This is a genomic window from Streptomyces sp. NPDC043427 (assembly GCF_056436655.1).
In genome coordinates, this window is sequence record NZ_JBWKCC010000035.1 from 57,672 (window position 1) to 115,342 (window position 57,671).

Annotated in this window: 50 protein-coding genes, 1 pseudogene and 1 riboswitch (1 of these 52 only partly in view); of the genes and pseudogenes, 13 read left to right on the forward strand and 38 right to left on the reverse strand. The window is 71.4% G+C overall.

Annotated features, from left to right (window positions below):
* Nucleotides 1-29 precede the first annotated feature (29 nt).
* Entirely contained in the window at nt 30-1,265 is a 1,236-nt protein-coding gene (locus AC067M_RS38465) for a glycoside hydrolase family 18 protein (RefSeq protein WP_478701648.1), read from the forward strand.
* A 52-nt stretch (nt 1,266-1,317) separates the two neighbouring features.
* On the opposite strand, the gene AC067M_RS38470 is transcribed toward AC067M_RS38465, so the two are convergent.
* The 3 genes from AC067M_RS38470 to AC067M_RS38480 form a co-directional block, all read right to left on the reverse strand.
* On the reverse strand, nt 1,318-1,977 hold the full coding sequence (locus AC067M_RS38470; protein ID WP_478701649.1) for a TetR/AcrR family transcriptional regulator: 660 nt from the start codon (nt 1,975-1,977) through the stop codon (nt 1,318-1,320).
* 67 nt (nt 1,978-2,044) lie between these two features.
* Complete coding sequence (locus tag AC067M_RS38475; protein WP_478701650.1) at nt 2,045-2,185, reverse strand: SCO1431 family membrane protein; 141 nt, start codon at nt 2,183-2,185, stop codon at nt 2,045-2,047.
* Nucleotides 2,186-2,265: 80 nt separating this feature from the next.
* Nucleotides 2,266-3,690: a peptidase C39 family protein gene (locus AC067M_RS38480; RefSeq protein WP_478701651.1), complete on the reverse strand. Its 1,425-nt coding sequence runs from the start codon at nt 3,688-3,690 to the stop codon at nt 2,266-2,268.
* Nucleotides 3,691-4,091: 401 nt separating this feature from the next.
* On the opposite strand from AC067M_RS38480, the gene AC067M_RS38485 reads away from it, so the two are divergent.
* Together AC067M_RS38485 and AC067M_RS38490 are read left to right on the forward strand one after the other, a co-directional pair.
* The gene (locus AC067M_RS38485) at nt 4,092-4,712 is read left to right on the forward strand and encodes a uridine kinase family protein (RefSeq protein WP_478701693.1); all 621 of its coding nucleotides are present in this window, start codon (nt 4,092-4,094) and stop codon (nt 4,710-4,712) included.
* A 430-nt stretch (nt 4,713-5,142) separates the two neighbouring features.
* A complete protein-coding gene (locus AC067M_RS38490; protein ID WP_478701652.1) occupies nt 5,143-7,005 on the forward strand; it encodes an AAA family ATPase in 1,863 nt (620 codons plus the stop codon).
* A gap of 161 nt (nt 7,006-7,166) precedes the next feature.
* On the opposite strand, the gene AC067M_RS38495 is transcribed toward AC067M_RS38490, so the two are convergent.
* The 9 genes from AC067M_RS38495 to AC067M_RS38535 all read right to left on the reverse strand — a co-directional run bounded on the left by AC067M_RS38495 (nt 7,167) and on the right by AC067M_RS38535 (nt 14,535).
* On the reverse strand, nt 7,167-8,246 hold the full coding sequence (locus AC067M_RS38495; RefSeq protein ID WP_478701653.1) for a hemolysin family protein: 1,080 nt from the start codon (nt 8,244-8,246) through the stop codon (nt 7,167-7,169).
* Nucleotides 8,243-9,571, reverse strand: a complete 1,329-nt coding sequence (locus tag AC067M_RS38500) for a hemolysin family protein (protein ID WP_478701654.1) — start codon at nt 9,569-9,571, stop codon at nt 8,243-8,245. The genes AC067M_RS38495 and AC067M_RS38500 overlap by 4 nt, the downstream gene beginning before the upstream one ends.
* Before the next feature lie 231 nt (nt 9,572-9,802).
* Nucleotides 9,803-10,258 (reverse strand): PH domain-containing protein, encoded by a 456-nt coding sequence (locus tag AC067M_RS38505; protein ID WP_478701655.1) that lies wholly within the window; start codon nt 10,256-10,258, stop codon nt 9,803-9,805.
* Between the two features lie 17 nt (nt 10,259-10,275).
* On the reverse strand, nt 10,276-11,133 hold the full coding sequence (gene hisG, locus AC067M_RS38510; protein ID WP_478701656.1) for an ATP phosphoribosyltransferase: 858 nt from the start codon (nt 11,131-11,133) through the stop codon (nt 10,276-10,278).
* 54 nt (nt 11,134-11,187) lie between these two features.
* Nucleotides 11,188-11,460 (reverse strand): phosphoribosyl-ATP diphosphatase, encoded by a 273-nt coding sequence (locus AC067M_RS38515; RefSeq protein ID WP_007491392.1) that lies wholly within the window; start codon nt 11,458-11,460, stop codon nt 11,188-11,190.
* A 33-nt stretch (nt 11,461-11,493) separates the two neighbouring features.
* A complete protein-coding gene (gene ribH, locus AC067M_RS38520; protein ID WP_133929551.1) occupies nt 11,494-11,979 on the reverse strand; it encodes a 6,7-dimethyl-8-ribityllumazine synthase in 486 nt (161 codons plus the stop codon).
* A 20-nt stretch (nt 11,980-11,999) separates the two neighbouring features.
* Entirely contained in the window at nt 12,000-13,289 is a 1,290-nt protein-coding gene (locus AC067M_RS38525) for a bifunctional 3,4-dihydroxy-2-butanone-4-phosphate synthase/GTP cyclohydrolase II (RefSeq protein WP_478701657.1), read from the reverse strand.
* Nucleotides 13,286-13,927 (reverse strand): nicotinamide riboside transporter PnuC, encoded by a 642-nt coding sequence (gene pnuC, locus AC067M_RS38530; RefSeq protein WP_478701658.1) that lies wholly within the window; start codon nt 13,925-13,927, stop codon nt 13,286-13,288. Before pnuC ends, AC067M_RS38525 begins: the two co-directional genes overlap by 4 nt.
* Before the next feature lie 11 nt (nt 13,928-13,938).
* The gene (locus AC067M_RS38535; protein ID WP_478701659.1) at nt 13,939-14,535 is read right to left on the reverse strand and encodes a riboflavin synthase; all 597 of its coding nucleotides are present in this window, start codon (nt 14,533-14,535) and stop codon (nt 13,939-13,941) included.
* 141 nt (nt 14,536-14,676) lie between these two features.
* Nucleotides 14,677-14,807, reverse strand: a riboswitch (FMN riboswitch).
* Between the two features lie 237 nt (nt 14,808-15,044).
* Between AC067M_RS38535 and AC067M_RS38540 the strand changes: the two are divergent.
* The 3 genes and pseudogenes from AC067M_RS38540 to AC067M_RS38550 form a co-directional block, all read left to right on the forward strand.
* Nucleotides 15,045-15,398: pseudogene (locus tag AC067M_RS38540) on the forward strand (sigma factor); the annotation flags it as partial.
* A 112-nt stretch (nt 15,399-15,510) separates the two neighbouring features.
* A complete protein-coding gene (locus AC067M_RS38545; RefSeq protein ID WP_478701696.1) occupies nt 15,511-15,867 on the forward strand; it encodes a sigma-70 family RNA polymerase sigma factor family protein in 357 nt (118 codons plus the stop codon).
* Nucleotides 15,868-15,954: 87 nt separating this feature from the next.
* The gene (locus AC067M_RS38550; RefSeq protein WP_478701660.1) at nt 15,955-16,701 is read left to right on the forward strand and encodes an SDR family oxidoreductase; all 747 of its coding nucleotides are present in this window, start codon (nt 15,955-15,957) and stop codon (nt 16,699-16,701) included.
* A 123-nt stretch (nt 16,702-16,824) separates the two neighbouring features.
* On the opposite strand, the gene AC067M_RS38555 is transcribed toward AC067M_RS38550, so the two are convergent.
* On the reverse strand, nt 16,825-18,198 hold the full coding sequence (locus AC067M_RS38555; protein WP_478701661.1) for an ROK family transcriptional regulator: 1,374 nt from the start codon (nt 18,196-18,198) through the stop codon (nt 16,825-16,827).
* Nucleotides 18,199-18,344: 146 nt separating this feature from the next.
* Between AC067M_RS38555 and AC067M_RS38560 the strand changes: the two genes are divergently transcribed.
* Both AC067M_RS38560 and AC067M_RS38565 read left to right on the forward strand, forming a co-directional pair.
* Nucleotides 18,345-19,556, forward strand: coding sequence for an MFS transporter (locus tag AC067M_RS38560; RefSeq protein WP_478701662.1), 1,212 nt, complete (start codon nt 18,345-18,347; stop codon nt 19,554-19,556).
* Between the two features lie 121 nt (nt 19,557-19,677).
* Entirely contained in the window at nt 19,678-21,069 is a 1,392-nt protein-coding gene (locus tag AC067M_RS38565) for a uracil-xanthine permease family protein (RefSeq protein ID WP_478701663.1), read from the forward strand.
* On the opposite strand, the gene AC067M_RS38570 is transcribed toward AC067M_RS38565, so the two are convergent.
* Nucleotides 21,036-22,190 (reverse strand): glycoside hydrolase family 6 protein, encoded by a 1,155-nt coding sequence (locus AC067M_RS38570; RefSeq protein WP_478701694.1) that lies wholly within the window; start codon nt 22,188-22,190, stop codon nt 21,036-21,038. The genes AC067M_RS38565 and AC067M_RS38570 overlap by 34 nt on opposite strands.
* Before the next feature lie 172 nt (nt 22,191-22,362).
* Between AC067M_RS38570 and AC067M_RS38575 the strand changes: the two genes are divergently transcribed.
* Together AC067M_RS38575 and AC067M_RS38580 are read left to right on the forward strand one after the other, a co-directional pair.
* Nucleotides 22,363-23,058, forward strand: coding sequence for a DUF5995 family protein (locus AC067M_RS38575; RefSeq protein ID WP_478701664.1), 696 nt, complete (start codon nt 22,363-22,365; stop codon nt 23,056-23,058).
* A gap of 102 nt (nt 23,059-23,160) precedes the next feature.
* The gene (locus AC067M_RS38580; protein ID WP_478701665.1) at nt 23,161-24,090 is read left to right on the forward strand and encodes an LLM class F420-dependent oxidoreductase; all 930 of its coding nucleotides are present in this window, start codon (nt 23,161-23,163) and stop codon (nt 24,088-24,090) included.
* Nucleotides 24,091-24,221: 131 nt separating this feature from the next.
* On the opposite strand, the gene AC067M_RS38585 is transcribed toward AC067M_RS38580, so the two are convergent.
* Both AC067M_RS38585 and AC067M_RS38590 read right to left on the reverse strand, forming a co-directional pair.
* Entirely contained in the window at nt 24,222-25,934 is a 1,713-nt protein-coding gene (locus tag AC067M_RS38585) for a flavin monoamine oxidase family protein (RefSeq protein WP_478701666.1), read from the reverse strand.
* A 61-nt stretch (nt 25,935-25,995) separates the two neighbouring features.
* Nucleotides 25,996-26,784, reverse strand: a complete 789-nt coding sequence (locus AC067M_RS38590; RefSeq protein ID WP_478701667.1) for a carbon-nitrogen hydrolase family protein — start codon at nt 26,782-26,784, stop codon at nt 25,996-25,998.
* A gap of 228 nt (nt 26,785-27,012) precedes the next feature.
* Between AC067M_RS38590 and AC067M_RS38595 the strand changes: the two genes are divergently transcribed.
* A complete protein-coding gene (locus AC067M_RS38595) occupies nt 27,013-28,185 on the forward strand; it encodes a GDSL-type esterase/lipase family protein (RefSeq protein ID WP_478701668.1) in 1,173 nt (390 codons plus the stop codon).
* On the opposite strand, the gene AC067M_RS38600 is transcribed toward AC067M_RS38595, so the two are convergent.
* From AC067M_RS38600 to rpe, 7 genes are all read right to left on the reverse strand, one after another.
* Nucleotides 28,175-29,362: an MFS transporter gene (locus AC067M_RS38600; RefSeq protein WP_478701695.1), complete on the reverse strand. Its 1,188-nt coding sequence runs from the start codon at nt 29,360-29,362 to the stop codon at nt 28,175-28,177. The genes AC067M_RS38595 and AC067M_RS38600 overlap by 11 nt on opposite strands.
* 90 nt (nt 29,363-29,452) lie before the next feature.
* Nucleotides 29,453-29,905 (reverse strand): Lrp/AsnC family transcriptional regulator, encoded by a 453-nt coding sequence (locus AC067M_RS38605; RefSeq protein WP_133929537.1) that lies wholly within the window; start codon nt 29,903-29,905, stop codon nt 29,453-29,455.
* 10 nt (nt 29,906-29,915) lie between these two features.
* On the reverse strand, nt 29,916-31,385 hold the full coding sequence (locus AC067M_RS38610; protein WP_478701669.1) for an amino acid permease: 1,470 nt from the start codon (nt 31,383-31,385) through the stop codon (nt 29,916-29,918).
* A 234-nt stretch (nt 31,386-31,619) separates the two neighbouring features.
* On the reverse strand, nt 31,620-32,117 hold the full coding sequence (locus tag AC067M_RS38615; RefSeq protein WP_478701670.1) for a GNAT family N-acetyltransferase: 498 nt from the start codon (nt 32,115-32,117) through the stop codon (nt 31,620-31,622).
* Nucleotides 32,118-32,191: 74 nt separating this feature from the next.
* A complete protein-coding gene (locus AC067M_RS38620; RefSeq protein ID WP_478701671.1) occupies nt 32,192-33,634 on the reverse strand; it encodes a GuaB1 family IMP dehydrogenase-related protein in 1,443 nt (480 codons plus the stop codon).
* A gap of 236 nt (nt 33,635-33,870) precedes the next feature.
* Nucleotides 33,871-34,917: a sugar-binding transcriptional regulator gene (locus AC067M_RS38625; RefSeq protein WP_478701672.1), complete on the reverse strand. Its 1,047-nt coding sequence runs from the start codon at nt 34,915-34,917 to the stop codon at nt 33,871-33,873.
* 134 nt (nt 34,918-35,051) lie between these two features.
* A complete protein-coding gene (gene rpe / locus AC067M_RS38630; protein WP_478701673.1) occupies nt 35,052-35,738 on the reverse strand; it encodes a ribulose-phosphate 3-epimerase in 687 nt (228 codons plus the stop codon).
* A 158-nt stretch (nt 35,739-35,896) separates the two neighbouring features.
* Between rpe and AC067M_RS38635 the strand changes: the two genes are divergently transcribed.
* Nucleotides 35,897-38,041, forward strand: a complete 2,145-nt coding sequence (locus tag AC067M_RS38635) for an MMPL family transporter (protein WP_478701674.1) — start codon at nt 35,897-35,899, stop codon at nt 38,039-38,041.
* Between the two features lie 12 nt (nt 38,042-38,053).
* Here AC067M_RS38635 and AC067M_RS38640 read toward each other — a convergent pair whose 3' ends face one another.
* The 3 genes from AC067M_RS38640 to fmt form a co-directional block, all read right to left on the reverse strand.
* On the reverse strand, nt 38,054-39,043 hold the full coding sequence (locus tag AC067M_RS38640) for a patatin-like phospholipase family protein (RefSeq protein ID WP_478701675.1): 990 nt from the start codon (nt 39,041-39,043) through the stop codon (nt 38,054-38,056).
* Between the two features lie 124 nt (nt 39,044-39,167).
* On the reverse strand, nt 39,168-40,586 hold the full coding sequence (locus AC067M_RS38645; protein WP_478701676.1) for an RsmB/NOP family class I SAM-dependent RNA methyltransferase: 1,419 nt from the start codon (nt 40,584-40,586) through the stop codon (nt 39,168-39,170).
* 93 nt (nt 40,587-40,679) lie between these two features.
* Nucleotides 40,680-41,612, reverse strand: coding sequence for a methionyl-tRNA formyltransferase (gene fmt / locus AC067M_RS38650; RefSeq protein WP_478701677.1), 933 nt, complete (start codon nt 41,610-41,612; stop codon nt 40,680-40,682).
* A gap of 308 nt (nt 41,613-41,920) precedes the next feature.
* Between fmt and AC067M_RS38655 the strand changes: the two genes are divergently transcribed.
* Nucleotides 41,921-42,460, forward strand: coding sequence for a hypothetical protein (locus AC067M_RS38655; protein WP_133929524.1), 540 nt, complete (start codon nt 41,921-41,923; stop codon nt 42,458-42,460).
* A 290-nt stretch (nt 42,461-42,750) separates the two neighbouring features.
* Here AC067M_RS38655 and AC067M_RS38660 read toward each other — a convergent pair whose 3' ends face one another.
* The 12 genes from AC067M_RS38660 to AC067M_RS38715 form a co-directional block, all read right to left on the reverse strand.
* Nucleotides 42,751-44,955, reverse strand: coding sequence for a primosomal protein N' (locus AC067M_RS38660; RefSeq protein WP_478701678.1), 2,205 nt, complete (start codon nt 44,953-44,955; stop codon nt 42,751-42,753).
* A 169-nt stretch (nt 44,956-45,124) separates the two neighbouring features.
* Nucleotides 45,125-46,333 carry a methionine adenosyltransferase gene (metK, locus tag AC067M_RS38665; RefSeq protein WP_478701679.1) on the reverse strand — a complete coding sequence of 403 codons (1,209 nt, stop codon included), beginning with the start codon at nt 46,331-46,333 and terminating at the stop codon, nt 45,125-45,127.
* Between the two features lie 237 nt (nt 46,334-46,570).
* Nucleotides 46,571-47,773, reverse strand: coding sequence for a bifunctional phosphopantothenoylcysteine decarboxylase/phosphopantothenate--cysteine ligase CoaBC (gene coaBC / locus AC067M_RS38670; RefSeq protein ID WP_478701680.1), 1,203 nt, complete (start codon nt 47,771-47,773; stop codon nt 46,571-46,573).
* Between the two features lie 101 nt (nt 47,774-47,874).
* The gene (gene rpoZ / locus AC067M_RS38675; RefSeq protein WP_003988945.1) at nt 47,875-48,147 is read right to left on the reverse strand and encodes a DNA-directed RNA polymerase subunit omega; all 273 of its coding nucleotides are present in this window, start codon (nt 48,145-48,147) and stop codon (nt 47,875-47,877) included.
* A gap of 50 nt (nt 48,148-48,197) precedes the next feature.
* On the reverse strand, nt 48,198-48,791 hold the full coding sequence (gene gmk / locus AC067M_RS38680; RefSeq protein ID WP_478701681.1) for a guanylate kinase: 594 nt from the start codon (nt 48,789-48,791) through the stop codon (nt 48,198-48,200).
* Nucleotides 48,792-48,850: 59 nt separating this feature from the next.
* Complete coding sequence (locus tag AC067M_RS38685; RefSeq protein ID WP_003977346.1) at nt 48,851-49,174, reverse strand: integration host factor; 324 nt, start codon at nt 49,172-49,174, stop codon at nt 48,851-48,853.
* A gap of 290 nt (nt 49,175-49,464) precedes the next feature.
* On the reverse strand, nt 49,465-50,310 hold the full coding sequence (gene pyrF, locus AC067M_RS38690) for an orotidine-5'-phosphate decarboxylase (RefSeq protein WP_478701682.1): 846 nt from the start codon (nt 50,308-50,310) through the stop codon (nt 49,465-49,467).
* A complete protein-coding gene (locus AC067M_RS38695; RefSeq protein WP_478701683.1) occupies nt 50,307-51,422 on the reverse strand; it encodes a quinone-dependent dihydroorotate dehydrogenase in 1,116 nt (371 codons plus the stop codon). The genes pyrF and AC067M_RS38695 overlap by 4 nt, the downstream gene beginning before the upstream one ends.
* Before the next feature lie 52 nt (nt 51,423-51,474).
* Entirely contained in the window at nt 51,475-54,783 is a 3,309-nt protein-coding gene (gene carB, locus AC067M_RS38700) for a carbamoyl-phosphate synthase large subunit (RefSeq protein ID WP_478701684.1), read from the reverse strand.
* Entirely contained in the window at nt 54,776-55,933 is a 1,158-nt protein-coding gene (gene carA, locus AC067M_RS38705) for a glutamine-hydrolyzing carbamoyl-phosphate synthase small subunit (protein ID WP_478701685.1), read from the reverse strand. Before carA ends, carB begins: the two co-directional genes overlap by 8 nt.
* Nucleotides 55,930-56,523, reverse strand: coding sequence for a PH-like domain-containing protein (locus AC067M_RS38710; protein ID WP_478701686.1), 594 nt, complete (start codon nt 56,521-56,523; stop codon nt 55,930-55,932). Before AC067M_RS38710 ends, carA begins: the two co-directional genes overlap by 4 nt.
* A protein-coding gene (locus AC067M_RS38715; RefSeq protein ID WP_478701687.1) for a dihydroorotase crosses the window boundary here: on the reverse strand, nt 56,520-57,671 show its 3' portion. It continues 135 nt past the right edge of the window; 1,152 of the gene's 1,287 nt are visible here — the last part of the coding sequence; the start codon falls outside the window, past its right edge; it ends in the stop codon at nt 56,520-56,522. The genes AC067M_RS38710 and AC067M_RS38715 overlap by 4 nt, the downstream gene beginning before the upstream one ends.

Consider the following 57,671-nt stretch of genomic DNA (forward strand, 5'->3'; position numbering starts at 1 on the left):
GTCCCCTCTCCCCCACGAGGAGACACCCGATGCAGACTCGCCCCCGCCCCCGCGCCCTGTTCCGGGCGCTCGTCTCCGCAGCGTGTTGCGCCGCCCTCGGCGCCGGGCTGCTGGCCGGCGCGGGCAGCGCCACGGCCGAGCCGACACAGCAGAGGGCCGCCGCCGGCTCCAAGGTGGTCGGCTACTTCACGGAATGGGGCACCTACGACCGCAAGTACTACGTCAAGAACGTCGAGACGTCCGGCTCGGCGGCCCGGCTCACCCACATCAACTACGCCTTCGGCAACGTCACCGGCGGCAAGTGCGCCATGGGCGACTCCTACGCGGCGACCGAGCGCACCTACACGGCGGCCGAGTCCGTGGACGGCGTCGCCGACACCTGGGACCAGCCGCTGCGCGGCAATTTCAACCAGCTGCGCGAGCTGAAGAAGAAGCACCCCGGCCTGAAGGTCCTGTGGTCCTTCGGCGGCTGGACCTGGTCCAGCAGCTTCGGCGAGGCCGCGAGGAACCCGGCCGCCTTCGCCCAGTCCTGCTACGACCTGGTCGAGAACTCGAAGTGGGCCGACGTCTTCGACGGCATCGACATCGACTGGGAGTACCCGAACGCCTGCGGCAACACCTGCGACACCAGCGGCAAGGCGGCCTTCAGGAACCTCATGGCGGCGGTGCGCGCCAAGTTCGGTTCCGGCAACCTGGTCACCGCGGCCATCACCGCGGACGCCACACCCGGCGGCAAGATCGACGCGGCGGACTACGCGGGCGCGGCGCAGTACGTGAACTGGTACAACCCGATGACGTACGACTTCTTCGGCGCCTGGGACGCGACCGGCCCGACCGCCCCGCACTCGCCGCTGAACTCCTACTCCGGCATCCCGAGGGCGGGCTACCACACCTCGGCGACCATCGCCAAGCTCAAGGGCCTCGGCATCCCGGCCTCCAAGCTACTGCTCGGCATCGGCTTCTACGGCCGCGGCTGGACCGGCGTCACCCGGTCGGCGCCCGGCGGCACCGCGACCGGCCCGGCGGCGGGGACGTACGAGCAGGGCATCGAGGACTACAAGGTGCTGAAGTCCACGTGCCCGGCGACGGGAACGGTGGCCGGCACGGCGTACGCCAAGTGCGGCTCCAACTGGTGGAGTTACGACACCCCGGCGACCATCGGAACCAAGATGACGTACAAGAACCAGCAGGGCCTGGGCGGGACGTTCTTCTGGGAACTGAGCGGCGACACGGCGGGCGGTGAGCTGATCAGGGCGATCAACTAGCAAAGCCGACGGGGGACTTGGGGCGGAGGACCACGAGCCTCCGCCCCTTGCGTCAGCCGTCCCGGCGGGCGGACTCGGGGATCGGGTAGGCGGGGTCGAGCTCCTGGATGGCGCGCATGGTGCCGCCCAGGGTCCTCACCAGGAGTTCGCGCATGGTGTCCCGGGACAGTTCCGGGCGGTCGATCCAGTCGAGGGTCGCGCCCTCGACGCTGCACACCCAGCCCAGCAGGCCCATCCGGGCCAGCGGCGCGATGTCGCTGCGGCCGTACGCGCCCTCGGCTATGGTCGCGACGATCGCCTCGCGCACCCCGTCCCGGATCGCGTGCACCTCGGTGTCGAAGCCGACGCCCCCGCTGACGATCGTGCGGTACGCGGCCTGGTTGTGCTCGGCGTAGCGCAGATAGCTGTCGATCGTGCGGTGGACGCGGTCCACGGCGGCCAGCTGGTGGCCGCTCGCCGCGAAGGTGACCAGATCGGCGACGGAGTCCTGGATGATCGCCAGGTAGTAGCCGCGCTTGGACTGGAAGTAGTAGTAGATCAGTCCCTTGGCGACATGCGCCTGCCGGGCGATGTCATCCATGGAGAGCGCGTCGTACGACGTGTCGGCAAACAACTTCCGCCCGATGGTGATGAGTTCGGTACGGCGCGCCAGCGAGCGCTCGGTGCCGCGCGGCCGGGGGCGGGCAGCGTCACGCTGTTGACTGATATTCAATTTCGACCCTGGTCTTCCAACGGGCTGCGGGACATCCGCAGTATGGCAGGTCGGGTCGACCCTCAGATCACAGCAGTCCCAGTTGCACCACGAGCATCGCGACGACCACGACGAGGGTCCAGCCCATGACGTGCTCGAGGATCTGCGGGCCGTCTTCCCGGGGGCCGCCGGTGCGAGTGCGCGGGGCTGCGGATGCGGGTGCGCTCATTCGTCCACCTTGCCACCGTCAGCGGCTTTTGCGGCAGAGACGTTGGTCACAGGGCCCCGGGAGGCCGGGGCCCTGTGGGTTCAGCGGACGCCCACCGCCGCGAGGGCGCTGCGCTGGCGCGCGGTCGGGTGGGCCGGGAAGTAGAGGTAGCAGACGCCTCCGCTGCCGGAGACGACCTTGCCACTGGCGTTGTACCGCTTGGTCCTGAGCCAGATGTTCTCCCACTCCCGCCGCCGGTAGACCCGCCGCACCGCCTCGTCGTTCGGCGAGGCCGGGTCGTTGGCGATCACGTCGCCGTCGACGGTGAAGCCGATCACGGTCATCAGGTGCCCGGAGGTGCCGTACCCGGCTCCCGTGAGCTCCTCCTTGAGGAAGGACTGGGACGTTATGGCCGGGATGCCGGCCGCGATCAGCGTCTCCAGGTCGGCGAGGGAGCCGAGCCGGGTGACCACGCCCTGCAGCCCCTTGAACGTGGCCGCGTAGGCGGCGTTGAACGGCCAGTTCCCGCAGCCCGCGTACTGGTAGTCGTAGGTGTAGCGGGCCGCGTGGCACACCTGCGGGTCGGCGTACGCGGGGTCGACCCAGGCCAGTTGCCGGGAGGTGAGCCGGCCGCCCCAGTACTCGACGATCATCTGCGAGGAGGTGGGGCTGCACCAGGCCTCGCCACCGTTGTCGTACTCCGGGTACTGGCCGGCGTGGATCTCCTGCGAGTAGCGCGGGACGGTCAGCTCCCGTGCGAGGCCGGGCACGGAGGCCGGGACGGTGAAGCGGTCGGGCACGTCGGAGCCCATCGCACCGAGCCGCCAGACGGTGGGGGTCAGCTCGGTGCCGGGCTTGCGGTAGAGGGTGAGCCGCAGTCGGTACGAGGCGAGGCGCAGCCCGGTCGACGGGTCGTCGACCGCGAAGGTGTCCGTCCAGACGGTGCTCTTGCCGTCGGTCTGGTCGTCGACGGAGGTCCGCCTGATGTCCTGGTCGCCGGCCGCCCAGCGGCCCATCACGTACCAGGGGGTCTTCGTGCCGTCGGAGTACGTCCCCGTGAGCTCGACCTGGATCCAGGTGCCGGCCGGGGTACGCGCGTTCCAGGAGGCGATCGCCTCGGTGGCGGGGACGGTGAGCCGGTGCACGGCGGACGTCCAGGTCGCGTACTCCCAGGTGGCGGTCCTGCCGGTGTGCGGGTCGGTGTACTCGGTGGTGCCGGCGGGGGCGCCGATCTCCAGGCCGGGACGGGTACCGGCGACGGCACGGGTGCCCTTGGCGGTGCCGCCGCACCAGTCGGTGTACGTGGTCCAGGCGCGGTTGTCGACCGGGCGGGCCGGTGTGTGGGCGGAAGGGGCGGCGGGATCGGTCACGGCGTCGGGTGGGGTGCCGGGTGCGGGGTCGGGCGCGGGGCCCGTGGCGGGGTCGGGCGGGGTGGCGGCCACCGCCGGGCCGGCGGCGCCGGTCATCGCGGCGGCGACCGCGGCGGCCAGGACGGTTCTGCGGGACGGCTGATCGGCTCTGCTCATGGGTGGAAGACCCCCAGGTGTCCGAGTCGGGGCAGGTCCTTTGCACGGCTGTGCGCCAACTATGGACGCAGCGACCTGCTCCTGCCAGCACTTCGCCGCACGGCGCGGCGAGCAACATTGGTCTCGGCCGCTGGCGGGAGCCGCCGCCCGCAGTGGCACGTCCGGAGCCGGGCCCCGGGCCCTAGGGCGTGTGGCGAAAGTCCCGCCTGCCCTGCGACGCCCGGCACGCGCGCTCGCCGCGTTGTCGGGATCGCCCACGTACGCCCAGTACGCGGGCGACCCTCCGCCTTGCGATCGCACGTGCCGGACGCCGCAGGGCCCGCCCTTCGGGCGGACGACGGGACGTCCGCCACACGCCCTAGAATCCACCCGCCCGCCCCGCCGCACCCCAGGGAACCACCATCGACACCCTCGTCTCCCGGCTCCGCCGGCTCCCCCCGTCCTGTGGACCGGTCCGCCTGATCGGCGTCGACGGGCACGCCGGATCCGGAAAGAGCACGTTCGCCGGAGAGTTGGCGCGGGAGCTGGACGACGCCCCGGTGCTGCACCTCGACGACATCGCGACCCACGACGAACTGTTCGCGTGGGACGCGCGCCTGCTGAGCCAGGTGATCGAGCCGCTCGGCCGCGGCGAGACGGCGCGCTACTCCCCCTACGACTGGCGCGCCCGGCGCTTCGGCGCCGAGCGGGCGCTCCCGCCGGCCCCCTTCGTGGTCATCGAGGGGGTCGGAGCCGGACGGCGCAGCCTGCGTCCGCATCTCGCGCAGCTGTTGTGGATGGAACTGCCATCGGAGGAGTCCTGGGAACGGGGGCGCTCACGGGACGGGGAGGAGCAGCGCGAGTTCTGGGCGGGGTGGGTCCGCGCGGAGCGGCGGCACTTCGCCGAAGACCCCTCCCGCCCCCATGCCGATCTTCTGGTACGGCAGTTGAGCGAGGGGTACGAGGTACTTGCAGGGCCTGCTGGGACCGTTGGACCGGACCAGGAAATCACTCACCGTGACGACCCGCCCGCAATGTGGTGAACCTGTGAAGGCACTTGCCCGCCAACTTGCCGGAGTGCTTCAACTCGGCTTGACCGGGGGCCCGTACAGGTCTTACGTTCTCAATGTGCGGCAATCGAAGCCGCCCCAAGACGCGAAGCCCCCGGTTGTTCCCCCGTGATCGGGGGCTTCGTTCTGTCCTCTTCCGCTCTTCCCGGCGCCGGACGGCGCGATTCGCTCACCCTCGGTCACCACGCCGCAGGCGCCCCGTCCGCTCCCACCTCGCCAAACGACCTGCACGCCACCCTTCGGCGGGCGACGCCCCCACGGGTACGATGCCCTCGGTGCGACCTACGGACGGCTGCTTCGCGCACTGTTGCAACTCCGGTCCGCGGTACGGCGGTTCGATCAAGGCGGCCGACGGGTGACGGCTCGGCGGTCAACCGACGGGGCACGGTTTGTGGGGGACGTGATGGACTTCGGCACGCAAGGCCCCGAGGCCCCGGCCGACCTCGCCTGGGTGCGAGGTGTGGACGCCTACACGATGGGCGCCTATCCCCAGGCGGAAGAGGAGTTCCGCACCGCGGTGCGGATCGATCCCGGGATGGCCGACGGCTGGCTCGGCCTGCACGCGCTGCGCGTCGACACGACGACCGCGCTGCTGCGGATGTTCCGCCACCGGGACCGTTTCGGCGAACAGCGCACCCGGCACCGCCGCACGCTCAACTCCTGGTACTGGCTGGGCTGGTGGGTGCAGCCCGTCCTGGAGAGCCCGCGTGACCTGCTGCTCGCGCACGCCTCGCACTGGCTGGACGGCCGCCACGTCCCCGAGCTGGACCGCGCGCTGGCCGGTCTGCCGCCGGTGGACGCCGACCACCATGTCCGCTTCCTGCACGCGTGCCGCGCCTACCTGGTCAAGGACTGGGAGCAGCTCGTCCGGCACACCGACCCGCTGCTCGACGACCCGCTGCTCGGCATCGAGGCCGGCCTGTTCGGCGGCATGGCCCGGGTCCGGCTGGAGATGTACCGGCAGGCCGAACCCCTCCTGTCGGCGGCCCTGATGCGGTGCCGCAGCGAGCAGCCGCAGCGCAAGGAGCTGCGCTACTGGCTGGCCCGGGCGCACGAGGGCACGGGCCGCAGCGCGGCCGCGCTGCCGCTCTACCGTGCGGTGCACCGGGTCGACCCCGCCTTCATGGACACCTCGGCCCGGCTCGCGGCGATCGCCGAGGGCGACGGCTACGACGACACCGCCGGCCTCGCCGCGATCACGCTCACCGGAATGGGGCAGGAGAGCGCGGACGGGCCGGACACCCTCGACCCGCTCTTCGGCAGCGAGGGACGCGACCTGCGACTCCCCGACGCCGACCTCCCACCCACCGCTCCCCTGCCGTCGGTCACCGATCCGGCCGTACGCGAGAAGACGCTCGTACCCTCGGCGCTGCCCGCCGGGCCCACCGATCCCGAGTTACTGGAGGAGGCGCTCACCGAACTGGAGCGCATGGTGGGGCTGGAACCGGTGAAACGCCAGGTCAAGGCCCTGTCGGCACAGTTGAACATGGCGCGGCTGCGGGCCGGGCAGGGGCTGCCGGTGCAGCCGCCCAAGCGCCACTTCGTCTTCTCCGGCCCCTCCGGCACCGGCAAGACCACGGTGGCCCGCATCCTCGGCCGCGTCTTCTACGCCCTCGGTCTGCTGGGCGGCGACCATCTCGTGGAGGCCCAGCGGGCCGACCTCGTCGGCGAGTACCTCGGCCAGACGGCCGTGAAGGCCAACGAGCTGATCGACTCCGCGCTCGGCGGTGTCCTCTTCGTCGACGAGGCGTACTCGCTCTCCAACTCCGGCTACGGCAAGGGGGACGCGTACGGCGACGAGGCGCTCCAGGTACTGCTCAAGCGGGCCGAGGACAACCGCGATCACCTCGTCGTGATCCTCGCCGGCTATCCCGAGGGCATGGACCGGCTCCTCGCCGCGAACCCCGGGCTGTCCTCCCGCTTCACCACCCGAGTCGACTTTCCTTCGTACCGGCCCCTCGAACTCACCTCGATCGGTGAGGTGCTCGCCACGGAGAACGGGGACGTGTGGGACGAGGAGGCGTTGGACGAGTTGCGCTCCATCGCGGGGCACGTCGTCGAGCAGGGGTGGATCGACGAGTTGGGGAACGGGCGGTTTCTGCGGACGCTGTACGAGAAGAGCTGTGCCTACCGGGATCTGCGGTTGTCGACTTATCCGGGGTCGTTGACCCGGGACGACTTGTCCACCTTGCGGTTGCCGGATCTGATGCAGGCGTACGGAGAGGTGCTGTCGGGGCGGGGGCCGGAGGATCCGTCGGCGATGTGAGCGGACCCGCACAGCTGCGGGCAGTCGTGCCGCCGGGGCGATGGGGGTCCCTCCCGCTCGAGCGAAGCCGAGAGTGGGGGAGGGTGGGCGCAGCGGCCACCCCGCGAGCACGGGCGAGCGAAACCCGCCCACCCGCACCCGCAGCGGCGCAGGGCGACAGCTCAGCCGGCCAACGCACCCTCCGGCTCCCCGCTCACCCTCGGCTCCGTCACCCGTGGCGCCTCCCTGTGCGCCGGGTCCCGTACCTCACCGACCAGCAGCTCCAGTACGTCCTCCAGCGCGACCAGACCCAGTACCTTCCCTGATGCGTCGGCCACCTGCGCGAGGTGGGTGGCGGCTCGGCGCATGACGGTCAGGGCGTCGTCCAGGGGCAGCTCCGACCGCAGCGTCGTCATCGGCCGCCAGATCTGCTGCGGCACCGCCCGTTCGGAGTCCTCCAGGTCGAGTACGTCCTTCACGTGCAGGTAGCCCATGAAGGCGCCGTTCTCCGTGGCGACGGGGAAGCGGGAGTACCCGGTGCGGGCGGTGAGGGCGACGATCTGGCCCGGCGTGACCGAGGGGCTCACCGTCACCAGGGACTCACGGCGCAGGAGCACGTCCGTCACCGGGCGGGAGCCCAGTTCGAGGGCGTCCTCCAGGCGTTCCTGTTCCTCGGGGGCGAGCAGTCCCGCCTGGCCCGAGTCCTCCACCAGCCGGTTGAGCTGTTCGCTGGTGAAGACGGCCTCGACCTCGTCCTTGGGCTCGACGCTGAAGAGCCGCAGGATGCCCTGGGCGACGGCGCCGAGGGCCAGGGTGATCGGCCGGCAGAGGCGGGCGAAGGCGACCAGGCCGGGGCTGAGCCACAGCGCGGCCTTCTCCGGTGCGGCCATCGCGAGGTTCTTCGGGACCATCTCGCCGATGACGAGGTGGAAGAAGACCACGGCGGCGAGCGCGATCACGTACCCGAGGGGATGGATCACGCCGTGCGGGAGGTGGATCCACTCGAAGACCGGCTCCAGCAGATGCGCCACCGTCGGCTCGGCGACCGCGCCCAGGGTCAGTGAGCAGATCGTGATGCCGAACTGGGCCGCCGCCATCATCTGCGGCAGGCGCTCCAGACCGTAGAGGACCTGGCGGGCGCGGGCGGTGCCGAGGGGTTCGATCTGGCTGCGGCGGACGGAGACGAGTGCGAACTCGGCGCCGACGAAGAACCCGTTGGCCAGCACGAGCAGCGCGGCGAAGAGGAGTTGGAGCACGCTCATCGGGCGGCCTCCACCACGACGGGGGATGTCCTGACCAGCCGCACCCGCTCGGCGCGGTAGTGGCCGACCTGGCGCACGGTGAGCCGCCAGCCGGGCAGTTCGGTCCTGTCGCCGACGGCCGGGATGCGGCCGAGCAGGTCGGCGACCAGGCCGGCGACGGTCTCGTAGGGCCCCTCGGGCACGTCGAGGCCTATGCGCTGGAGGATGTCCACGCGACAGCTGCCGTCGGCGTCCCAGGCGAGCCTGCCGTCCTCGGGCGGGACCGCGGCGAGTTCGGGCACGTCCTGCCCGTCGTGCTCGTCGCGGACCTCGCCGACGATCTCCTCGACGATGTCCTCCAGGGTGACGACACCGGCCGTGCCGCCGTACTCGTCGACGACGACCGCGATGGGCTGCTCGCTGCGCAGCCGGGCCAGCAGGGGCTGCACCGGGAGCGTCTCGGGGACGAGCAGGGCGGGACGGGCGATGCGGTCGACGGGGGTGCGCAGCCGTTCGTACACGGGGACGGCCAGGGCGTCCTTGAGGTGGACCATGCCGACGATCTCGTCGATCTTCTCCCGGTAGACGGGGAAGCGGGACAGGCCGGTCGCGCGGGTCAGGTTGACCACGTCCTCGGCCGTCGCCGACGACTGCAGGGCGCTGACCTTCACGCGTGGGGTCATGACGTGCTGCGCGGTCAGCTCGGCCAGGGACAGCGTCCGCACGAAGAGGTCGGCGGTGTCCTGTTCGAGGGCGCCGGCCTGGGCCGAGTGCCGGGCCAGGGAGACGAGCTCCTCCGGGGTACGGGCGGAGGCCAGCTCCTCGGTCGGCTCCACGCCCATGGCCCGCACCAGACGGTTGGCGACCGCGTTGAGGGCGGCGATGACCGGGCGGAACAGGCGTGCGAAGGCGTGCTGCGGGCCGGCCACGAAACGGGCGACCTGGAGGGGTCGGGACACCGCCCAGTTCTTGGGCACGAGTTCGCCGACCACCATCTGGACGGCGGAGGCCAGCAGCATGCCGACGGCCACAGCGACACCGGATACGGCGCCCTCGGGGATGCCGACGGCGGTGAAGGGGCCGTGCAGCAGCTCGGCGAGCGCCGGTTCGGCGAGCATGCCGACGACGAGGGAGGTGATGGTGATGCCGAGCTGGGTGCCGGAGAGCTGGAAGGACAGCTCCCTCAGCGACTCGACGACCGTACGGGCTCGTTTGTCGCCCTCGGCGGCGGCCTTCTCGGCGTCCGGGCGCTCGACCGTCACCAGGCCGAACTCGGCGGCCACGAAGAAGCCGTTGGCGAGGATGAGCAGGAACGCAGCTGCCAGGAGCAGCAGGGGGGTGGTCATGATGCCGCCGCCTCCGCGTGGCCGCGCGTCTCGGCGCGGTCCGTGCTGGGTCGGGAGGGGGCGGCGCAGGTACTACAGGACGATCCGTCCATCGCCGGAGAGGGTCACTCCTCGGATAGCAGTTACCCCTGTGCGCCGGGCGGCACGACAGGAGCGGAGGCGCGGGAACGCGCCTCCGCCCACCAGATTAATCAAGACACCCGCCCGAGCGGCAGGGTGGACGGCCCTGAGTCAGCCCCGATGTTGCTCGGGGTCCTGGACGGACCGGGCCTCGGCGAGGGCGCGCAGCGTCCGCGCGTCCGCGATGGCACGCTGTTTGGCGATGCCGGGCTGGATGCCGATCGCGGGCAGGCTGGTGCCGTCGCTGAGGTCGAGGAAGACCCAGGGGTCACCCGGTCGGAGGTTCACCCGGAGGATCTCCGCCCAGGCCAGGCGCCGCCTGCTGGCGATGTTCACGACGGTGACGCCGGACTCGTCGGCGACGACCTTCACCCGGGCGAGCATGGCCAGCACCCCGAAGATGAGGGCCCCGGTGACGATGAAGCTGAGGCGCTCTCCCGGACCGAGCTGCTCGAGGAGCAGCGCGATGGCGGCGATCACCACGAAGATCGCGACCCCGGCGGTGAGCAGGACCACACGAGTGCGGCCCGGCCGGAAAGTGACGGGCAGGGTGGGCAGATCGGACATCGGTCTACGGCCCCCGGTCAGAGGCGGCAGGCGTGGATGGCCGTGGTGAGGATGGCCCGGGCGCCGATGTCGTACAGGTCGTCCATGATCCGCTGGGCCTCCTTGGCGGGAACCATGGCGCGGACGGCGACCCAGCCCTCGTTGTGCAGCGGTGAGACGGTCGGGGACTCCAGGCCCGGCGTGAGCGCGACGGCCTTCTCCAACTGCTCGACACGGCAGTCGTAGTCCATCATCACGTACGTCCGGGCGACCAGGACGCCCTGGAGGCGGCGCAGGAACTGCTGAACCTTCGGCTCAGCGGCCTCTTCCGTGTCCGCGCCGGTGCGGCGGATCACGATGGCCTCGGACTTCATGATGGGCTCGCCGAAGACCTCCAGGCCCGCGTTGCGCAGGGAGGTGCCGGTCTCCACGACGTCGGCGATGACCTCGGCGACACCGAGCTCTATGGCGGTCTCGACGGCGCCGTCGAGGTGGACGACGGAGGCGTCGATGCCCTGGTCGGCCAGGTGCTTGGCGACGATGCCCTCGTAGGAGGTGGCGACCGTCCGGCCGTTGAGGTCCTCGACGCTGTTGGCCGTGCCCGGCTTGGCGGCGTAGCGGAAGGTGGAGCGGGCGAAGCCGAGCGGGAGGATCTCCTCGGCGTTGGCACCGGAGTCGATGAGCAGGTCGCGTCCGGTGATGCCGATGTCGAGGCGGCCGGAGGAGACGTAGATGGCGATGTCGCGGGGGCGGAGGTAGAAGAACTCGACCTCGTTCTCCGGGTCGACGATCCGCAGTTCCTTGGACTCGCGGCGCTGCTGGTAGCCGGCCTCATGCAGCATCTCCGCCGCAGGGCCTGACAGGGAACCCTTGTTGGGGACGGCGATGCGCAGCATGAGGTCGGCTTCCTTCGCGTGATGTTTTCGAGCGGGATGTCTCTGGAACGGGTTTTACAGGTGGGCGTAGACGTCGTCGAGGGAGATTCCGCGGGCGACCATCATCACCTGGACGTGGTACAGCAGCTGCGAGATCTCCTCGGCCGCGGCCTCCTTGCCCTCGTACTCGGCGGCCATCCAGACCTCGGCGGCCTCTTCTACGACCTTCTTGCCGATGGCATGGACGCCCTTGCCGACGAGTTCGGCGGTGCGGGAGGTGGCGGGATCGCCGTGGGCGGCCTTGTGCTGGAGCTCGGTGAAGAGCTCCTCGAACGTCTTCTTGGACATGGTGGTCCCACCCTACGCGTAAAAGGACATCCCTCAGCGCCAGGGTTCAGATACTGAGCGGAGGGTGGCCGCGGTCGCCACCGCCGCCGTCACCGCCTCGTGTCCCTTGTCCTCGTTCGAGCCCTCGATGCCCGCGCGGTCCAGGGCCTGTTCCTCGGTGTCGCAGGTCAGCACGCCGAAGCCGACGGGGACGCCGGTGTCGATGGAGACCTGGGTGAGGCCCTGGGTGACGCCTTGGCACACGTAGTCGAAGTGGGGGGTGCCGCCCCGGATGACGACGCCGAGGGCGACGATCGCGTCGTAGCCGCGGCCCGCGAGGACCTTGGCGACCACCGGGAGCTCGAAGCTGCCGGGGACCCGGAGCAGGGTCGGCTCGTCGATCCCCAGCTCGTGCAGGGCGCGCAGGGCGCCGTTGACCAGACCGTCCATCACCTTCTCGTGCCACTGTGCCGCGATGACGGCGACCCGCAGGTCTCCGACGTTGCGTACGGACAGTTCCGGTGCACCCTTGCCGCTCACGTCTCTCCTCAGTCCTGTTCTTACTGGTTGCCGCAGGGCGACACGGTGGCCGTGTCCAGCCAGGGCAGGTCGTGTCCCATCCGGTCCCGCTTGGTGCGCAGGTAGCGGATGTTGTGCTCGCCCGCCTGGACGGGCATCGGCTCGCGGGCCGAGACCTTCAGGCCGTGCCGGACGAGCGCGTCCGTCTTCTCGGGGTTGTTGGTCATCAGCCGGACGCTGCGCACGCCGAGGTCCTCGAGGATCTGCGCGCCGGCCGCGTAGTCACGGGCGTCGGCGGGCAGGCCCAGCTCCAGGTTGGCGTCGAGGGTGTCGTGGCCCTGCTCCTGAAGCTCGTACGCCCTCAGTTTGGACAGCAGGCCGATGCCCCGGCCCTCGTGTCCGCGCAGGTAGACCACCACGCCCCGGCCCTCGGCCTGGATGCGCTGGAGGGCGGTGTCGAGCTGGGGGCCGCAGTCGCAGCGGGCGGAGCCGAAGATGTCTCCGGTGAGGCATTCGGAGTGGACGCGGACGACGACGTCCTCGCCGTCGCCGATCTCGCCGTGGACGAGGGCGACGTGCTCGACGCCGTCGACGGTGGAGCGGTAGCCGTACGCGGTGAAGGTGCCGTGCACGGTGGGCAGCCGGGTCTCGGCCTCGCGGCGGACCGTCGGCTCGGCGGAGCGGCGGTAGGCGATCAGGTCCTCGATGGAGATGATCGTCAGGCCGTGCTTGCGGGCGAACGGGATCAGCTCGGGCAGGCGCAGCATGCTGCCGTCCTCGCCTGCGATCTCGACGATCGTGCCGACGGGGCGCAGGCCCGCGAGGCGGGCGAGGTCGACGGCGGCCTCGGTGTGGCCGTCGCGCGCGAGCACGCCGCCGGGCTTGGCGCGCAGCGGGAAGATGTGACCGGGGCGGACGAGGTCGTCGGGTTCGGCGATGCCGCTGGCGAGGAGCTGGAGGGTGGTGGCGCGGTCGGAGGCGGAGATGCCGGTGGTCACGCCGTGCGCGGCGGAGGCGTCGACGGAGACGGTGAACGCGGTCTTCATCGACTCGGTGTTGTCGTCGACCATCTGCGGGAGCCGGAGCCGGTCGAGTTCCTCGCCCTCCATGGGGGCGCAGATCAGGCCGCGGCACTCGCTCATCATGAAGGCGAGGATCTCGGGGGTGACCTTCTCGGCGGCCATGACGAGGTCGCCCTCGTTCTCGCGGTCCTCGTCGTCGACGACCACGACCGGGCGGCCGGCCGCGATGTCGGCGATGGCCTGCTCGACCGGGTCGAGGGTGAGGTCCGCGTAGCCCTCGGTGCTGTACAGAACGGGTGCCGCGCTCATGCCGGCGCTCCTTCCAGAGCGGGCCGCGCGCCCTTGCGGGAGCGCAGCCACCAGTCGCGCATGCCCCACAGGACGAGCGCGCCGTAGATGACGTAGACGAAACCGGAGAAGGCGTAGCCGTTGGCGAAGTTCAGGGGGACGCCGACGAGGTCGACGAGCAGCCAGGCGAACCAGAACTCGACCATGCCGCGGGCCTGGGCGTACATGGCGACGATGGTGCCGACGAAGATGTAGGCGTCGGGCCAGGGGTCCCAGGACAGGCTCGGGTAGGCCTTGAAGAGGAGGGCCACGGCGACGGTGCCGACGGCGGCGGCGCCTGCCATCGCGGCGCGTTCGCGCCAAGTGGCGAAGCGCGGGGTGATGTGGCCGTCCTCGGACTGGTCCTTGCCGCGGTTCCACTGCCACCAGCCGTACAGCGCGACGACCATGACGACGACCTGCTTGCCCGCGCTGCCGGTCAGGTGGCCGAAGAAGGCGCCGAAGAGGATGAGGCCGGAGAGGAACTGCACCGGCCAGGTCCACAGGGAGCGGCGCCAGCCCAGGGCGAGGGTGATCAGGCCGAGGATGTTGCCGATCATGTCCGACCAGAGGATGTGCTGGTCGAGGAGGGTGAACGCCTCGGAGTTCAGCCAGTTCACTGAGCCGCCCCCTAACCCGTGGTCGTCGAGAGCAGGCGCTCGACGTACTTGGCGACGATGTCCACCTCGAGGTTGACCGGGTCGCCGCTCTGCTTCACGCCGAGGGTGGTCAGGTCGAGGGTGGTGGGGATGAGGCTGACGGTGAAGTGGTCGGGGCCGGCCTCGACGACGGTGAGGCTGATGCCGTCGACCGTGATGGAACCCTTCTCGACCACGTACCGGGAGAGGTCGGCCGGGAGCGAGATCTTCACGAGCTCCCAGTGCTCGGAGGGTGTGCGCTCCAGGACGTGACCGGTGCCGTCGACGTGGCCCTGGACGATGTGTCCGCCGAGGCGGGCGCCGACCGCGGTGGGGCGTTCGAGGTTGACCCGGGAGCCGACGGCGAGGGCGCCGAGGCTGGAGCGTTTGAGGGTTTCCGCCATGACGTCGGCGGTGAACTCGTCGCCCTCGTGCTCGACGACCGTGAGACAGACCCCGTTGACGGCGATGGAGTCGCCGTGCTTCGCGCCGTCGGTGACGACGGGGCCGCGCAGCCGGAAGCGGGCGGCGTCGCCGAGGTTCTCGACGGCGGTGACCTCACCCAGCTCTTCGACGATTCCGGTGAACACTCCCGGGTCCTCCTGCCTCTTGGGGCACGGACTCCGGGGCTGTCGATGACGACAGAATGTACGAACCGGCACCGGGGCGTCGCCGGACAGACTCGTCCACGTGGACGAGCATGGACGGCGGCGCGCAGGAATGCCCGCCCGCCGCGCACTGCCTCCCATCCGGACTTTAACCGTCGGTCCAGGAATTTCACCTGGTCAACCGGTCGCTGGAAGCGACCGGGTCGCGGACTGTAACCGCCGGTTCGGACTTTCACCGACCCCGGAGTGCGCTGCTTCTGGTACATGGCAAGTGTGCCACGGCTGATCGACGTCCATACGGGCGAACGATGTGGGGTGGCTCACAGAACGTGTCGCTGGACTTCCTGAGCGTGGCACTGCCGCACCTGCGTTGACCCCTGGCCCCCGGTGCCGTTGTGCCGGTGCCGTTCTGGCAGGGTGCAGGCATGACGACCGTCGGCGCCGAGGAGTTCGAGAGCCACCGCTCCCGCCTGTTCGGCCTGGCCTACCGGATGCTGGGCTCCGCCGACGAGGCCGAGGACACGGTCCAGGACGCGTATCTGCGGTTCAGCGGGGTCGACCGCGCCGGCATCGAGAACCTCGCGGCCTGGCTCGCGAAGGTCGTCACGAACCTCTGTCTCACCCGGCTGACCTCCGCCCGCGCACGGCGCGAACAGTACGTCGGGGACTGGCTGCCGGAGCCGGTGCTCACCTCCGACGGCACGCTCGGCCCTTTGGAGTCCGCCGAGCGGCGCGACGCCGTGTCGTTGGCGGTCCTGGTGCTGCTGGAGCGGCTGACGCCGACCGAGCGCGCGGTGTACGTGCTGCGGGAGGCGTTCGGGTACGGCCACCGGGAGATCGCCGGGGTGCTGGACCTCTCCGAGGCCAACTCCCGTCAGCTGTACCGGCGGGCGGTGGAGCGGGTGGCGGCGTCCGAGAGCCGGTTCGCGCCCCCCTCCCGAGCGGCAGGAGGAGCTCGTGACGTCCTTCATCACGGCGGCCCGGGACGGCGACATGGCCGGCCTCGAGAAACTGCTCGCGGCCGATGCGACCTGGTGGAGCGACGGTGGCGGCAGGGTCAGCGCGGCCCGGCGGCCGATCGAGGGGAGCGAGAAGGTCGTCCGGTTCCTGGTGGGCGCGGTGCAGAAATACGCGGCCGACTGGGGCTTCTCGGTGGTCGAGATCAATGGCGCGAGCGGGCTGGCGGCGTGGGCGGACGACACGCTGATCGGTGTGCTGGCGTTCGAGTACCGCGACGGGCTGATCGTAGGGATGCGGGCCGTCGTGAACCCGGACAAGCTGGACTTCGTACGGCGTCAGCTCGGGCGGCCGTAGGCGGCGTTGTCACATCGCGCGGGTCTGTTCGGTCTCAGCTGACGGGGGGGCGTTCCACACGCCCGATGTTCGGAGGGACCGAGGACCATGACCACGATCCTGGTGACCGGCGGCACCGGAACGCTCGGCCGGCTCGTCACAGAGCGGCTGCGCGCGGACGGGCACGAGGTGCGGGTACTCAGCCGGCACACCCAGCCGTACGCCGTGGACCTGCGTGAGGGCGGGAGCGGGCTGGACGCGGCCGTCGAGGGGGTGGACACGATCATCCACTGCGCGAGCACGCCCCGTGGCGGTGACGAGCGGGCGGCGACCAACCTCGTCGCGGCGGCGCGGCGGGCGCAGGTGGGCCATCTCGTCTACATCTCGATCGTCGGCGTCGACCGGGTGCCGTTCGGCTACTACCGCACCAAGCACACCGTGGAGCGGCTGATCGAGGAGTCGGGGCTGGGCTGGACGGTCCTGCGGACGACCCAGTTCCACGATCTGCTCGTCCAGGTGTTCCAGGGGCTGGCCAAGTCACCGGTGATGCCCCTGCCGGCCGGCGTCCGGGACCAGCCGATCGAGGTGCGGGAGGTCGCGGCGCGTCTGGCGGAACTGGCGACGGGAGCGCCGGTGGGCCGTGCCGACGACATGGGCGGACCCGAGGTGCGGACGTTGCAGTCCCTGGCCCAGGCGTACCTCGCGGCGGCGGGCCGACGTCGGGTGGTCACGCAGGTGCCGCTGTGGGGTGCGGCTTACCGGGGTTTCCGGGACGGAGGTCATCTGACGCCGGAACAGGCGGTGGGGAAGGGGACGTTCGAGGAGTACCTGGAGCGGCGGTTCGGGCGGGGGTGAGGCTGGGCGGGGGATCCGGGGTGCTTGCGGGAGGGCAGCGTGGGTGCGGGGCCGGGGGCCGCTAGGGTCTTTCGTTTGGATCAGGCCGGATCAGGGAGCGGGGCCTGATCCAAACGAGAGGCCCTAGCGCTCCGGCGGTGCGAACAGTTCCTCCTGGGCGGCCTCCCGCGCCGTCAGCAGTGCGCCGCGGAGCACGGCGCCACCACCCAGGACGCTCGGCCGCACCTCCGTGGCCAGCGGCGACATCCGACGGACCCGCTCCTCGACCCGGGCGGCGAGCAGCTCTCCCCCGGCCTGCCCCGTCTCGCCGCCGAGCACCACGCACCCCGGGTCCAGGACCGCGACGACGGAAGCGACGCCTATGGCGAGCCGGTCGGCGAGAGCGTCCAGGAAGCGGTCGGCGGCCTCGATGTCGAGCACCGGGTCCGGGGCGGCCTCGGCGTCCGCAGGGACACCGGGGTCGGCCTGGGCGCCCGCGTCCGTATCGGCGAGCCGACCTGGCTCCGCCGCCGCCTCGCCCACCGGATCAGCCTCATCCCCGATACCCGCCCCGGCTTCAGCCGCAGTCCGGGCCCCCGCACTCCCTACGACGTCCACGGCCCCCCGCACCGCCCCCGCCCCCACCGGTCCCCTCCCCGCCGTCGCGCCCGTCTCCTCCACCCGCACCCCGAAGCGCCCCGCCAGCTCCCCGATGGCCCCCGACCCCGCCAGCGAGTAGAAGCCCCCCTCGCAGTCCGTGGCCGACGGGAGCCCGGCTGTCCCCGGCACCGGCAGGAACCCGATCTCGCCGGTGCCGCCGGAGGCCCCCCGCCTCAGCCGGCCGTCGAGGACGACCGCCGCGCCCGTGCCGTGGCCCAGCCAGAGGAGGACGAAAGTGTCGCGGTCGCGGGCGGCGCCCTCGCGCTGCTCCGCCAGGGCCGCGAGGTTGGTCTCGTTCTCGACGATGACGCGGGCCTGCGGAAGCCGTTCCTGGAGGGCGGCCACCAGGCGGCGGTGCCACGCGGGCAGCCCCGGGGAGTCGCGGAGTTCGCCGCTCGCGGGGTCGATGAGGCCGGGTGCGCCGAGGCCGACGGTGTGCAGGCGGTCGGCCCCGGCCTCCTTCACCACGCGCTCGACCAGGGCCACCGCCTGCTCCACGGCGGGCCCCGTCCCCGCGTCGTCGCCGATCGGCACGGACGCCTCGGCGAGCCCCCGGCCGAGCAGGTCGGACACGACCACGGAGACGCCCTCGGTGCGCACGTCCAGGGCCGCCAGATGGGCCCGGTCGGCGACTATGCCGTACAGCTTCGCGTTCGGCCCCCGGCGCTGCTCCCCCGCCTCGCCGACGACCTCGATCAGACCGGCGGCGGTGAGGCGCTCGACGAGGTCGGCGACCGTCGGCCGGGACAGGCCGGTCAGCTGCTTCAACTGCCCTGCCGTCAGCGGGCCTTCCTGCTGCAACAGCCGCAGGGCGAGCCGGTCGTTGATGGCCCGGGCGGTGCTCGGGGATGCGGGCATGCCGGGAATCCTCCCAGATCGGCGGCGCGGTACGACTCCGCGCCCGATGTCCACCCGATGCCTATCTATCAGGCAGGGTTCCTGATAGTTTACGCGAGGCCGCCGTCGGAGAGCGGGTCGGACACTTACCGGGGAGGGGCCGGAGAATGAGTGGAGTGGTCTACGAGCAACGTGAGGTGAGGCGCGCCCGGTACGCCGTGGCGGCCGTGTTCGCCGTGCACGGCGCCGTCACCGGGTCGTTCGCCACCCGCGTGCCGTGGATCCAGGACCACGCCTCGGTGAGCGCGGGCCAGTTGGGCATCGCCCTCGCCTTCCCCGCGTTCGGCGCGTCCGTGGCGATGCCGCTCGCGGGCAGCGTCAGCCACCGCTTCGGCGCCCGCAACGCCCTGCGCGGACTGATCGCCCTGTGGACCGTGGCGTTGGTGCTGCCGTCCCTCGCCCCGAATCTGCTCACGCTCTGCCTGGCCCTGTTCGTCTACGGGGCGACGGCCGGTATGGCGGACGTCGCGATGAACGCGCTCGGCGTCGAGGTCGAGACCCGTCTGGGCCGGTCGATCATGTCCGGTCTGCACGGCATGTGGAGCGCGGGCGCCCTGATCGGCTCGGCGGCGGGCACCCTCGCCGCACACCTGGGCTCCGACGCCCGGCTCCACCACGCCCTGGCGGCCGCCGTGTTGACCCTCCTCGGCGTGGGCGCGTGTTCGTGGGTGCTGGATCTGCAGCCCGCCGAGGACGAGGAGCCGCCGCCCCGGTTCGCCCTGCCGCCCCGGTCGGCGCTGCTCATCGGCGCGGTCGGCTTCTGCGCGGTCTTCGCGGAGGGCGCGAGCCTGGACTGGTCCGCGGTGTACCTGCGCGACCAGTTGGAGGCCTCCGCCGGTCTCGCGGCCGCCTGCACGACGGGCTTCACGCTCACGATGGCGATCGCCCGGATCGCGGGCGACAGGGTGGTGGACCGGTACGGCTCGGTGCGCACGGTCCGGGTGAGCGGTGTCCTCGCGGTCCTCGGCGGTGCGCTGATCGTCGTGGCGAACCATCCGGCTGTCGCCATGGGCGGCTTCGCGCTGATGGGCCTCGGCATCGCCGTCGTCGTCCCGCTGTGCTTCGCCGCGGCCGGTCGCAGCGGGCCCAACCCGAGCCTGGCCATCGCGGGCGTGGCGACCATCACGTACACCTCGGGTCTGATCGCGCCGAGCGCGATCGGCACGCTGGCGCAGGTGACCAGCCTGGTGGTGTCGTTCGGTCTCGTGACGGTGCTGGCCGGCGGGCTCGCGGTCTTCGCGGGCGTGCTGCGCAGCGGCGACCGGGACCGTCCGAAGATCAGTCGCCCGAGCGCGGAGGTGTCCGACCCGCGGCCCTGAACCGTCGCTCGACAGCGCGGCCGGCTCGGCGCGGGGGCCCCCTGGGCGGAGGCTCACCTTCCCCTTCGCCCGACAATGGTGACCCGTAAGCCCGACCGCACGACGAAAGCGACACCCCACCATGGATCTTGGCGTCCGCTGGAAACTGCACGGCGACGGACGCACTCCGGCCCCCGGAGCCGTGGTCCGCCCCGACGAACGGCTCTCCTGGCCCCGCACGGTCGGGCTCGGCGCCCAGCACGTGGTGGCCATGTTCGGCGCCTCGTTCGTGGCTCCGGTCCTCATGGGCCTGGACCCGAACCTCGCGATCATGATGTCAGGCGTTGCGACCGTGATCTTCCTGCTGGCGACCCGCGGCCGGGTGCCGAGCTACCTGGGCTGTTCGCTCTCGTTCGTCGGCGTCGCGGCGGTCATCCGCGCCCAGGGCGGGACGAGCGCCACCGTGACCGGCGCGGTCCTCGTCGTCGGGGTCGCGCTGTTCCTGGTCGGTGTCGCCGTGCAGCGCTTCGGGGCACGGATCATCCACGCCGCCATGCCGCCGATCGTCACCGGCGCGGTCGTGATGCTGATCGGCTTCAACCTCGCCCCGGTGACGGCCACCACGTACTGGCCGCAGGACCAGTGGACCGCCCTGCTGGTCATGCTGTTCACCGGTCTGGCGGTGGTCTGCCTGCGCGGCTTCTGGTCCCGTGTCGCGATCTTCCTCGGGCTGGTGTTCGGGTATGGCGTCTCCTGGGCGTTCGACCGGATCTTCGGCCGCATCCGCTCGGCGGACGGCAGCGGCAAGGTCACCGATCACTGGCGGCTCGACCTGTCCGGTGTGAGCCACGCCGACTGGATCGGCCTGCCGTCCTTCCACGGGCCGTCCTTCGAGTGGTCCGCGATCCTGGTCGCCCTGCCCGTCGTCATCGCGCTGGTCGCGGAGAACGCCGGGCACGTCAAGGCGGTCGGCGAGATGACCGGCGACCCGCTCGACGACAAGCTCGGTACGGCGATCTCGGCCGACGGCATCGGCTCCGTGCTGTCCACCGCGGTGGGCGGCCCGCCCAACACGACGTACTCCGAGAACATCGGCGTGATGGCCGCGACCCGCGTCTACTCGACGGCCGCGTACTGGGCCGCCGCGGGCTTCGCCCTGCTCTTCGGCCTCTGCCCCAAGTTCGGCGCGGTCGTGGCCGCGATCCCGGGCGGTGTCCTCGGCGGCATCACCGTCATCCTGTACGGCATGATCGGCCTGCTCGGCGCCCAGATCTGGCTCAACGCCGAGGTGGACCTGCGCAATCCGCTGAACCTGGTGCCGGCCGCGGCGGGCATCATCATCGGCGTCGGCAACGTCACCATGAAGTTCACCGACACCTTCTCCCTCAGCGGCATCGCCCTGGGCACCCTGGTCGTCATCACCGGCTACCACGCCCTGCGCGCCTTCGCCCCGGCCCACCTCAAGACGCAGCAGCCGCTCCTCGACGAGGGCACCAGCTCCTACGACGACGAGGCTCCGCGCGCCAAGTCGTAGGCGTACGACGGCGAGAACGCGCCCGGCGTTCCCTTGCAGCCGTCCGACTCCCCCGGCAGCTTCACCCACAGGTAGGCGTCGATGCGTACCTGGCCGGTGTTCAGCGTGGGCGCCTGGCCGATCCTCCGCCCGGCCGGGTCGCACCACTCGCCGTCGGCCGGGGCGCCGTTGCCGTTGCGGCTGGTGTCGATGACGGCGCCGAGGCTCGCCGGGCCGCCGAGGGCGTCGAGGACCTGTCGGTCGTAGGCGATCTCGTCGGCCGTGTAGTGGAAGTTGGAGACGTTGCTGAAGATGCCGTCGGAGGAGGCGGGCGAGGCGGCGCCGGCCTGCTTCAGCCAGGCCGCCTGCTGCGCGGGCGCGTTCCAGCCGGAGTGCCCGGCGTCGTAGTAGACCCGCGCCTTCGGGTCGGCGGCCTTCAGGACGCGGCCCGCGCGGGCCAGCGAGGCGAACCGGTCGGCGCGCGGGCCGGCCCCGAGGCACTCGGACTGGGCGACGGAGTCGGGCTCCAGGATGACGACGACCTCGCCGGAGCCCAGCCCGGCGGCGAAGGCGTCGATCCAGCGGTCGTAGGCGTCCAGGTCCGGCGCCCCGCCCTGGGAGGCGCCGCCGCAGTCACGGCCCGGGATCGCGTACGCGACGACGACGGGCACCCGGCCCTGGACCGAACCGGCCGCGGTGACCGCGCGGATCCGTGCGGTGATGGTCGCGGGCGAGAAGTCGGCGAACCACACCGCCGCCGGCCGGTCCGCGATGAGGGACCTGATGACCTCGCGGCGCGGGTCGTCGGGATGGGCGCCGACCCAGTCGAGGACCTGGGAGGCGGGATGGCGGTACAGAGGCGGGGAGACAGCGGCGGACCGTGCCTCCGTCCTGGTCGCGGTGGCCGACGGCGTGGCGCTCGCCCTCTTCGTCGTGTGCGAACGCGAGACGGAGGGCGACGGAGAGACGGTGGGCGAGGTCGAGGGTGACGCCGACGGCGGGACCGGGAACGACTCCGGGCGCGCCGAGCGACTCACGGTCACGTCCGGCGCGGCCTGGTCGGACCCGCGCCCGTCGTCGAGCGCGGACAGCGTCCCGGTCACGGTGGCGACCGCGACCACGACCGACGACGCCGCGACCATCGCGCCGCGCCGGACGGCACGCCTGCGTTCGGCTCGGCGTGCGGCAAGACGCTGGGCACGTAAGCCTGACACGGTGGTGATCCCCTCCCCCACGGCGGGCGCGTTCCCCCGTTCTGGGGAAGCGTCGGGCCCGCCGGCACCCGGATCAGCGTAGGGCTGCGACCCTGCCGTCATGCCGCAATCGGAACAGTTCACCCCATGCGTGGACTCGGTGGACACCGTCGTGTCCCGCATGCGCGCCCTGGCCGCCGGCCTGCCCGAGCGGGACGGGATCGCGGTCTTCAACCGCGTCTACCTCGCCGTGACCGAGGAGGTCGACCGGCACATCGACGCGGGCCGCTTCGACAGCGCCCGGGCCGCGATCGCGCTGGACGTACGGTTCGCGGAGCGGTACCTCGCGGCCGTCGACGCGGTGGCGAACGAGCGTCGCCCACCGGCCTGTTGGCGGCCCCTGTTCCAGTTCCGTCGTCACCCCGGGGTACGACCGCTGCAGTTCGCCATGGCGGGCATCAACGCGCACATCGGGCACGACCTGGCGCTCGCCGTCGTGGACGCCTGTCGTACGTTGGACTGCGAACCCGCCGACCTGGAGGACGAGTTCGACCGCGTGGGCGATCTCCTCGTCTCGCTGGAGGAGCGCATCCGCGAAGATCTGATGCCGGGCCCCGACCTCCTCCAGATCGCCGACCCGCTCACCCATCTGCTCGGCTCGTGGAGCCTGGAGCGTGCCCGGGACGCCACCTGGGCGGCGGCGCGAGCACTGTGGGCGCTGCGCCGACTGCCCGACCTCGCCGCGGACTTCACCGATCGCCTCGACGCGGCGGTCGGTTTCGCGGGACGCATGCTGCTCACGCCACTGCCCGACTGATCCACCCGACGGGTGGCCGATTCCAGCGCATGACCGCTCGAACTACTGGATGAAAGTTGTACGTTCGACAGGAAGTGACCATCTGTCGAAGGAGCGGTGGGCATGGCGACCAGACTGGGACTCGGCCTCCCTCAGAACAAGCAGTACGACCTCGGACGCGACGTGCCCGACGTGGCGCGCGCCGCCGAGCGCATCGGCTACGAGAGCCTCTGGGTGTACGAGCGCGCCCTGTTCCCGGAGCCCGCCACCCAGGGCCTGTACGGCATCGAGGGCCTGCCCTGGCCGGACGCCTACCGCGGTGTGGCCGAGCCCCTGGTCACCCTCACGCTCGCCGCCGCGGCCACCGAGCGGGCCCGGCTGGGCACGAGCGTGCTGGTCGCCCCGCTGCACGTACCGTTCCAGCTCGCCAAGGCCCTGGCGACCCTGGACGCGGCGAGCGGCGGCCGCGTGGTCGCGGGCCTCGGCACCGGCTGGTCACTCGACGAGTACGCGGCCGCCTCCGTACGGCCCTTCGAGGAGCGCGGCCAGGCCCTGGACGAGCTGATCGAGGTGTGCCGAGCCGTCTGGGGCCCGGACCCCGTGTCGTACGACGGGCACGTCACGAGGATCGCGTCGGCCGTCGTCGGGCCGAAGCCCGCCCGGCCGATCCCGATCCTGCTGGCGGCGAGCTCACCGAAGGCCCGGCGCCGGCTGGTCGACAGCGCCGACGGCTGGATGCCGGTGGGCATGGGCGCCGAGGCGCTCGCCAAGCAGTGGAAGCGGCTCCAGGACCTGGCCGCCGAGCGCGGACGCACGGAGCCGATCCAGACGGTCCTGCGCGCCAACCCGCACTACCTGGCCGGGGGTTACGACGGCTCCGACCGTCAGCCCTTCCAGGGCGGCGTCGACCAGATCGTCGAGGACCTGGCCGCACACGCCGAGGTCGGCCTCGACGAGATCCTGATCGACCTCCAGGGCTCCACCCGCGACGCCCAGGAACTCAAGGACGTCGCCGCCGAGGTGTTCGAGAAGGCACGCGCGGCCGGGATCTAGGTGTGCCGGGCGTCGCGAGCCGGTGAACCTTTCCGGTCACAGCACTGGGACCTGTCGTTCGGATCACGCCGCAGACGCGGGGTCCAGCACGCGCTCCCCCGCGCTCGGCTTCGCTCGCGCCTCTTTGGGATTCAGTCCTCGGGGAGCTCGACCGGTGCGATCTCGTCGTACACGTCGCCCGGGCCCGGATTGGTCGAGTCGGTCGTTCCGCCGAGGTGGTGCATGACGCCCCAGACCGCGTTCAGCGCGGTCTGGATCGCGCCCTCGGCCCAGCCCGCCGTCCAGGAGATGTCGTCGCCGGCGAGGAAGATGCCCCGCTTGTCCTCGGGCAGCCGGTCCTGCATGAAGTGGGTGAACAGGCGCCGCTGGTAGCGGTAGTGGCCGGGCAGGTTGGCCTTGAACGCGCCCATGAAGTAGGGCTCGTTCTCCCAGGAGACCGTCACCGGGTTGCCGATGATGTGCTTCCTGATGTCGACCTTCGGATAGATCTCCCCGAGCGACTTCAGCATGACCTCCATCCGCTCGTTCGCGGACAGCGGCAGCCACTTCAGGCTGTCGTCGCACCAGGTGTAGGAGAGGCAGATGACGGCAGGCTTGTCCGGACCGTCGTCGAGGAGGTAAGTACCGCGCGTCATACGGTCGGTCAGCGTCATCGACATGACGTCCCGGCCGGTCGGAATCCCCTGGTCGTCGACGGCCTTGTCGAGCCAGAAGGGTCGGTCGACGGGCACGAAGAGCTTGCTGGACTCCATGTAGTGCGTGCGCTCGATCGCCGTCCAGTGGTCGATAGGGAAGAGCGAGTCGTCGCAGGCGATCTTCGACAGCAGCATCCAGGACTGGGCGGTGAAGATCGCCGCCTGGTAGGTGCGGATGTCACCGTTCGCGTCCGTCACCGTGATCCGGTTGCCGGTGGTGCGGTGCAGCCGGGTCACCGCGGGGCGCGGCTCGCCGCCCTCGTGCAGACTCGCCAGCGAGGTGCCCTGGGCCCAGTGCACGATCTTCTCCGGCTCGCGCTCCCACAGGCGCAGCGGGAGCTGCTGTGAGCCGCCGACGATGCCGCGGTGGTGGTCGTCCGCCTCGGTGTAGACGACCCGGAGGATCTCCAGGATGGAGTTGGGGAAGTCGGTGTCCCAGCCGCCCGTGCCGAAGCCGACCTGGCCGAAGATCTCGCGGTGCCGGAAGGACTTGAAGGCCTCGGAGTCGCAGAGGAAGCCGTAGAAGGTCTGGTTGTCGAGCTTCTCGACGAGCCTGGACCAGATCTCGCGGATGCGCGGCACGTCCCGTTCGCGCAGGGCGCGGTTCATGTCGGAGAAGTCGGCCCCCTCTTCGAGGCACCGGTTCCAGGCCTCGGCGACATCGCGGTAGACCTGCGGGAGATCGTCGATCGTCTCGGCGTAGTGCGACTCGCCCTTGAGGTCGACGACCGTCGAAGGGGTCCCCTCCGCGAGGGGGTTGGGGAACGGGCGGGTCTCCAGACCCACCAGGTCGATGTAGTGCTGGAGCGCCGTGGAGGACGGCGGGAAGCGCATCGCGCCCATCTCGGCGGTCAGCGACGGGTCGCAGCCGTCGAAGCCGACGGTGCGCAGCCGGCCGCCGATCCGGTCGGCCTCGTAGACGACGGGCTTGAGGCCCATCTTCATCAGCTCGTAGGCGGCCACGATGCCGGACAGGCCGCCGCCGATGACCGCGACCTCGGTGCCGTGCCCGGTGGCCGGTATCTGGCCGAGCCCCGCCGGGTGGGCGAGGAAGTCGTCGTACGCGTACGGGAAGTCCGGGCCGAACATGGTGATCGGCGGCTGCTGCTCGTCTGCGTGCTCGACGGCGTTGGGCACCGTGGACGTCATGGGGTACGGACTCCTTGCGCGAAGAGAACTCAGGGGGAAGTGCGGGGAGAAGCTCAGGGGGTCAGACCAGGGCCCCGTAGAGGCCGGGGCGGCGGTCCTTCAGATACGGGTTCGCCTCGCGGGAGGCCGCCAGGAACGCGGGGTCGGCGTCGGCGAACACCAGCTCCTCACCGCGACCGGCGCGGGCGCGGGCGACTCCATCGGGGCCGGCCAGCGTGGAGAGCCCGACGAACTCGAACTCCCCTTCCGCGCCGACCCGGTTGACGTAGGCGACGTACATCTGGTTCTCGAAGGCGCGCACCGGGATCATCGACTCGGCGACGAACTGGAAGGGGTGCATCTGCGCCGTCGGCACCACCAGGAAGTCCGTGCCGGCGAGGGCGTGGGCGCGGACGTTCTCCGGGAACTCGACGTCGTAGCAGATCATCAGGCCGACGGTGATGCCGTCCAGTTCGGCCTGGACGACCGGCTGGTCGCCCGGGACGAAGTGATCGCGCTCGAAGCAGCCGAAGAGGTGGGTCTTGCGGTAGTTGGCGAGCCGGGTGCCGTCGGCGGAAATGAGCTGGGCGGAGTTGTAGACCACGTCGGAGGAGCGCTCCGGGTACCCGTACGCGATCGCCAGCCCGTGCCGGGAGGTGATCTCGGCGATCGCGTCCGCGGAGTCGCCGTCCGCGGGTTCGGCGAGGCGGGCGATGTCGTCGCCGATCGCGTACCCGGTGAGGAACATCTCCGGCGCCACGACCAGCCCGGCTCCCGCGGCGGCGGCGCGGCCGGCGGCCTCGTCGAGGACCCTGAGGTTCTCGACGACCGAGCCGGGACGGCCGGAGCTCTGGAGCAGGGCGGTGCGCATGCGTGACCTCACCGGGGCGAAAGGGTGGTTGTGGGGGCCATGTAGACGGTACGGGCGACGGACTCGGGCGGACAAGAAGGAGCCGTTGCGCGCCGGTGAGCTGATCGTTGCGTCGCGGGGCGCGTCGGCGGCGATTCGTTGCGTGCCGCCCACCGGGCCACGCACCACCCATGGGCCGGGCCGGAAATCCCCGTGCGGAACCCCGTATTCGGTTGACAGGCTGGGATCATGAACGCTCAGGACTGGATCACCACCCCCCTCACCGCCGACCTGCTGCGCGGCGCCCTCGACCTGGAACGCACCGAGCACGGCGTGCTGCCGCACCGGCTGCCCGCCTGGGCGCGCGCCCAGTACTTCGACGGTCAGCTGGCCGGGGCGGAGGCCCAGCCCTCGGGCGTGCGGCTGGTGTTCCGCACCCGGGCGACCGCGGTCGAACTGGACACGCTCCGCACCAAACTGGCCTACGAGGGCGCCCCGCCCCGCCCGGACGGCGTGTACGACCTGCTCGTCGACGGCCGTCTCACCGCCCAGGCGAACGCGACCGGCGGCAACGTCCGCCTGGTGGACATGACCGACGGGTCGGCGCAGACACGGCCCGGCCCGGTCGGCACGGTCCGTTTCACCGGTCTGCCGGACGGTGAGAAGGACGTCGAGATCTGGCTGCCGTACAACGAGGCGACCGAGCTCGTCGCCCTGCGCACCGACGCCCCCGTCGAGCCCGCCTCGGCGGACGGCCGCCGGGTGTGGCTGCACCACGGCAGTTCGATCAGTCACGGCTCGAACGCGGCGAGCCCCACCACGATCTGGCCCGCGCTGGCCGCCTCGCTCGGCGGCGTGGAACTGACCAACCTCGGCTTCGGCGGCGGCGCCCTGCTCGACCCGTTCACCGCCCGCGCCATCCGTGACACGCCCGCGGACCTGATCAGCCTCAAGATCGGCATCAACCTGGTCAACCTCGACGTGATGCGCCTGCGGGCCTTCAGCCCGGCGGTGCACGGCTTCCTCGACACCATCCGCGAAGGTCACCCCACCACTCCGCTGCTGGTCGTCTCACCGATCTACTGCGCCATCCACGAGGACACTCCCGGCCCGGCCGCCCCGGACTTCAGCAACCTCGGTGAGGGCTTCCTGCAGTTCGTGGCCATGGGCGATCCCGCGGAGCGGGCCGGCGGAAAGCTGACGCTCAACGTCATCCGGGACGAACTCGCCCGCATCGTGAAGCAGCGCGCGATGGACGACCCGAACCTCCACCACCTCGACGGCCGCGACCTCTACGGCGAGGCGGACTTCGCGGAACTGCCGCTGCCCGACCAGCTCCACCCGGACGCCGCCACGCACCGTCGCATCGGCGAACGCTTCGCCGCGCTGGCCTTCGGCTCCGGCGGAGCGTTCAACGCCTGAGACGCGCTCGCCCTCCGGCGACGATCCCCAGCGCCGTGACCACGTACGACACCGCGAACAGTGCGAACGCGGTGCCGTGCGCGGTGCCCGTCGAGACGAGTGCTCCGTAGCCGCCGTACACCGCGACCGTGGCCAGGTCGGTGCCCAGGCCCGCGACGGAGGTCAGCGTGGCCCGGCCGCCGCCCTCGATGCGCTGCTGGAGCCGGGCGTCGGCCAGTACGGTCGCCAGCTGCAAGCCGCCGAAGGCGAGGGCCACGAGGCCGATACCGGCCGGTGTCCGCGCCGCCGCTCCTGCGGCGAGGGCGAGCGCGGAGCCCGTGAGCAGCAGGGCGAGGCCGCCTCGGCCGAGGCGTTCGGCGGTGCCGGCGAGCAGGCTCCCGGTTGTCGCTCCCGCCCAGATCAGCACGAGGAGGTACGGGACCCTCCCGTCCGTGACGCCGGTGTCCCGGACCAGCAACGGTGTGTACTCGTCGAGGGCTCCCCACACCGCGGTGACGGCGGGCACGAGCAGCAGGGCTCCGCGCACGGACCGGTCACGCCGGGCCTCGGCGAGCCCGCCGCGCAGCGTCGCCGCCCAGCCGTCGGCGTCCTCATCGGCGGGGGCGGACGGGTGCGCGGTGGACCGGTGCTCAGGGATCCGGTGCTCAGGGAACCGGGTCGCGGTCAGCGCGGTGAGCAGGCAGGCCAGTACGCTCGCGGCCCCCACGGCGTGGTAGCCGCCCACCGCGAGGACCGGCCCGGCGAGTGCCGTGGCCGCCATCACGCCCAGCTGACCGGCCGCGGCGGCCCGGCCCATGACGCGCGTGTAGCGATCGGCCCCGCCGAGCCGCTCCAGTTCCTCGTAGATCAGCGCCTCCAGCGCGCCGGAGCCGAGCGCTCCCCGTGCGCCCCACAGGACGAAGCCGAGGGCGAAGGCGCCGTACGAGGGGATGAGCACCCACAGCGCGAACCCGACGGCGGTCAACAGCGGCCCCAGCCACAGCAGCAGCCGACGCGAGACGGCATCGGCCCAGGCACCCGAGGGGACCTCCAGCACCATGCCCGTGACCGACCACAGGGTGAAGAGTGAGGAGATCTGCCAGACCGACAGGCCGGTGTCGCTGAAGAGCAGCGCGTACACCGGGTAGAGCAGGACGAAGTCGTCCAGGAACGAGTACGCGTACAGCGTGCGGGTCAGCCGCCGGACGCCGACGGGCCGTGTCTTGGATCAATGTCGCCAGATCATGGGGCCGAGCGTAGACCTGTGTTCCCCCGAGCCGCCAGGGCTTTACGTCGGTGACCCCGACGAGAACCTGCGCAGCAGAGGCGACAGCACCAGGACGGACCTGGTCCGCTCCACGAACGGCTCCCCCGCGATCCGCTCCAGGACCCGCTCGAAGTGCCGCATGTCCGAGGCGAAGACCTGGGCGACCGCGTCCGCGTCACCCGTGACGGTGGACGCGGCCACGACCTCCTGGTAGCGCTCCAGGCCCCGCTGGATGGTCTCCGGCGACGTGTTGCGCCGGCAGTAGATCTCGACGAAGCCCTCCGTCTCCCAGCCGAGGGCCGCGGGATCGACCCGTACGGTGAATCCGGTGATGGCTCCGGTGGCGCGCAGCCTGTCAACGCGCCGTTTCACGGCGGGGGCGGACAGGCCGACGAGCTGCCCGATGTCCGCGTAGGAGCGGCGGGCGTCCTCGGCGAGGGCGTGCACGATGCGTTCGTCGAGATCGTTCAGCACTGCGGGTGGTTCACTTCGCTTCAGGTGTGGCAAGACGGGAACGGCGGTGGCCGTACAGGAAGTAGAACACGAGCCCGAGGGCCATCCAGACTCCGAAGACGACCCAGGTGACGGCCGACAGGCTGCCCATCATCCAGACGCAGAACGCGAAGCCCAGCGCGGGAAGCACCGGCGACAGCGGGACACGGAAGGTGCGGTCCATGTCGGGGCGGGTCCGGCGCAGCACCACGACGGCCACGTTGACCAGCGCGAAGGCGAACAGGGTGCCGATGCTGGTGGCGTCGGCGAGCTGGCCGAGCGGGATCGCCGCGGCCAGGACACCGCAAAAGAGGGAGACGATCAGGGTGTTGGCGCGGGGTGCGCCCGACTTCGGGTGGACCTTGGCGAACACCTTGGGCACGAGCCCGTCCCGGGACATGGCGAACAGGATGCGGGTCTGGCCGTAGAGCACGGTCAGGACGACGCTCGCGATGGCGACGACGGCGCAGAACGCGAGCAGGGTGCCCCAGAAGGTATGCCCGGTGACCTCGCGCATGATCTGGGCGAGCGCTGCCTCGGAGTCGGTGAACCCCTCCCAGGGCTTGGCGCCGACGGCGACGGCGGCGACGAGCACGTAGAGCGCGGTGACGATGACGAGGGAGAGCATGATCGCGCGCGGCAGGTCGCGCTGCGCGTTCTTCGCCTCCTCACCGGCCGTCGAGGCGGCGTCGAAGCCGATGTACGAGAAGAAGAGAGTGGCCGCCGCGGCGCTCACGCCCCCCATGCCGAGCGGCATGAAGTGGTCGTAGTTGCCGGAGCGGAAGCCCTGGACGCCGATGGCGCAGAACAGCACCAGCGCGGCGATCTTCACGACCACCATGATCGTGTTGGCGCGGGCGGACTCACGGGCGCCGCCCAGCAGGAACGCCATCGCGAGCAGGACGACGATCAGCGCGGGCAGGTTGAAGACGCCGCCGTCGCCGGGCGGAGCCGACAGGGCGGCGGGGAGGGTGACGCCGAGGGTCCCGTCGAGCAGTTCGTTGAGGTACTCGCCCCAGCCGACGGCGACGGCGGCCACCGACACGCCGTACTCCAGGACCAGACACCAACCGCAGATCCAGGCGATCAGCTCGCCCATCGTTGCGTACGCATACGAGTAGGAGGAGCCGGCGACGGGGATGGTGCCGGCCAGCTCGGCGTAGGAGAGGGCGGAGAAGAGGGCGGTGAGGCCGGCGATCACGAAGGAGAGCGTGACGGCCGGACCGGCCTTGGGGACGGCCTCGCCGAGGACGACGAAGATGCCCGTACCGAGGGTGGCACCGATGCTGATCATGGTGAGCTGCCACAGCCCCAGGGAGCGCCGCAGGGACCCTCCCTCGCCCTGGCCACCTTCCGCGACCAGGCGTTCCACGGGCTTGCGACGCATCAGGCGCGTGCCGAGGCCCGGGGCCGGGGGCGCTGTCTGGGTGGGGTCCTTCGGGGGTGCGCCTTGGTCGAGCACGCGCTGACTCCTTCGTTGCTGCCTCTTGGGCGACGGGGCCCGACGGCTCCCCCGCGCCAGCAGGAACCCACCGAGCGGGGTCCCCGCCACGCCACGTACAGCGCATGACCCTATGGGCCGGGGCGTTGCCGTCGTAATGCAGCAAGCTTGCACGCCTCCGCAAGATCGTTGCGTTCATCGGAGGCGGGCGTTCATTCGTTGCGCAAGGGCTTTCGTACGTTACGCACGGGCAGCTCAGCGCAGCTCTCTGACGAGGAAGGTGCAGGCGTCGGCGCGCTCGTGCCGTACGCCGTGGGCGTCCAGGTACGCCCAGCGGTCCACGTACGTCACCGTGGGCCGGTAGCCGAGCCGTGCGTACAGAGCGGCCGCGCGCCGGTTGTCGTCGCCCACGCCGAGCCCGATGGCCCCGATACCGCGCTCCCGTGCCAACCGCTCGGCGGCACGCACCAGCGAAGTGCCGACGCCCCGCGAGCGGACCGACTCGGGCCACACCACAAGGCCGTTGATCTCCGGGCAGCCGGGCTGTGCCAGCCGCACCTCGGGCGCCTCGCAGCCGGTCCACCGGACCTCGGCGTGCCCGACGGGTCTGCCGTCGAGCCAGGGGATCAGGTAGGTGCTCTCCCCCGCCTCCTGGCGTGCGAACCGTGCGGCGTGATGGCCGTCGACGCTGGACGACGGCAGGAAGCGCTCCAGTACGGCGATGTCCTCCGCACGGCTGACGGCGATGTCCATACGCCGACCGTAGACGCCCGGCGCGCGAACGGCCCCCGGTTTTTCGGCGGGTGCCGCACGCAACGGAGCCGGGCTCAGGTCCAGCTGGCGTGCAGCGGCTTGCCCTCGGCGTAGCCCGCCGCGCTCTGGATGCCGACGATGGCCTTCTCGGCGAACTCCTCCAGGGAGGCGGCGCCGGCGTAGGTGCAGGAGGAGCGGACGCCCGCGATGATCGAGTCGATCAGGTCCTCGACGCCGGGGCGGGCCGGGTCGAGGAACATGCGGGAGGTGGAGATGCCCTCCTCGAACAGCGCCTTGCGGGCTCGGTCGTACGCCGACTCCTCGGACGTGCGGTTGCGCACCGCGCGCGCGGACGCCATGCCGAAGGACTCCTTGTAGAGCCGCCCGTTCGCGTCCTGCTGGAGGTCGCCCGGCGACTCGTAGGTGCCCGCGAACCAGGATCCGACCATCACGTTGGACGCACCGGCGGCGAGCGCCATCGCCACGTCGCGGGGGTGGCGGACACCGCCGTCGGCCCACACGTGCTTGCCGTACTTCCGGGCCTCGGCAGCGCACTCCAGCACGGCGGAGAACTGCGGCCGGCCGACGCCGGTCATCATGCGGGTCGTGCACATCGCGCCCGGTCCGACGCCCACCTTGATGATGTCGGCACCGGCCTCGACCAGGTCCTTGACACCCTCGGCGGAGACGATGTTGCCCGCGACGACCGGAACCCGGGGGTCGAGGTCGCGCACCAGCTTGATGGCGCTGATCATCGACTCCTGGTGGCCGTGGGCGGTGTCGATGACGAGCGTGTCGACCCCTGCGGCGAGCAGTTCCTCGGCCTTGGCCGCGAAGTCCCCGTTGACGCCGACGGCGGCGGCGACCCGCAGCCTGCCGTCCGCGTCGGTGGCCGGCGTGTACAGCGTGGCACGCAGGGCGCCCCTGCGGGTGAGGATGCCCGCGAGGCGGCCTTCCTTGTCCACGGCGGGGGCGTAGCGGCGGTTGGCGTGGTCCAGCCGGTTGAACGCCTCGCGCGGGTCGATGTCGGCGTCGAGGAGCAGCAGGTCCTTGGACATGACCACTTCGAGCTGGGTGAAGCGGTCGACGCCACTGAGGTCCTGGTCGGTGACGACACCTACGGGCCGCTTGTTCTCGTCCACGACGACACCCGCGTTGTGTGCGCGCTTGGGCAGCAGGGCCAGCGCGTCGGCGACGGTCTGGTGCGGGGCCAGCACGATGGGGGTGTCGAGGACGAGGTGGCGGCTCTTCACCCAGGAGACCACGTCGGTGACGACGTCGTTCGGGATGTCCTGCGGTATGACGACGAGGCCACCGCGCCGGGCCACCGTCTCGGCCATGCGGCGGCCGGCGATCGCGGTCATGTTGGCGACGACCAGCGGGATCGTGGTGCCCGTGCCGTCCGGGGAGGTCAGGTCCACACCCTGCCGCGAACCGACCGCGCTGCGGCTCGGCACCATGAAGACGTCGTCATACGTCAGGTCGTACGCGGGCTGGATGTCATTGAGGAAACGCACGTGCTGCACATCCCAGTCGATCAGAGGTGGCCCCCGGACAGGTCAGCCAGGGGGAAGAGCACGTACTTCATTGTCCCATGTCGGCCGGTACGCGGTCCCCGGTCACATCGTCCAAGCAGGTCAGAGGTCCTTTGGGAGGAACCTCCAAGGGCGAGCCGCGCGGAGGGGCGCCCCGGCACGCCCCTCACCACCGACCGACGAGGGGGCGGCCGTGACCGCCCCCTCGTGACACGCCGTCAGGCGCCGTCCGGGTCCGCCCGGTTGAGCGCGGGCTTCGGCGCCGGCCGGCCCGCCGTCATCAGGTAGTCCGCGGCCGACGTGTCCGTCACGAGGCTGGTGACGAGCCCGGAGCGAAGCACCGCGTCGATCGCGGCCGCCTTGCGCTGCCCGCCCGCGATCGCGACGACCTCGGGGATACGGCGGAGCTGGTCGGCCTTGACCGTGATGCACCGCTCGCCCAGGTCCCGTCCCACCCGGCGGCCCTCGTAGTCGAAGAGGTGCGCGGACATCTCGGCGGCGACACCGAGCGAGGCGTAGTGCGCCCGCTCCTCGTCGCTGAGCATGTCGTGCACCGTCGAGATGCCGGGCTCCCAGGAGCCGATGGAGACGCAGGCGACCGTGACCTTGTCGAAGTACTCGAAGGCCCGGGCGATCCCGGTCTGGTGGCGCAGCGCGGCCGCGGTGGCCGCGTCCGGCAGCAGCATCGGCGCGTAGATGGGGTGGGCGTCGCCGCCCGACACCTGCGCGGCGCGGCGCACGGCCTCGACGGAGCCGCGCTCGGCGGTCCCGGCGTCGTACACGCCCGTCAACTGCACCACCGTGCACGGTGGAAGGCGGTCGAGGGCGGCGGCCATGTGGATGGTGGACCGACCCCAGGCGAGCCCGAGCACATCGCCCTCGGTGACGAGTTCGCCGAGCAGGTCGGCGGCCACCTCACCCAGGTTCTCGGGGTCCGGCGACTCCTCGGCATCGGCCGGGGACTCGACCACGACGGCGTGCCTGAGGCCGTAGCGGGCGCGCAGCGCGTCGGAGCGCTCCGCGTCCAGCTCGGCGGGCACGCGGATCTCGATACGCACGAGATCCCGTTCGAGGGCCGTCTCCAGGACCCGGGCCACCTTGAAGCGGCTGACGCCGAACTCCTCCGCGATCTGGATCTTGGACTTCCCCTCGAGGTAGAAGCGGCGGGCCATGGCCGCCGCCTGCACCAGCTCAGCGGGTCCCATCCGCATGGCTGACCGGCCCGCCGACATACCCGACACGGCGATCTCCTCACTGCTGTTCACACTCTGGATTCGCCGTTCATCCTTGCAGATCCGGCGTACTTGATCAGCCCGGATGGGCGCCGTTCATGTTCCTTTGGCCTGCGGTCTGCCCAGTAACCCCTAGGGTCTGTCCGGCGGATCATGCCGGACAGACCCTAGTGTCCGCATGCCCATGACGCCTTGGCGGTGGCCGCCTCAGCCTGGCTGCGTAGTGCACGTACCGCCTCGGCCGGGTCGGACGCCCCGTAGACCGCGGATCCGGCCACGAACACGTCCGCGCCGGCGTCGGCGCAGCGCTCGATGGTGGAGGCCGAGACGCCGCCGTCGACCTGAAGCCACAGTTCGAGCCCGTGCTTGCTGATCAACTCGCGGGTCCGGCGGATCTTCGGAAGCATGATGTCGAGAAAGGCCTGGCCGCCGAAGCCCGGCTCCACCGTCATGATCAGCAGCATGTCGAGTTCGGGCAGCAGGTCCTCGTACGGCTCGATGGGCGTCGCGGGCTTGAGCGCCATGGAGGCACGGGCGCCCTTCGCACGGATCTCCCGGGCGAGTCGTACCGGCGCGGCGGCCGCCTCGACATGGAAGGTGACGGACGAGGCACCCGCCTCGACGTACTGCGGGGCCCAGCGATCGGGGGCCTCGATCATCAGATGGCAGTCCAGCGGAGTGTCCGTCGCACGGGCCAGGGACTCTACGACCGGCACACCGAGCGTGAGGTTCGGGACGAAATGGTTGTCCATGACGTCGACGTGGAGCCAGTCGGCTCCTTCGACCGCCGTCGCCTCGTCCGCGAGACGGGCGAAGTCGGCGGACAGAATGCTGGGGTTGATCTGCGCGGCCATGCCCCAAGCGTATGCGCTGCGCTGTGCTGGGGCGGTGGGGCCCCCAGGGCTTGCGGCTCCTTTCCACTGCGGGGTGCGTCTGGCTGGTCGCGCCGACGCGGCTCAGCCGCACATGTCACGGCCCAGCGCCCCGTCAGGGCGCTGATGCGGGGGTGCTCATGACCGGGAAGCCAGGAGTCGCGCATCTCGTCTGTGGACGGCGGGCCAAGTGGCTGGTGCTGGGGCTGTGGGTGGTGGTGCTGTTCCTGACGGCGCCGTTCGCCACGAAGCTCACCGACGCACAGGACAACGACGCGGCCTCGTGGCTGCCGGGGTCCGCCGAGTCCACCCAGGTCCTGGAGCTGTCGAAGGACTTCCGCCCCGAGCAGATCCCCGCGGTCGTCGTGTATGCCCGGGACAGTGGGCTCACCGCACAGGACCGCGCGCAGATCACCGAGGACGCGGCACAGCTGAGGCAGCTGCGCGACCACGGCATCCGGGGCGCGGAGACCCGTGGGCCCGTCTACGACCGGCCGACCGATCCCCGGGCGGCGGAGCTCCTCGTACCGATCACGATGGACGAGAAGGGCTGGGAGCGGATCAGGCCCGCAGTCGACTCCATCCGGGATGTCACGGGCGACAGCCATGGTGGCCTGGCCGTGCACATCACCGGCCCCGGCGGCACGTCCGCGGACTTCGCCAAGGCGTTCGAGGGGATCGACTCGACGCTGCTGGTCTCGGCGATGACGGTCGTCATCGTCATGCTGCTGATCACCTACCGCAGTCCGACCCTTCTGCTGGTCCCGCTGCTCTCCGTGGTCGCCGCCCTGTTCACCGCGCAGGCACTGATCTACTTCCTGGCCGAGCACGCGGGCCTGACGGTCAACGGCCAGAGCGCCGGCATCCTCACGGTGCTCGTCTTCGGCGCGGGCACGGACTACGCGCTGCTGCTGGTAGCCCGCTACCGGGAGGAGCTGCGCCGTCACGAGGACCGGCACGAGGCGATGGCGCTGGCCCTGCACCGGGCGGGCCCCGCGGTCCTCGCCTCGGGTGCGACGGTCGTGGTGAGCATGCTGGTGCTGCTGGCCGCCGAGATGAACTCCACGCGGGGCCTCGGCCCGGTGGCGGCCATCGGCGTGGCGGTCGCCCTGCTGGCGATGATGACCCTGTTCCCGGCCCTGCTGGTCATCTTCGGCCGCTGGATCTTCTGGCCGGTGACCCCGCATCTCGGCACACCCGATCCCACCGAGCGCGGCGTCTGGGCCCGCATGGGCCGCCGTATCGCACAACGCCCCCGCATGACCTGGGCGGTGACGGCACTGGTGCTGGCGGTCTGCTCCCTCGGCCTGATCCAGCTGCGCGCCGAGGGCATCGGCAACGCGGACGCGTTCACCGGGAAACCGGACTCGATCACCGGTCAGGAGGTGTCGGCGCGGTACTTCCCGGCGGGCAGCGGCGACCCGCTGGTCATCGTCTCCGACCAGGCCCAGGCCCAACAGGTGGGCCGCGCGGTCGCCGAGACCCCCGGGGTCGTGCCGACCTCGCTGGGCCTGCCGCCGGGCACGAAACCGTTCAATGAGGGCAAGGTGCTGTTCGAGGCCACGATGACCGCCCCGTCGGACAGCGAGGCGGCGAAGCAGACCGTCGAGCGGGTCCGTGACGCCGTGCACGCGGTGCCGGACGCCGACGCGCAGGTGGGCGGCGGCACGGCGGCCCTGCTGGACATGGACAAGGCGACCACGCACGACAACATCCTGATCATCCCGCTGGTCCTGGCGGTGGTCCTGCTGATCCTGGGCGCCCTGCTGCGCGCCGTGATCGCCCCGCTGCTGCTGGTCGGGACGGTGATCCTGTCCTTCGCGGCGGCGCTGGGGCTCAGCGCGTTGGCGTTCCGGTACGTGTTCGACTACGCGGGCGAGTCGACGGACTTCCCGCTGTTCGTCTTCGTCTTCCTCGTGGCTCTGGGCATCGACTACAACATCTTCCTCACCACCCGTATCCGCGAGGAGGCGGGCCGTCAGGGCACCCGCCCCGGCGTGGTGACGGGCCTGGCGGCCACCGGCGCGGTCATCACCTCCGCCGGCCTGGTGCTGGCGGGCACCTTCGCCGCCCTGGGCACACTCCCCATGGTCGCCTTCGCGGAGATCGGCTTCGCGGTCGCGCTCGGCGTCCTCCTGGACACCCTCGTCGTACGGTCGGTCCTGGTCACGTCGCTCTTCCTGGACATCGGCCCGAAGGTGTGGTGGCCGCACCGACTGGCCCGAGAGGACGGCGGCACGAGCGCGGGTGCCCTGGCGGAGGAACGGGTCGGCCGGCACGCGTAGGCGCCCCGCCCGTCAGACCAGGTCGGCGAACTGGTTTTCGACGGCTCGGTACCCCGTGCGGAGCGCCTCCTGGAGCACGGCGCCGTCCGTCTCCAGGCGGCTGACGAGGGGAGCCGTGGCGTCCGGGCGGACGGACAGCACGGCGGGGTCCGTGGGCACCGCGTCGGCGTCCACGTCGTACGCGGCCAGCGTCCGGTCGTCGTCGGCGAGTCGCGCGGCCCGGCTAAGGAACGCCGCACGCAGCTCATCGGTGTGCCGCCGGAAGGCGATCGCGGCGACGAGCCGGGAGCCCGGCGACGGCACGACCCTGGCGACCGCGTCCGCGCCCGGAGGCCTGCTGCGCAGGACGAGGACATGCGTCGCGCCGTCCCGCAGTGCCTGGCGGAAGGGGATCGACTCGGCCAGTCCGGCGTCGTAGAAGCGGCGCCCGCCGACCGTGACCGGCCGGCCCGCCAGCACGGGGAGCGCGGCACTGGCGCGCAGCGCCATCCGGAGCGCCGACTCGTCCGTCAACTCACCGCGCAGATCGACCGGTTCGCCGGTCTCGAGATCCGTGGCCAGCGGATGCATCTCGATCGGGGCGGCCAGCACCGAGGCATAGTCGAGAGGGAACTCACGGATGTAGACGTCCTCGATCAGCGTCTCGATGTCGACCATCGGGCGTCCGCGCAGCAGGTTGCGTTTGCGGATCAGGACGCTGGCGAAGCGTGGGTCGGCCCAGCCGCGCAGCCCCTGCGGCCGTGAACTGACCAGCCAGGCCGCCGAGATGGCCCCCGCCGAGGCTCCGTACACCGCGTCGAAGGCGTCCAGCAGCCCCTTCTCGTACAGGGCGAGCGCCATCCCGGCCGACACGGTGCCGCGCATCCCCCCGCCCTCGATGGCCAGCACGACCCGGTGTCCGTCCGTCCGCGCCCCGGGTCGGCTGCCCGCCGCCACCCGGTCGGCGAGCACCTTGGTCAACCGGTGCGGCGCCAGGACCTCCGGGGACTGCTCGGTCGTCACGTATCGTCTCCTACGGTGAGCATCGGCATGGCGCAAGGAAGGTTGCCAGGCCCGCTCCACCGGTCACAGGTGCCGCCACGCCAAAGACTCACCGGATCCCGCCAGAGGAACCCCCGGGAGACGATCAGCCGGTCCTGCGAATGACCGCCAGGTACATCGCGTCCGTCCCGTGCAGATGCGGCCACAGCTGCACGTCGGGCCCCTCGCCGAGAGCCGGGACGTCCGGCAGCAGCGGGCGGGCGTCGACGAGTTCGGTGTGCGGGAACTGCTTGAGGACGTCGGCGACGACGGCCCGGGTCTCGGCGAGGTGGGGCGAGCAGGTGGCGTATCCGACGACGCCACCCACCCGTACGGACTCCAGCGCCGTCCGCAACAGACCGCGCTGCAGCGGCGCGAACCCTTCGAGGTCCTCCGGCCGGCGCCGCCACCGCGCCTCGGGGCGCCGCCGCAGTGCGCCGAGGCCGGTGCAGGGCACGTCCATCAGAACGCGGTCGAAGCTGCCGGCCCGCCACGGCGGCCGGGTCCCGTCGGCGGCGATCACCTGGTACGGCCCGGGGTTCCCGTCGAGTGCCCTGGCGACGAGCCCGGCCCGGTGCGGCTGTTTCTCGGAGGCGAGCAGCACGGCCCCGCGCTCGGCGGCGAGCGCGGCGAGCAGCGCCGCCTTCCCGCCGGGCCCGGCGCACCCGTCGAGCCACTTCTGGTCCGGCCCCTCCAAGGGCGCGTTGGCCAGTGCCAGCGCGACGAGCTGACTGCCCTCGTCCTGCACGCCGGCCCGCCCGTCCCGCACGGCCTCGATGGCGCCGGGCTCACCGCCCTCGGTGAGCCGCACGGCGTACGGCGACCAGCGCCCCGGTACGGCGGCCTCCTCCCGGAGCAGTTCCTCGGTCGTGGCCCGCCCCGGCCGGGCGACGAGGGTGACCTCGGGCCGCTCGTTGTCGGCCTCCAGCAGGTCCTCGATCCCGGCCCGCCCGCCGCCCAGCGAGTCCCACAGCGCGGAGACGACCCAGCGCGGATGCGAGTGGACGACGGCGAGATGGTCCTCGGGGTCTTCCTCATAGGACGGCGCGACGAGCTCCAGCCAGCCGTCGAGATCGTGCTGCGCGACCTTCCGCAGCACGGCGTTGACGAACTTGGCCCGCCCGTCGCCGAGCACGACCCGCGCCAGCTCGACGGACGCGGACACGGCGGCGTGCGTCGGGATGCGCGTCCCGAGCAGCTGGTGCACACCCAGGCTCAGCACGTCCAGCACCGGCGGATCCACGTCCTTCAACGGCCGGTCGACACAGGCGGCGATGACGGCGTCGTACGTCCCCTGCCACCGCAGCGTCCCGTACACCAACTCGGTGGCGAGGGCCGCGTCCCGCCCGTCGAACTTCTCGGGGCCCTCCTTCTCCCGCGCCTTGCGCAGCAGCGGCGGCAGTACGAGGTTGGCGTACGCGTCCCGCTCGTCCACAGCCCGCAGCGCCTCGAAGGCGAGCATGCGGACGGGGTCCTTCTGGGGCCGACGGTAGGGCTTACGGGGTCGACGGGAGGTGTCGCTCACGAAAAAGGTGCTCCGGATTGCTGGATGAGATGTGCACCCAGCGTACGTCGCACCGTCGGCCCCCCGTGCGAGGTGGTCGGACGTGCCGGGTGGTCAGACCCCGAGCCTCTCGCCGTCCGCGATCCTGACCCCGCGCGCCCAGTCCGCCGCCCGCATCGGCTTCTTGCCCTGCGCCTGCACCCACAGCAGCTCGACGGCGTACGAGCCGGTGCCGACGTGGACGCTGTTCTTGCCGACGGCGAGCGCGCCGGACGCGAGGTCGTCGCGCTCCGGAACCGGCTTGACCTGGACGAGCTTGAGCCGCTCGCCCCTGAAGACGGTCCAGGCGCCGGGAGCCGGGGTGCACCCGCGCACCACCCGGTCGACGCGCAGGGCGGGGGCGGCCCAGTCGACGTGGGCGTCCTCGACGGTGATCTTCGGAGCGAGCGTGATGCCCTCGGCCGGCTGCGGTACGGCCTTCAGCGTGCCGTCCTCGATCCCGTCCATGGTCGCCGCGAGCAGCCCCGCACCCGCGAAGGCGAGCCGGGTCAGCAGGTCACCGCTGGTGTCGGTGGGCCGGACCGTCTCGGTCACCGTCCCGTACACGGGCCCGGAGTCGAGTCCCTCCTCGATGAGGAAGGTGGAGGCTCCCGTGATCTCGTCCCCCGCCATCACGGCGTGCTGCACGGGGGCGGCCCCGCGCCAGGCGGGCAGCAGCGAGAAGTGCAGGTTGACCCAGCCGTGGGCGGGCACGTCGAGGGCGATCCTCGGCAGCAGGGCGCCATAGGCGACGACGGGACAGCAGTCGGGCGCGATCTCCCGCAAGCGCTCCAGGAACTCCGGATCCCGCGGCTTGACCGGCTTCAACACCTCGATCCCCGCCTCCTCCGCCCGCTCGGCGACCGGCGAGGCCACCAGTCTCCGCCCCCGCCCGGCCGGCGCGTCGGGCCGCGTCACCACAGCGGCCACCTCATGCCGCCCCGACTCGATCAACGCGTCCAGCGCAGGAACAGCAACCTCAGGAGTACCGGCGAAGACAAGCTTCATGTGCGAGCGGAACCTCTCGGACGGGACGGGTGGATCGACGTACAAGTCTATGGGCGAACCCATCAGCGAAACGAAGGGTCGGCCGCCGACGGTGAGAACGTCCCACAGGATGCGCCCCCTTCTCTGTCCGACGGGAAACGGGCGGTGCGCGGGAGGGAAACACCCCCAAGGGGGCGTACGCATATGCCCATACGCCCCCACAGCGTGACCAGCGGAGCACATCCGCGTTGTCAAGACAGAGTTGACCACCACGGGCCGCCTTCGCCGCCCGACCCTTCCTCTGCAACGCCGGTTCGAGAGGCTTGTTCATGGCCGACCACGCAACCCACGACGCCCAGGCCCGGGCCAGCCTGCACTTGCTGGTGCGGGACATCGAGCGGGTCCGCCGACAGGTGGACGCGCTGCGCACCCTCACCGCCCAACTGGGCAACGTCTACCGCCCGCGCCGCTCCGGTCCCTCCACGGGCTTCGTCGTCTACGGGCGCGCCCCCGCCCCGACGGTCCGTCTCGCCCAGGAACTGCGAGACAGTGTCGAGACCCTGGTCACGGCCGCGGTCGACTTCGACCGCTCGCTCGGCTTCTCGTGGGACGCCGTGGGCTCCGCCCTCGGAGTCACCAAGCAGGCGGTCCACCGCCGCTACGGCGCACGCCGCGCCGCGGCCCAGGCCGCCGCCGAGGCCGAGCGCGCGACGGAGCCGTCGGGCACCCGCACGGTCAGTGTGGGCACCGGCATCCCCGCGCCTACGGTCCCAGCGGCCCGCACCATGCCGACGCAGCCGACGGCGGGCAGCCCGTCCCTGCGCGAAGAGGCCAGGCCGACCGCCTTCCCCGGCCCCCGCAACGGCTGACCCACCCCACCCACCCCACCCGCTCCGCCCTCCCGACAGCCCCGGGAGGGCGTACGCGTCTTGGCCCCACCACACCGAAGGCCCAACCGGCGCCCAGCACCTGAGGCGCCCGCGCCTACCACAAACCCGCCCTCTACCGACACCAACGGCACGACGGCGGACACCACCCGAGACACCCACCCCACCACAAACCCGCCCTCTACCGACACCAACGGCACGACGGCGGACGCCGTCTGAGGCGCCCGCCCCCACCGCAAACCGCCCTCCACACACGCCAACAACACGACCCCTCACCCGATATCAGCCGGATCGATCCGCACCCACACCCGCATCCCGGGCTCTCCCCCACCGCCGCCCCCACCCCGCGCCATCCGAGCCGCCTGCGCGGCCTTCAGCGCGGCCGCGAGGGCCGCACCCCTGCCCGGCGGCACCCGGACCAGCGCCCGCTCCCAGTGCTCCCCGGGAGGCGGCGCCCCCGGCCGCCTCGGCCGCCCTGCCGCGGTGACAGGCAACGGCACGGGTCCCAGGACCTCGGCCTCCGACGGCAGTTCGACCGCACCGAGAAACTCGGCCACGGCCTCCGCCGTCCCCGATACGGCCGCCATCCGCGACACCGGCGGAAAGCCCAGCTCGGCCCGCTCGGCGAGCTCCCGCACCGCATGCCCGACGGGATCCCACCGCACCAGCGCCTGCACGGGCCGCAACGTCGGTTCGGCGACGACGACCACCGTCCCCCCGTCCCCCTGCGGCCGTACGAGCGCGGCGGCCGCGATCCACCGCCGCAGCGCGTCCTCCCCCGCCCGCAGATCGGGCCGCCCGAGCATGGCCCACCCGTCCAGCAGCAGCGCCGCCGCGTACCCGCCCTCGGCGACGGGCTCGGCCCCCGGTGTACTCACGACCAGCGCGGGCGCCCCCGGCACGGTGTCCAGCACATGCTCGCGCCCCGACGTCCGCACCGGAACGGCCGGAAACGCCCGCCCCAGTTCCTCGGCGGTGCGCCGCGCCCCCACGACCTGCGCCCGCAGCCGGAAGGACCCGCACTCGGGACAGTGCCAGCCGCTCTCCTCCCGCCCGCACCACCCACACCACAGGCCACCGCCGCCCGCTGCACCCGCACCGCCCGCGCCCCCCTCGCGCGCCTCCAACGGCCCGGAACAGTGCCGGCAACGGGCCGGCGCCCGGCACTGCGCACAGGCCATGCGCGGCACATATCCCCGCCGGGGCACCTGCACGAGCACCGGGCCGTTGCGCAGCCCGTCCCTGACGGCCTGCCAGGCGAGGGTCGGCAACCGGGCGGCCCGGGCGGCCTCGTCCCGCGCGAGATCCTGGTCCCCCACGGTCCGTACGAGCGGTGCCACGCGCCGCACCTGCTCCCGCGCGGCGACCAACGGCCTGGCCCACCCGCTCTCCACGAGCTGGGCGGCCTCCACGGTGCAGCTCCAACTCCCCAGCAGGAAGGCACACTTGTCCTGGGCGGCCCGAAGCAGCAGCACCTCTCGCGCATGGGGCTGCGGCGCGTGCTGCTCACTGTGGCTGTCGTCCCCGTCGTCCCAGAGCACGACGAGTCCCAGGTCCCGTACCGGCGCGAACATGGCCGCCCGCGTCCCCACGACGGCCCGAACGGACCCGCGCCGCACGGCGAGCCATTCCCGGTACCGCTTCTCCGGCCCGGCGTCGGCGGTCAGCAGCGCATGCCGCCCCTCACCCAGCAAGGACGTCAACGCGGCGTCGACCCGGGCGGCGGCCCGCCCGTCCGGCACCACGACGAGCGCGCCTCGCCCGGAGGCCGACGTGGCCGCGACGGCCCGCGCGATCTCCTCGCTCCACTCGGGCCCGGGCAACGCGTTCCACACGGCCCGCGGGGCGCTCCCTCCGGCCAGCGCCTCGAGGAACACGCCCCCACGCTCGTACCGCCCCCAGGACCCCGCCTCCGGCGCCCCCGGCGGCGGCAACGGCGCGGGCGAGGGCCGCTGCTCGGCCCGCGCGCTGCGCGGCGGCACGGCGAGCTGCAATACGTCGGCCAGACTCCCCGCATACCGATCGGCGACGGCCCGGGCCAGCCCCAGCAGTTCCGGGCTCAGCACGGGCTCGGGCGAGACGACCTGGGCGAGCGCGGCCAGCGGCCCTGAGTAGTCCGACTCGGCGAGCCGCTCGACGAGGAACCCGTCGATGAGCCCGCCGCCCTCACGCCGCCCGTCCCGCACCCGGTGCCGCCCGGCCCCGAACCGCACCCGCACCCGCACCCCGGGTTGCGCCTCGGCGTCCAGCTCCTCCGGAACGGCGTAGTCGAAGTACCGGTCGAGATGCAGCACACCCTTGTCGACCAGCACCCGCGCGACGGGCAGCTCCTTCGCCAACGCGGCCCCCCGCCACGTCCGCGGCTTCGCCCGCGGCGCCTTCGCCTTCCGCACACTCTCCCGAATGAACGCGAGCTGCTCCGGCGGCGCGCCCTCCCCGGCCCCGCCGCCGCCCCCCTGCCCGTTCTCGCTGCTCACGCTTGCATTCTTACCAAACTCCACTGACAGCCAAGAGCGCCCGAAGGCTCCCTGCGTCGACCCTCCAGCCATTTCTGCCGCTCGCCGACGCGACCCCAGAAGCAGCGAGAAGCACCGAGGCCCGGCCTCCAGAAGGAGAACCGGGCCCCGCGAGACATCGCGCCGGGACTTACAGCCCCGCGGCTTCGCGCAGCGCGTCCACGCGGTCCGTGCGCTCCCAGGTGAACTCGGGGAGTTCGCGGCCGAAGTGGCCGTACGCGGCGGTCTGGGCGTAGATCGGGCGGAGGAGGTCGAGGTCGCGGATGATGGCGGCCGGGCGGAGGTCGAAGACCTCGTCGATCGCCTTCTCGATCTTCTCGGTGTCGATCTTGGCGGTGCCGAAGGTCTCGACGAACAGACCGACCGGCTCGGCCTTGCCGATCGCGTAGGCGACCTGGACCTCGCAGCGGGAGGCCAGGCCCGCGGCGACGACGTTCTTCGCGACCCAGCGCATCGCGTAGGCGGCGCTGCGGTCCACCTTCGACGGGTCCTTGCCGGAGAAGGCGCCGCCGCCGTGCCGGGCGAAGCCGCCGTAGGTGTCGATGATGATCTTGCGGCCGGTCAGGCCGGCGTCACCCATCGGGCCGCCGATCTCGAAGCGGCCGGTCGGGTTGACCAGGAGGCGGTAGTTCTCGGTGTCCAGCTTGATGCCCTCGTCCAGGAGCGCCTTCAGCTCCGGCTCCACGACGAACTCGCGGATGTCGGGCGCCAGGAGCGAGTCCAGGTCGATGTCGGAGGCGTGCTGGGAGGAGACGACGACCGTGTCAAGGCGGATCGCCTTGTCGCCGTCGTACTCGATGGTGACCTGCGTCTTGCCGTCGGGGCGCAGGTAGGGGATCGTGCCGTTCTTGCGGACGTCCGACAGGCGCTTCGACAGGCGGTGCGCCAGGAAGATCGGCAGCGGCATCAGCGTGGGCGTCTCGTCCGACGCGTAGCCGAACATCAGTCCCTGGTCGCCGGCGCCCTGGCGGTCCAGCTCGTCCTCGTCGCCCTCGACACGGGACTCGTACGCCGTGTCGACGCCCTGCGCGATGTCCGGTGACTGGGCGCCGATCGACACCGACACGCCGCAGGAGGCGCCGTCGAAGCCCTTCTTGGAGGAGTCGTAGCCGATCTCGAGGATCTTGTCCCGCACGAGCTGGGGGATCGGGGCGTAGGCCTTGGTGGTGACCTCTCCGGCCACGTGCACCAGACCGGTCGTGATCAGGGTCTCGACCGCGACCCGGGAGGTCGGGTCCTCGCGCAGAAGCGCGTCGAGAATGGTGTCACTGATCTGGTCAGCGATCTTGTCGGGGTGACCCTCGGTCACAGACTCCGAAGTGAACAGGCGACGGGACACAACGCTCCCTGGGGTTGCAGCGGCTGCTGGCTGATCATGGGCGGACGGGACGGGAGCTGCGCCCGCCGTCGTCCGCGAACAGTTTATCGGTCGAGCTCGGCCAGGGGCCTCCCTGTCTCGTCTCTCGGAAGTGCTGTGACCTGCGGCACAGGCATTCTGCCCAAGGCCAGCGCCCTTGGCCAGAGGCGCCACGCCCGAATGCGGGGGTTCGGGTGAACTGGGAAACGGGTGAAACCCTCAGTCCAGGCGCCCCACCACAAGATCCCACACCGCGTCGGCCAGGTTCTCCTTGGGGCCGTACGGTACGGCGGTCTCGCTGCCGTCGGCGCCCAGGACGACCGCCTCGTTCTCCTCGGAGCCGAAGGTCTTGCGCTCGCCCACCTCGTTCACCACGAGCAGGTCGCAGCCCTTGCGCGCCAGCTTCGCCCGGCCGTTGGACAGGACGTCGTCGGTCTCGGCGGCGAAGCCGACGACCACCTGTCCGGGGCGGGCGCGGTCGGCCGAGATCTCCGCGAGGATGTCCGGATTCCGTACGAGGACGACGGGATCCGGGTCCTTGCCGTCCTTCTTCTTGATCTTCCCGGCCGCATAGGTCTGCGGGCGGAAGTCGGCGACCGCCGCGGCCATGACGACGGCGTCGGCGTCCGCGGCCGCCTTGAGCACCGCCTCGCGCAGCTGCACGGCCGTGCCGACCGGGACGACGTCGACGCCCGCCGGGTCCGGCAGGTTCGCGTTCGCGGCGATCAGCGTGACGCGGGCGCCGCGCGCGGCGGCCGTACGGGCGAGGGCGTAGCCCTGCTTGCCGGAGGAGCGGTTGCCGAGGAAGCGGACGGGGTCGAGGGGTTCGCGGGTGCCGCCGGCGCTGACGACGACATGCCGCCCGGCGAGGTCCGGCTCGCTCGCGCCGCGGGCGATCACCCGGCGGCAGACCTCGAAGATCTCGGCGGGGTCGGGGAGCCGGCCCTTGCCGGTGTCGACGCCGGTGAGGCGGCCGACGGCCGGTTCGATGACGACGGCGCCCCGGCGGCGCAGCGTCGCCACGTTCTCCTGGGTGGCCGGGTGCTCCCACATCTCGGTGTGCATGGCGGGGGCGAACACGACCGGACAGCGGGCGGTGAGCAGGGTGTTGGTGAGGAGGTCGTCGGCGAGGCCGTGGGCGGCCTTGGCGAGCATGTCGGCGGTCGCGGGCGCGACGACGACGAGGTCGGCGTGCTGGCCGATGCGGACGTGCGGGACCTCGTGGACGTCGTCCCACACCTCGTTCGAGACCGGGTTGCCGGAGAGCGCGGACCACGTGGCGGCGCCGACGAAGTGCAGGGCGGAGGCGGTGGGCACGACCCGTACGTCATGGCCGGACTCCGTGAACCTTCTCAGCAGCTCACAGGCCTTGTAGGCGGCGATTCCGCCGCTGACCCCCAGAACGACCTTGGGCTTGTCCACCGTCTCTCCCCGGCTCGGCAACGTACGGGTCCATCTCACACCACAGGCCCGGCAGTAGCACTGCCGGGCCTGTGGATAAAGTCACACGCGTTGTGAAAGTACTACTGCGCCGGGCCTTCGACGGCCTCGGACGTCAGCAGACCCGCGTTGATCTCGCGCAGGGCGATCGAGAGCGGCTTCTCGTGGACATGGGTGTCGACGAGCGGACCGACGTACTCGAGGAGGCCCTCGCCGAGCTGCGAGTAGTACGCGTTGATCTGGCGGGCCCGCTTGGCCGCGTAGATCACGAGGCTGTACTTCGAGTCGGTGGCCTCGAGGAGCTCGTCGATCGGCGGGTTGATGATGCCCTCGGGCGCGGAGATGGAAGAGGACACGCTCTACCTTCCGATGGATGGGAAAGAATGGTGAAGTGTGACCTTCACGATCACACGACATCCACCAAGGCTAGCAGCTCGCGCGCCACGTCCTCGACGGAGGTGTTGACCAGGGTCACGTCGAACTCCGGCTCGGCCGCCAGCTCGACCTTGGCCGCCTCCAGACGACGCTCGATCACCTCGGGCGGCTCGGTACCCCGTCCGGTGAGTCGGCGCACCAGCTCCTCCCAGGAGGGCGGAGCCAGGAACACCAACTGGGCCTCGGGCATCGTCTCGCGAACCTGCCGAGCACCCTGGAGGTCGATCTCCAGCAGGACGGGTTCCCCCGCCTCCAGCCGCTCCAGCACGGCCCCACGCGGCGTGCCGTAGCGGTTGCCGGCGAACTCGGCCCACTCCAGCAGCTCACCGTTGGCGATCAGCTTGTCCATCTCGTCGTCGGTGACGAAGAAGTAGTGGACTCCGTGCTTCTCACCGGGGCGTGGCTTACGGGTCGTCGTCGACACCGAGAGCCAGACCTCGGGGTGTTTCTTGCGCATATGAGCGACGACCGTGCTCTTGCCGACCCCCGAAGGGCCGGAGAGCACGGTCAGCCGCGGACGTACGCCCGGGGGCTCGGGGGTCGTCCCCCGGAATGTTGCAGCCATACAGCGATTATTCCAGCAATCCCGGAGTGCCCGGGACTCCCTTCCCGGTGGACCCGGGATCAGGAACCGGTGCTGCCGAACTCACGCTCCAGGGAGGCGATCTGGTTGGAACCGAGACCGCGCACACGGCGGCTCTCGGAGATACCGAGTCGCTCCATGATCTGCTTGGCGCGGACCTTGCCCACGCCCGGCAGGGACTCCAGGAGGGCGGAGACCTTCATCTTGCCGATGACGTCGTTCTCCTGGCCCTGCTTGATGACCTCGTGAAGAGAGGCGCCGGAGTGCTTCAGTCGATTCTTGACCTCGGCCCGCTCCCGGCGAGCCGCGGCGGCCTTTTCGAGCGCGGCTGCGCGCTGTTCGGGGGTAAGGGGCGGAAGAGCCACGCCTACGTCACCTCGGATGTCGAACTTGTCGGATACGGACCGGTGAGGAACCTAGTCGCCCCTCACCTGGGGAGCTACGAGCAACACGCTCTGCCCGTTCACTCTCGTCGGAGACTAGCGGGCAAGTCCGCCGGAGTCAGCGAGAACAGCGGAAAAGTCCTGGTCAGCCTCTGTCAGGACAGGATATTTCAGACATACTGCCCTGGATTTGAGGATGTATCCAGCCTCAAGTCGGCCCTGAGGCCCCGCGACGACACCCGCCCGAGGCCTCGAACAGCACCCAAGGACCCTCAGTCGGCCGCCACCGCGGCCCGGATCTCCGCCGCGAAACGGCTCGCGGCGTCACGCAGCGCGACGACGTCGGGACCGTGACGCAACACACCCCGGCTGACGTTCGGCACGACATTGCGCACGGCCGCGCCGAAGACTCCCGGAAGGTCCGCAGGGGTGGCCCCCTGCGCACCGATGCCGGGCGCGAGGAGAGGGGCGTTGATGTCGAGGTCGTACGACGACAGGTCACCGAGCGTGGCGCCGACGACCGCCCCGAAGGAGCCCAGGGGCTCCTCCCCCGCGTTCTCGGCCGCCAGGTGGGCCAGCATCGTCGCACCGACGTTGCGGCCGTCCGCCCGCACCGCGTGCTGGACCTCACCGCCCTCCGGGTTGGAGGTCAGCGCCAGCACGAACAGGCCCGCGCCGCTCTCGCGCGCCAGCGCGACGGCGGGGCTCAGCGAGCCGTAGCCGAGGTAGGGCGAGACGGTGAGGGCGTCCGAGAACAGCGGGGCGTCCTGGTGCAGGAAGGACTCGGCGTACGCGGCCATGGTGGAGCCGATGTCGCCGCGCTTGGCGTCCATCACGACCAGGGCGCCGGCCGCCCGGGCCTCCTGGACCGACTTCTCCAGTACGGCGACGCCGCGCGAGCCGAAGCGCTCGAAGAACGCGCTCTGCGGCTTCAGCACGGCCACGCGGTCGGCCATGGCCTCGACGACGGTGCGGCTGAACCGCTCCAGGCCCGTCACGTCGTCGTTCAGGCCCCACTCGGCGAGGAGGGAGGCGTGCGGGTCGATGCCGACGCACAGCGGACCGCGCTCGTCCATCGCGCGGCGCAGGCGGGCACCGAAGGGTTCCAGAGCGGTCATGCGGCCTTCCCCGTCTTCCGGACGTCCGCGCCGACCGCGTCGGCGAGGGTGGCGTACGGGCTCGTGCGCAGGCGTGCGGCGAGCCCCTTGTGGAGGTCGCGAGCGTAGAACGGCCCCTCGTAGACGAAGGCGCTGTAGCCCTGTACCAGCGTGGCGCCCGCCAGGATGCGCTGCCAGGCGTCCTCGGCGTTCTCGATGCCGCCGACACCGACGAGGGTGATCCGGTCGCCCACGCGCGCGTAGAGGCGGCGCAGCACCTCCAGGGAGCGCGCCTTGAGCGGAGCTCCCGAGAGCCCGCCGACCTCCTTCACCACCGAGGGTTCGGTTTTCAAACCGAGTCCCTCGCGCGCGATGGTGGTGTTCGTGGCGATGATCCCGTCCAGGCCCAGCTCCACCGCCAGGTCGGCGACGGCGTCCACGTCCTCGTCGGCGAGGTCCGGGGCGATCTTCACCAGCAGCGGCACACGACGGGACGGCACCGTACGGTCGGCGGCCTCCCGGACGGCGCTCAGCAGGGGCCGCAGCGCCTCCGTGGCCTGGAGGTTCCGCAGACCCGGCGTGTTCGGCGACGACACGTTCACGACCAGGTAGTCCGCGTACGGCGCGAGCCGCTCGGCCGACTTCACGTAGTCGCCGACGGCCTCCTCCTCGGGTACGACCTTGGTCTTGCCGATGTTGACGCCCACCACGGTCTTGAAGACGGGCGTACGGGAGGCCAGGCGGGCGGCGACGGCCAGCGAGCCCTCGTTGTTGAAGCCCATGCGGTTGATCAGGGCCCGGTCCTTCACGAGCCGGAACAGCCGCTTCTTCGGGTTGCCCGGCTGGGGCTCCCCGGTGACGGTGCCGATCTCGACGTGGTCGAAGCCGAGCATCGACATGCCGTCGATCGCGACGGCGTTCTTGTCGAAGCCGGCGGCGAGCCCGAAGGGGCCGTGCATGCGCAGACCGAAGGCCTCCGTCCGCAGTTCCCTGTAGCGGGGCGCCGACACGGCCGCGACGAAGGTACGCAGCACGGGAATGCGCGCGGCCAGGCGGATCCAGCGGAAGGCCAGGTGGTGGGCCTGCTCGGGGTCCATGCGCCTGAAGATGAGACGGAAGAAAATCGTGTACATGGTGTCCTCAAGAAGAGGGGGACACCGTTTCCGGTGTCCCCCTCGTGGGCTGCTAGTCGCGGGCCGCGGTCAGGTGTTCCGCGTGTTCCTGGAGCGAACGGACGCCCACGTCACCGTGGTTGAGGGCGTCGATGCCCTGGACGGCGGCGGCGAGCGCCTGGACCGTCGTCAGACACGGCACGGACCGCGCCACGGCCGCCGTACGGATCTCGTAGCCGTCGAGACGGCCGCCGGTGCCGTACGGGGTGTTGACGATGAGGTCGACCTCGCCGTCGTGGATGAGCTGGACGATGGTCTTCTCGCCGTTCGGTCCGGTGCCCTCGAACTGCTTCCGCACGACGGTGGCCTTGATGCCGTTGCGCTTGAGGACCTCAGCCGTGCCAGCAGTGGCGAGCAGCTCGAAGCCGTGGGCGACCAGCTCGCGCGCCGGGAAGATCATCGAGCGCTTGTCGCGGTTGGCGACCGAGATGAACGCGCGGCCCTTGGTGGGCAGCGGACCGTAGGCGCCCGCCTGCGACTTGGCGTAGGCCGTGCCGAAGACGGAGTCGATGCCCATGACCTCGCCGGTGGAGCGCATCTCCGGGCCGAGGACGGTGTCGACGCCGCGGCCGGAGGTGTCCCGGAAGCGGGTCCACGGCATCACGGCCTCCTTGACGGAGATCGGCGCGTCCAGCGGCAGTTCGCCTCCGTCGCCGGTCGCCGGGAGGAGCCCCTCGGCGCGCAGTTCGGCGATGGTCGCGCCCAGCGAGATCCGGGCGGCGGCCTTCGCCAGCGGCACCGCGGTCGCCTTCGAGGTGAAGGGGACGGTGCGCGAGGCGCGCGGGTTGGCCTCCAGGACGTAGAGGATGTCGCCGGCCATCGCGAACTGGATGTTGATCAGGCCGCGGACGCCGACGCCCTTGGCGATGGCCTCGGTCGAGGCGCGCAGGCGCTTGATGTCGAAGCCGCCGAGCGTGATCGGGGGCAGGGCGCACGCCGAGTCGCCGGAGTGGATGCCGGCCTCCTCGATGTGCTCCATGACGCCGCCGAGGTAGAGCTCCTGGCCGTCGTAGAGGGCGTCGACGTCGATCTCGATCGCGTCGTCGAGGAAGCGGTCGACGAGGACCGGCCGGGAGGGGCTGATCTCCGTCGACTCGGCGATGTACGACGACAGACGGGTCTCGTCGTAGACGATCTCCATGCCGCGGCCGCCGAGGACGTAGGAGGGTCGTACGAGGACCGGGTAGCCGATCTCGTCGGCGATGGTCTTGGCCTCGGCGAAGGTGGTGGCGGTGCCGTGCTTGGGAGCCGGCAGGCCGGCCTCGGCGAGGACGCGGCCGAAGGCGCCCCGGTCCTCGGCCGCGTGGATGGCCTCGGGCGGGGTGCCGACGACGGGCACGCCGTTGTCCTTGAGGGCCTGTGCCAGGCCCAGCGGGGTCTGGCCGCCGAGCTGCACGACGACACCGGCGATCGGGCCGGCCTGCGCCTCCGCGTGGACGATCTCCAGCACGTCTTCGAGCGTGAGCGGCTCGAAGTACAGGCGGTCGGAGGTGTCGTAGTCGGTGGAGACGGTCTCCGGGTTGCAGTTGACCATCACGGTCTCGTAGCCCGCGTCGCTGAGCGCGAAGGAGGCATGGACGCAGGAATAGTCGAACTCGATGCCCTGGCCGATGCGGTTGGGGCCGGAGCCCAGGATGATGACCGCGGGCTTCTCGCGGGGCGCGACCTCGCTCTCCTCGTCGTAGGAGGAGTAGAAGTACGGCGTCTTCGCGGCGAACTCGGCGGCGCAGGTGTCGACCGTCTTGTAGACCGGGCGGACGCCCAGCGCGTGCCGCACCTCGCGCACGACGTCCTCGCGCAGGTCGCGGATCTCGGCGATCTGCTGGTCGGAGAAGCCGTGCCGCTTGGCCTCGGCGAGCAGCTCGACGTCCAGCCGGTCGGCGGCGGCGAGCTCGTCCGCGACTTCCTTGATCAGGAAGAGCTGGTCGACGAACCAGGGGTCGATCTTCGTGTAGTCGAAGACCTCCTCCGGCGTGGCACCCGCGCGGATGGCCTGCATGACGGTGTTGATCCGGCCGTCGGTGGGCCGCACGGCCTCCGCGAGCAGCTCGTCCTTGTCGCCGGCCTCGCCGACGAACGTGAACTGGCTGCCCTTCTTCTCCAGCGAGCGCAGTGCCTTCTGGAAGGCCTCGGTGAAGTTGCGGCCGATGGCCATGGCCTCGCCGACCGACTTCATGGTGGTGGTGAGCGTGGAGTCGGCGCTCGGGAACTTCTCGAAGGCGAACCGCGGGGCCTTCACGACCACGTAGTCGAGCGTCGGCTCGAAGGAGGCCGGGGTCTCCTGCGTGATGTCGTTCGGGATCTCGTCGAGGGTGTAACCGACGGCGAGCTTCGCCGCGATCTTGGCGATCGGGAAGCCGGTCGCCTTGGACGCGAGGGCCGACGAGCGCGACACGCGCGGGTTCATCTCGATGACGATGACGCGGCCGTCCTCGGGGTTCACCGCGAACTGGATGTTGCAGCCGCCGGTGTCGACACCGACCTCGCGGATCACGGCGATGCCGATGTCGCGCAGGATCTGATACTCGCGGTCGGTCAGCGTCATCGCCGGGGCGACGGTGATCGAGTCGCCGGTGTGCACGCCCATGGGGTCGAAGTTCTCGATGGAGCAGACGACCACGACGTTGTCGTGCTTGTCGCGCATCAGCTCCAGCTCGTACTCCTTCCAGCCGAGGATGGACTCCTCCAGGAGCACCTCGGTGGTCGGCGACAGAGTGAGGCCCTGGCCCGCGATGCGGCGCAGCTCCTCCTCGTCGTGGGCGAAGCCGGAGCCGGCGCCGCCCATGGTGAAGGAGGGGCGGACGACGACGGGGTAGCCGCCGAGCTCCTCGACGCCCTGGAGGACGTCGTCCATGGAGTGGCAGATGACCGAACGGGCGGACTCGCCGTGCCCGATCTTCGCCTTGACCGCGTCGACCACCAGCTTGAACTGGTCGCGGTCCTCGCCCTTGTGGATGGCCTCCACGTTGGCGCCGATGAGCTCGACGCCGTACTTCGCCAGGACGCCGTTCTCGTCCAGCGAGATCGCGGTGTTGAGGGCCGTCTGACCGCCCAGGGTGGGCAGCAGGGCGTCGGGGCGCTCCTTGGCGATGATCTTCTCGACGAACTCCGGGGTGATCGGCTCGACGTAGGTGGCGTCGGCGATCTCCGGGTCGGTCATGATCGTCGCCGGGTTGGAGTTCACGAGGATGACCCGCAGGCCCTCGGACTTCAGGACGCGGCACGCCTGGGTGCCGGAGTAGTCGAACTCGGCGGCCTGGCCGATGACGATCGGGCCGGAGCCGATGACCAGGACGGACTGGATATCGGTGCGCTTAGGCACGCTGGCCCTCCATCAGGACTGTGTTCATCAAAGACGTGAAGCGGTCGAACAGGTAGGCGGCGTCGTGCGGACCGGCGGCCGCTTCGGGGTGGTACTGGACGGAGAAGGCCGGCTGGTCGAGCAGCTGGAGACCCTCCACGACGTTGTCGTTCAGGCAGACGTGCGAGACCTCGACGCGCCCGAACCTGGTCTCGCTGACCTTGTCGAGCGGCGCGTCCACGGCGAATCCGTGGTTGTGCGCGGTGACCTCGACCTTGCCCGTCGTACGGTCCTGGACCGGCTGGTTGATGCCGCGGTGGCCGTACTTCAGCTTGTACGTGCCGAAGCCGAGGGCGCGGCCGAGGATCTGGTTGCCGAAGCAGATGCCGAACAGAGGCGTCTTGCGCTCCAGCACCTCGGTCATCAGCGCGACCGGGCCCTCGGCGGTGGCCGGGTCGCCGGGGCCGTTGGAGAAGAACACGCCGTCGGGGTTCACGGCGTAGACGTCCTCGGCCGACGCGGTGGCCGGCAGCACGTGCACCTCGATGCCGCGCTCGGCCATGCGGTGCGGGGTCATGCCCTTGATGCCGAGGTCGATCGCGGCGACGGTGAACCGCTTCTCGCCGACCGCGGGGACGACGTACGCCTCCTGGGTGGCGACCTCCTCGTAGAGGCTCGCGCCCTTCATGTGCGGCTGGGCCTGCACGCGCGCGAGGAGCTCGGACTCGGCGGCGATGGCCTCGCCCGAGAAGATGCCGGCGCGCATGGAGCCGCGCTCGCGCAGGTGGCGGGTGAGCGCGCGGGTGTCGATACCGGAGATGCCGACGATGTTCTGCGCGATCAGTTCGTCGTCGAGGGAGCGCTTGGCGCGCCAGTTGGAGGGCACACGCGCGGGGTCGCGGACGACGTAGCCGGAGACCCAGATGCGGCGGGACTCGTCGTCCTCGTCGTTCCAGCCGGTGTTGCCGATCTGCGGGGCGGTGGCGACGACGATCTGGCGGTCGTAGGACGGGTCGGTCAGGGTCTCCTGGTAGCCGGTCATGCCGGTGGAGAACACCGCTTCGCCGAAGGTCTCCCCCACGGCCCCGTAGGCGCGGCCGCGGAAGGTCCGGCCGTCCTCCAGGACGAGTACGGCGGGGACCTTCTGGGTTCCCCTGGTGGAGGTCGTCATCGTGCGCCTTCCGTTTCCGTCTGGGTTTCTGTCTGAGGTTCCGTCTTTTTGATCATGGAGTTGATGACCTCGACCCACTCGCTGTGCTCGGCCGCGTGGTCCGAGCGGAAGCCCGAGTCGATCAGCCGCTCGCCGTGCGCCCAGGTCACCAGGAGCAGACCGCCCTCGGTGAGGACCTTGCCGGCGATGCCCTTGCCGAGCACGGCCTCGCGCAGCGCGTCGGCCGGGATGAAGAAGTCGGTCGCCCCGGGGCGTACGACGTTCAGGCCCGCGTCCGTCAGGGTGAGCTCGGCGCGGCTGCGGGTGCCGAGGCCGTGGGCCACGATGCGGTCCAGCCACTGCCCGGCCGTGGTCGAGCCGTGGTAGCGGCCGCTCATCGTGAGCTTCGCCTCACCCGGCTCGTCCGGCGCGGTCGGCAGTTCGGGAAGGTCGCCCTGGAGCGTGCCGCGCCACTTCCAGCCCTCGCGCATCAGCCAGTAGACCAGCGCGACGAAGAGGCCGAGACCGACCACCCAGCCGATCCGCGCGGCCCAGTCGGTCACTTCGGCCGATTTCTGATCGGCCGCGAGCAGTAGTGCAGCAGATGTCACGTCAGCTTCCCGTCGACGAGCGTGGCCTTGCCCCGCAGCCATGTGTGCGTGACACGGCCCGGCAGCTCACGCCCCTCGTACGGGGTGTTGCGGCTGCGCGAGGCGAAGCCCGCGGGGTCCACCTGCCCACGGTATGCCGTGTCGACGAGCGTGAGGTTGGCGGGCTCACCTGCCGAGACGGGACGCCCATGGCCCCTGGCCTGGCCGATCCGGGCGGGCTTGAAGGACATGCGGTCGGCGACCCCGGCCCAGTCGAGGAGCCCGGTTTCGACCATCGTCTCCTGGACCACTGACAGCGCGGTCTCCAGGCCGACCATGCCCATGGCGGCCGCGGCCCACTCGCAGTCCTTGTCCTCGTGCGGGTGCGGGGCGTGGTCGGTGGCGACGATGTCGATGGTTCCGTCGGCGAGCGCCTCGCGCAGGGCGTGCACATCACGCTCGGTGCGCAGCGGCGGGTTGACCTTGTAGACCGGGTTGTACGAGCGGACCAGCTCGTCGGTGAGGAGGAGGTGGTGCGGGGTGACCTCGGCGGTGACGTCGATGCCGCGGGACTTGGCCCAGCGGACGATCTCGACGGAGCCAGCGGTCGACAGGTGGCAGATGTGGACGCGGGAGCCGACGTGCTCGGCCAGCAGGACGTCCCGGGCGATGATCGATTCTTCGGCCACCGCCGGCCAGCCGCCGAGCCCCAGCTCGGCCGAGACGATGCCCTCGTTCATCTGGGCGCCCTCGGTCAGCCGCGGCTCCTGCGCGTGCTGGGCGACGACCCCGCCGAACGCCTTCACGTACTCCAGGGCCCGCCGCATCATCACGGCGTCGTCGACACACTTGCCGTCGTCGGAGAAGACGGTGACGCCGGCCGCCGACTCGTGCATGGCACCCAGCTCGGCGAGCTTCTTGCCCTCCAGGCCGACGGTGACGGCGCCGATGGGCTGCACGTCGCAGTAGCCGTGCTCCTGGCCGAGCCGGTAGACCTGCTCGACGACACCGGCCGTGTCGGCGACCGGGAAGGTGTTGGCCATGGCGAACACGGCGGTGTAGCCACCGGAGGCGGCCGCGCGCGTGCCGGTCAGCACCGTCTCGGAGTCCTCGCGGCCGGGCTCACGCAGGTGGGTGTGCAGGTCGACGAGCCCCGGCAGGAGCACCTT

Bases quoted from the DNA above. Each gene is read 5' to 3' on its own strand.
- AC067M_RS38595 (WP_478701668.1), top strand. From the start codon at position 27,013: ATGAACGCTCAGGACTGGATCACCACCCCCCTCACCGCCGACCTGCTG.
- AC067M_RS38475 (WP_478701650.1), bottom strand. From the start codon at position 2,185: ATGAGCGCACCCGCATCCGCAGCCCCGCGCACTCGCACCGGCGGCCCC.
- hisG (WP_478701656.1), bottom strand. From the start codon at position 11,133: ATGCTGCGCATCGCCGTCCCCAACAAGGGTTCCCTGTCAGGCCCTGCG.
- AC067M_RS38575 (WP_478701664.1), top strand. From the start codon at position 22,363: ATGCCGCAATCGGAACAGTTCACCCCATGCGTGGACTCGGTGGACACC.
- carA (WP_478701685.1), bottom strand. From the start codon at position 55,933: ATGACGACCTCCACCAGGGGAACCCAGAAGGTCCCCGCCGTACTCGTC.
- AC067M_RS38585 (WP_478701666.1), bottom strand. From the start codon at position 25,934: ATGACGTCCACGGTGCCCAACGCCGTCGAGCACGCAGACGAGCAGCAG.
- AC067M_RS38550 (WP_478701660.1), top strand. From the start codon at position 15,955: ATGACCACGATCCTGGTGACCGGCGGCACCGGAACGCTCGGCCGGCTC.
- AC067M_RS38480 (WP_478701651.1), bottom strand. From the start codon at position 3,690: ATGAGCAGAGCCGATCAGCCGTCCCGCAGAACCGTCCTGGCCGCCGCG.
- AC067M_RS38565 (WP_478701663.1), top strand. From the start codon at position 19,678: ATGGATCTTGGCGTCCGCTGGAAACTGCACGGCGACGGACGCACTCCG.
- AC067M_RS38590 (WP_478701667.1), bottom strand. From the start codon at position 26,784: ATGCGCACCGCCCTGCTCCAGAGCTCCGGCCGTCCCGGCTCGGTCGTC.
- pyrF (WP_478701682.1), bottom strand. From the start codon at position 50,310: ATGACCGCTCTGGAACCCTTCGGTGCCCGCCTGCGCCGCGCGATGGAC.
- AC067M_RS38465 (WP_478701648.1), top strand. From the start codon at position 30: ATGCAGACTCGCCCCCGCCCCCGCGCCCTGTTCCGGGCGCTCGTCTCC.
- AC067M_RS38500 (WP_478701654.1), bottom strand. From the start codon at position 9,571: ATGACCACCCCCCTGCTGCTCCTGGCAGCTGCGTTCCTGCTCATCCTC.
- fmt (WP_478701677.1), bottom strand. From the start codon at position 41,612: ATGAAGCTTGTCTTCGCCGGTACTCCTGAGGTTGCTGTTCCTGCGCTG.
- AC067M_RS38580 (WP_478701665.1), top strand. From the start codon at position 23,161: ATGGCGACCAGACTGGGACTCGGCCTCCCTCAGAACAAGCAGTACGAC.
- rpe (WP_478701673.1), bottom strand. From the start codon at position 35,738: ATGGCCGCGCAGATCAACCCCAGCATTCTGTCCGCCGACTTCGCCCGT.
- gmk (WP_478701681.1), bottom strand. From the start codon at position 48,791: ATGGCTGCAACATTCCGGGGGACGACCCCCGAGCCCCCGGGCGTACGT.
- AC067M_RS38525 (WP_478701657.1), bottom strand. From the start codon at position 13,289: ATGAGCGCGGCACCCGTTCTGTACAGCACCGAGGGCTACGCGGACCTC.
- AC067M_RS38695 (WP_478701683.1), bottom strand. From the start codon at position 51,422: ATGTACACGATTTTCTTCCGTCTCATCTTCAGGCGCATGGACCCCGAG.
- AC067M_RS38505 (WP_478701655.1), bottom strand. From the start codon at position 10,258: ATGTCCGATCTGCCCACCCTGCCCGTCACTTTCCGGCCGGGCCGCACT.
- AC067M_RS38615 (WP_478701670.1), bottom strand. From the start codon at position 32,117: ATGGACATCGCCGTCAGCCGTGCGGAGGACATCGCCGTACTGGAGCGC.
- AC067M_RS38655 (WP_133929524.1), top strand. From the start codon at position 41,921: ATGGCCGACCACGCAACCCACGACGCCCAGGCCCGGGCCAGCCTGCAC.
- AC067M_RS38570 (WP_478701694.1), bottom strand. From the start codon at position 22,190: ATGGTCGCGGCGTCGTCGGTCGTGGTCGCGGTCGCCACCGTGACCGGG.
- AC067M_RS38495 (WP_478701653.1), bottom strand. From the start codon at position 8,246: ATGAGCGTGCTCCAACTCCTCTTCGCCGCGCTGCTCGTGCTGGCCAAC.
- AC067M_RS38560 (WP_478701662.1), top strand. From the start codon at position 18,345: ATGAGTGGAGTGGTCTACGAGCAACGTGAGGTGAGGCGCGCCCGGTAC.
- AC067M_RS38555 (WP_478701661.1), bottom strand. From the start codon at position 18,198: ATGCCCGCATCCCCGAGCACCGCCCGGGCCATCAACGACCGGCTCGCC.
- AC067M_RS38635 (WP_478701674.1), top strand. From the start codon at position 35,897: ATGACCGGGAAGCCAGGAGTCGCGCATCTCGTCTGTGGACGGCGGGCC.
- AC067M_RS38490 (WP_478701652.1), top strand. From the start codon at position 5,143: ATGGACTTCGGCACGCAAGGCCCCGAGGCCCCGGCCGACCTCGCCTGG.
- AC067M_RS38515 (WP_007491392.1), bottom strand. From the start codon at position 11,460: ATGTCCAAGAAGACGTTCGAGGAGCTCTTCACCGAGCTCCAGCACAAG.